At 73.5% G+C, this 55,580-nt stretch carries 54 protein-coding genes (2 of these 54 running past the window's edge); 27 read left to right on the top strand and 27 right to left on the bottom strand.

The genetic code is table 11. The features are described from left to right. The 4 genes from PV342_RS05435 to lepB form a co-directional block, all read right to left on the bottom strand. A protein-coding gene (locus PV342_RS05435) for a SpoIIE family protein phosphatase (RefSeq protein ID WP_500315976.1) crosses the window boundary here: on the bottom strand, nt 1-1,117 show its 5' portion. The gene continues 365 nt to the left of window position 1, outside the view; 1,117 of the gene's 1,482 nt are visible here — the first part of the coding sequence; it begins with the start codon at nt 1,115-1,117; the stop codon falls past the left edge of the window. 59 nt (nt 1,118-1,176) lie between these two features. Beyond that, nucleotides 1,177-2,286: a PP2C family protein-serine/threonine phosphatase gene (locus tag PV342_RS05430; RefSeq protein ID WP_386994895.1), complete on the bottom strand. Its 1,110-nt coding sequence runs from the start codon at nt 2,284-2,286 to the stop codon at nt 1,177-1,179. 649 nt (nt 2,287-2,935) lie between these two features. Next, nucleotides 2,936-3,724: an IclR family transcriptional regulator gene (locus PV342_RS05425; protein WP_500315974.1), complete on the bottom strand. Its 789-nt coding sequence runs from the start codon at nt 3,722-3,724 to the stop codon at nt 2,936-2,938. Between the two features lie 133 nt (nt 3,725-3,857). Continuing rightward, on the bottom strand, nt 3,858-4,604 hold the full coding sequence (gene lepB / locus PV342_RS05420) for a signal peptidase I (protein WP_400801247.1): 747 nt from the start codon (nt 4,602-4,604) through the stop codon (nt 3,858-3,860). A gap of 151 nt (nt 4,605-4,755) precedes the next feature. On the opposite strand from lepB, the gene PV342_RS05415 reads away from it, so the two are divergent. Next, nucleotides 4,756-5,682, top strand: coding sequence for a hypothetical protein (locus PV342_RS05415; RefSeq protein WP_400801245.1), 927 nt, complete (start codon nt 4,756-4,758; stop codon nt 5,680-5,682). Nucleotides 5,683-5,704: 22 nt separating this feature from the next. On the opposite strand, the gene PV342_RS05410 is transcribed toward PV342_RS05415, so the two are convergent. Further along, nucleotides 5,705-6,670 (bottom strand): phosphotransferase family protein, encoded by a 966-nt coding sequence (locus PV342_RS05410; RefSeq protein ID WP_500315972.1) that lies wholly within the window; start codon nt 6,668-6,670, stop codon nt 5,705-5,707. 25 nt (nt 6,671-6,695) lie between these two features. Next, entirely contained in the window at nt 6,696-7,292 is a 597-nt protein-coding gene (locus PV342_RS05405; RefSeq protein WP_361011539.1) for a TetR/AcrR family transcriptional regulator, read from the bottom strand. 146 nt (nt 7,293-7,438) lie between these two features. On the opposite strand from PV342_RS05405, the gene PV342_RS05400 reads away from it, so the two are divergent. The 8 genes from PV342_RS05400 to PV342_RS05365 all read left to right on the top strand — a co-directional run bounded on the left by PV342_RS05400 (nt 7,439) and on the right by PV342_RS05365 (nt 14,854). Further along, nucleotides 7,439-8,686, top strand: coding sequence for a YbfB/YjiJ family MFS transporter (locus PV342_RS05400; protein WP_500315970.1), 1,248 nt, complete (start codon nt 7,439-7,441; stop codon nt 8,684-8,686). Nucleotides 8,687-9,147: 461 nt separating this feature from the next. After that, nucleotides 9,148-10,689, top strand: a complete 1,542-nt coding sequence (locus tag PV342_RS05395) for a sensor histidine kinase (RefSeq protein WP_500315968.1) — start codon at nt 9,148-9,150, stop codon at nt 10,687-10,689. Then, nucleotides 10,686-11,129 carry a roadblock/LC7 domain-containing protein gene (locus PV342_RS05390; RefSeq protein ID WP_018557865.1) on the top strand — a complete coding sequence of 148 codons (444 nt, stop codon included), beginning with the start codon at nt 10,686-10,688 and terminating at the stop codon, nt 11,127-11,129. Before PV342_RS05395 ends, PV342_RS05390 begins: the two co-directional genes overlap by 4 nt. After that, entirely contained in the window at nt 11,126-11,485 is a 360-nt protein-coding gene (locus PV342_RS05385; RefSeq protein WP_354803337.1) for a DUF742 domain-containing protein, read from the top strand. Before PV342_RS05390 ends, PV342_RS05385 begins: the two co-directional genes overlap by 4 nt. After that, nucleotides 11,466-12,110: a GTP-binding protein gene (locus PV342_RS05380; RefSeq protein WP_018557863.1), complete on the top strand. Its 645-nt coding sequence runs from the start codon at nt 11,466-11,468 to the stop codon at nt 12,108-12,110. Before PV342_RS05385 ends, PV342_RS05380 begins: the two co-directional genes overlap by 20 nt. After that, the gene (locus tag PV342_RS05375) at nt 12,107-13,360 is read left to right on the top strand and encodes a cytochrome P450 (RefSeq protein ID WP_400801235.1); all 1,254 of its coding nucleotides are present in this window, start codon (nt 12,107-12,109) and stop codon (nt 13,358-13,360) included. The genes PV342_RS05380 and PV342_RS05375 overlap by 4 nt, the downstream gene beginning before the upstream one ends. Continuing rightward, a complete protein-coding gene (locus PV342_RS05370) occupies nt 13,360-14,604 on the top strand; it encodes a cytochrome P450 family protein (RefSeq protein WP_500315965.1) in 1,245 nt (414 codons plus the stop codon). Before PV342_RS05375 ends, PV342_RS05370 begins: the two co-directional genes overlap by 1 nt. Nucleotides 14,605-14,614: 10 nt before the next feature. After that, nucleotides 14,615-14,854 (top strand): winged helix-turn-helix transcriptional regulator, encoded by a 240-nt coding sequence (locus tag PV342_RS05365; protein ID WP_500315963.1) that lies wholly within the window; start codon nt 14,615-14,617, stop codon nt 14,852-14,854. Nucleotides 14,855-15,001: 147 nt separating this feature from the next. Here PV342_RS05365 and PV342_RS05360 read toward each other — a convergent pair whose 3' ends face one another. From PV342_RS05360 to PV342_RS05350, 3 genes are all read right to left on the bottom strand, one after another. Continuing rightward, nucleotides 15,002-17,101: a PhoX family protein gene (locus PV342_RS05360; protein WP_500315961.1), complete on the bottom strand. Its 2,100-nt coding sequence runs from the start codon at nt 17,099-17,101 to the stop codon at nt 15,002-15,004. Nucleotides 17,102-17,300: 199 nt separating this feature from the next. Next, the gene (locus PV342_RS05355; RefSeq protein ID WP_500315960.1) at nt 17,301-18,239 is read right to left on the bottom strand and encodes a GNAT family N-acetyltransferase; all 939 of its coding nucleotides are present in this window, start codon (nt 18,237-18,239) and stop codon (nt 17,301-17,303) included. A gap of 80 nt (nt 18,240-18,319) precedes the next feature. Beyond that, complete coding sequence (locus PV342_RS05350; protein WP_500315958.1) at nt 18,320-19,468, bottom strand: hypothetical protein; 1,149 nt, start codon at nt 19,466-19,468, stop codon at nt 18,320-18,322. 403 nt (nt 19,469-19,871) lie between these two features. Here PV342_RS05350 and PV342_RS05345 point away from each other — a divergent pair, with 403 nt between their 5' ends. Beyond that, nucleotides 19,872-20,138 carry a hypothetical protein gene (locus PV342_RS05345; protein WP_018557858.1) on the top strand — a complete coding sequence of 89 codons (267 nt, stop codon included), beginning with the start codon at nt 19,872-19,874 and terminating at the stop codon, nt 20,136-20,138. Between the two features lie 10 nt (nt 20,139-20,148). Here the strand turns inward: PV342_RS05345 and PV342_RS05340 are convergent, their stop codons facing one another. The 3 genes from PV342_RS05340 to PV342_RS05330 form a co-directional block, all read right to left on the bottom strand. Then, nucleotides 20,149-21,108 (bottom strand): GNAT family N-acetyltransferase, encoded by a 960-nt coding sequence (locus tag PV342_RS05340; protein ID WP_500315956.1) that lies wholly within the window; start codon nt 21,106-21,108, stop codon nt 20,149-20,151. Between the two features lie 22 nt (nt 21,109-21,130). Further along, the gene (locus PV342_RS05335; protein ID WP_500315954.1) at nt 21,131-21,910 is read right to left on the bottom strand and encodes a class I SAM-dependent methyltransferase; all 780 of its coding nucleotides are present in this window, start codon (nt 21,908-21,910) and stop codon (nt 21,131-21,133) included. 117 nt (nt 21,911-22,027) lie between these two features. Continuing rightward, nucleotides 22,028-22,570, bottom strand: coding sequence for a hypothetical protein (locus PV342_RS05330; protein WP_500315952.1), 543 nt, complete (start codon nt 22,568-22,570; stop codon nt 22,028-22,030). 263 nt (nt 22,571-22,833) lie between these two features. Between PV342_RS05330 and PV342_RS05325 the strand changes: the two genes are divergently transcribed. Beyond that, a complete protein-coding gene (locus PV342_RS05325; protein WP_400801220.1) occupies nt 22,834-23,859 on the top strand; it encodes a terpene synthase family protein in 1,026 nt (341 codons plus the stop codon). Nucleotides 23,860-24,070: 211 nt separating this feature from the next. On the opposite strand, the gene PV342_RS05320 is transcribed toward PV342_RS05325, so the two are convergent. Together PV342_RS05320 and PV342_RS05315 are read right to left on the bottom strand one after the other, a co-directional pair. Further along, nucleotides 24,071-25,648 (bottom strand): aldehyde dehydrogenase (NADP(+)), encoded by a 1,578-nt coding sequence (locus tag PV342_RS05320; RefSeq protein WP_500315950.1) that lies wholly within the window; start codon nt 25,646-25,648, stop codon nt 24,071-24,073. 1 nt (nt 25,649) lies between these two features. Continuing rightward, complete coding sequence (locus PV342_RS05315; RefSeq protein ID WP_500315948.1) at nt 25,650-26,279, bottom strand: cysteine hydrolase family protein; 630 nt, start codon at nt 26,277-26,279, stop codon at nt 25,650-25,652. A 95-nt stretch (nt 26,280-26,374) separates the two neighbouring features. On the opposite strand from PV342_RS05315, the gene PV342_RS05310 reads away from it, so the two are divergent. Further along, entirely contained in the window at nt 26,375-26,827 is a 453-nt protein-coding gene (locus PV342_RS05310) for a lipocalin-like domain-containing protein (RefSeq protein WP_386994931.1), read from the top strand. 336 nt (nt 26,828-27,163) lie between these two features. Here PV342_RS05310 and PV342_RS05305 read toward each other — a convergent pair whose 3' ends face one another. Continuing rightward, nucleotides 27,164-28,468 carry an MFS transporter gene (locus tag PV342_RS05305; RefSeq protein ID WP_500315945.1) on the bottom strand — a complete coding sequence of 435 codons (1,305 nt, stop codon included), beginning with the start codon at nt 28,466-28,468 and terminating at the stop codon, nt 27,164-27,166. Between the two features lie 223 nt (nt 28,469-28,691). Between PV342_RS05305 and PV342_RS05300 the strand changes: the two genes are divergently transcribed. The 4 genes from PV342_RS05300 (at nt 28,692) to PV342_RS05285 (ending at nt 30,613) form a co-directional block, all read left to right on the top strand. Continuing rightward, a complete protein-coding gene (locus PV342_RS05300) occupies nt 28,692-29,285 on the top strand; it encodes a TetR/AcrR family transcriptional regulator (RefSeq protein WP_391580456.1) in 594 nt (197 codons plus the stop codon). A gap of 67 nt (nt 29,286-29,352) precedes the next feature. Next, the gene (locus PV342_RS05295) at nt 29,353-29,592 is read left to right on the top strand and encodes a hypothetical protein (protein WP_500315943.1); all 240 of its coding nucleotides are present in this window, start codon (nt 29,353-29,355) and stop codon (nt 29,590-29,592) included. Nucleotides 29,593-29,677: 85 nt separating this feature from the next. Further along, nucleotides 29,678-30,172: an ATP-binding protein gene (locus PV342_RS05290; protein WP_500315941.1), complete on the top strand. Its 495-nt coding sequence runs from the start codon at nt 29,678-29,680 to the stop codon at nt 30,170-30,172. A 39-nt stretch (nt 30,173-30,211) separates the two neighbouring features. After that, a complete protein-coding gene (locus PV342_RS05285) occupies nt 30,212-30,613 on the top strand; it encodes an SsgA family sporulation/cell division regulator (protein ID WP_018557846.1) in 402 nt (133 codons plus the stop codon). Between the two features lie 33 nt (nt 30,614-30,646). Here the strand turns inward: PV342_RS05285 and PV342_RS05280 are convergent, their stop codons facing one another. After that, on the bottom strand, nt 30,647-31,513 hold the full coding sequence (locus tag PV342_RS05280) for an SCO6745 family protein (protein ID WP_400801206.1): 867 nt from the start codon (nt 31,511-31,513) through the stop codon (nt 30,647-30,649). Continuing rightward, nucleotides 31,510-32,430, bottom strand: coding sequence for an NAD(P)-dependent oxidoreductase (locus PV342_RS05275; protein WP_500315938.1), 921 nt, complete (start codon nt 32,428-32,430; stop codon nt 31,510-31,512). Before PV342_RS05275 ends, PV342_RS05280 begins: the two co-directional genes overlap by 4 nt. Before the next feature lie 161 nt (nt 32,431-32,591). Between PV342_RS05275 and PV342_RS05270 the strand changes: the two genes are divergently transcribed. From PV342_RS05270 to PV342_RS05255, 4 genes are all read left to right on the top strand, one after another. Further along, nucleotides 32,592-33,188: a TetR/AcrR family transcriptional regulator gene (locus PV342_RS05270; protein WP_400801200.1), complete on the top strand. Its 597-nt coding sequence runs from the start codon at nt 32,592-32,594 to the stop codon at nt 33,186-33,188. Nucleotides 33,189-33,438: 250 nt separating this feature from the next. Continuing rightward, complete coding sequence (locus tag PV342_RS05265) at nt 33,439-33,975, top strand: Fic family protein (RefSeq protein WP_500315936.1); 537 nt, start codon at nt 33,439-33,441, stop codon at nt 33,973-33,975. An 83-nt stretch (nt 33,976-34,058) separates the two neighbouring features. Next, entirely contained in the window at nt 34,059-34,793 is a 735-nt protein-coding gene (locus PV342_RS05260; protein ID WP_400801396.1) for an SOS response-associated peptidase, read from the top strand. Between the two features lie 174 nt (nt 34,794-34,967). Next, nucleotides 34,968-35,795, top strand: a complete 828-nt coding sequence (locus PV342_RS05255; RefSeq protein WP_329190168.1) for an alpha/beta fold hydrolase — start codon at nt 34,968-34,970, stop codon at nt 35,793-35,795. Between the two features lie 77 nt (nt 35,796-35,872). Here the strand turns inward: PV342_RS05255 and PV342_RS05250 are convergent, their stop codons facing one another. From PV342_RS05250 to PV342_RS05235, 4 genes are all read right to left on the bottom strand, one after another. Next, nucleotides 35,873-37,225, bottom strand: coding sequence for an FUSC family protein (locus PV342_RS05250; RefSeq protein WP_500315935.1), 1,353 nt, complete (start codon nt 37,223-37,225; stop codon nt 35,873-35,875). A 94-nt stretch (nt 37,226-37,319) separates the two neighbouring features. Then, a complete protein-coding gene (locus PV342_RS05245; RefSeq protein WP_386994958.1) occupies nt 37,320-37,847 on the bottom strand; it encodes a hypothetical protein in 528 nt (175 codons plus the stop codon). Between the two features lie 183 nt (nt 37,848-38,030). After that, nucleotides 38,031-38,591, bottom strand: a complete 561-nt coding sequence (locus PV342_RS05240) for a hemerythrin domain-containing protein (protein WP_018557838.1) — start codon at nt 38,589-38,591, stop codon at nt 38,031-38,033. A gap of 123 nt (nt 38,592-38,714) precedes the next feature. Further along, complete coding sequence (locus tag PV342_RS05235) at nt 38,715-40,808, bottom strand: SpoIIE family protein phosphatase (protein ID WP_400801190.1); 2,094 nt, start codon at nt 40,806-40,808, stop codon at nt 38,715-38,717. Nucleotides 40,809-41,084: 276 nt separating this feature from the next. On the opposite strand from PV342_RS05235, the gene PV342_RS05230 reads away from it, so the two are divergent. Continuing rightward, a complete protein-coding gene (locus PV342_RS05230; protein ID WP_500315932.1) occupies nt 41,085-42,332 on the top strand; it encodes a DUF6777 domain-containing protein in 1,248 nt (415 codons plus the stop codon). 44 nt (nt 42,333-42,376) lie between these two features. On the opposite strand, the gene PV342_RS05225 is transcribed toward PV342_RS05230, so the two are convergent. Beyond that, nucleotides 42,377-43,960: a multicopper oxidase family protein gene (locus PV342_RS05225; protein ID WP_400801186.1), complete on the bottom strand. Its 1,584-nt coding sequence runs from the start codon at nt 43,958-43,960 to the stop codon at nt 42,377-42,379. Between the two features lie 170 nt (nt 43,961-44,130). Next, nucleotides 44,131-44,412, bottom strand: a complete 282-nt coding sequence (locus tag PV342_RS05220) for a DUF3040 domain-containing protein (RefSeq protein WP_361012506.1) — start codon at nt 44,410-44,412, stop codon at nt 44,131-44,133. Nucleotides 44,413-44,673: 261 nt separating this feature from the next. Between PV342_RS05220 and PV342_RS05215 the strand changes: the two genes are divergently transcribed. Next, on the top strand, nt 44,674-45,630 hold the full coding sequence (locus PV342_RS05215; protein WP_500315929.1) for a HAMP domain-containing sensor histidine kinase: 957 nt from the start codon (nt 44,674-44,676) through the stop codon (nt 45,628-45,630). Then, on the top strand, nt 45,627-46,286 hold the full coding sequence (locus tag PV342_RS05210; protein ID WP_326579846.1) for a response regulator: 660 nt from the start codon (nt 45,627-45,629) through the stop codon (nt 46,284-46,286). Before PV342_RS05215 ends, PV342_RS05210 begins: the two co-directional genes overlap by 4 nt. 47 nt (nt 46,287-46,333) lie before the next feature. Here the strand turns inward: PV342_RS05210 and PV342_RS05205 are convergent, their stop codons facing one another. Next, on the bottom strand, nt 46,334-46,900 hold the full coding sequence (locus PV342_RS05205; RefSeq protein ID WP_392610989.1) for a type 1 glutamine amidotransferase domain-containing protein: 567 nt from the start codon (nt 46,898-46,900) through the stop codon (nt 46,334-46,336). Nucleotides 46,901-47,088: 188 nt separating this feature from the next. Here PV342_RS05205 and PV342_RS05200 point away from each other — a divergent pair, with 188 nt between their 5' ends. Further along, nucleotides 47,089-49,161, top strand: coding sequence for a SpoIIE family protein phosphatase (locus PV342_RS05200; protein WP_400801180.1), 2,073 nt, complete (start codon nt 47,089-47,091; stop codon nt 49,159-49,161). 688 nt (nt 49,162-49,849) lie between these two features. Here PV342_RS05200 and PV342_RS05195 read toward each other — a convergent pair. The 3 genes from PV342_RS05195 to PV342_RS05185 form a co-directional block, all read right to left on the bottom strand. Continuing rightward, entirely contained in the window at nt 49,850-50,110 is a 261-nt protein-coding gene (locus tag PV342_RS05195) for a hypothetical protein (protein WP_400801178.1), read from the bottom strand. 116 nt (nt 50,111-50,226) lie between these two features. After that, nucleotides 50,227-50,436 (bottom strand): hypothetical protein, encoded by a 210-nt coding sequence (locus tag PV342_RS05190; RefSeq protein ID WP_400801176.1) that lies wholly within the window; start codon nt 50,434-50,436, stop codon nt 50,227-50,229. A gap of 153 nt (nt 50,437-50,589) precedes the next feature. Continuing rightward, nucleotides 50,590-51,951, bottom strand: coding sequence for a carbohydrate-binding protein (locus tag PV342_RS05185; RefSeq protein ID WP_500316004.1), 1,362 nt, complete (start codon nt 51,949-51,951; stop codon nt 50,590-50,592). Between the two features lie 625 nt (nt 51,952-52,576). On the opposite strand from PV342_RS05185, the gene PV342_RS05180 reads away from it, so the two are divergent. The 3 genes from PV342_RS05180 to PV342_RS05170 all read left to right on the top strand — a co-directional run. Further along, the gene (locus tag PV342_RS05180) at nt 52,577-52,732 is read left to right on the top strand and encodes a DUF6131 family protein (protein ID WP_386994977.1); all 156 of its coding nucleotides are present in this window, start codon (nt 52,577-52,579) and stop codon (nt 52,730-52,732) included. Between the two features lie 204 nt (nt 52,733-52,936). Next, nucleotides 52,937-54,142, top strand: coding sequence for a cytochrome P450 (locus PV342_RS05175; RefSeq protein WP_018557824.1), 1,206 nt, complete (start codon nt 52,937-52,939; stop codon nt 54,140-54,142). A gap of 361 nt (nt 54,143-54,503) precedes the next feature. Further along, nucleotides 54,504-55,580 carry the 5' portion of a type III polyketide synthase gene (locus PV342_RS05170; RefSeq protein ID WP_018557823.1) on the top strand. It continues 30 nt past the right edge of the window, so the window shows 1,077 of its 1,107 coding nt (coding positions 1-1,077); the start codon lies at nt 54,504-54,506; its stop codon lies off the right edge, out of view.

Raw genomic sequence — 55,580 nt, 5'->3', positions numbered from 1 at the left:
CGGCACCGCTGTCGAAGGTGCGGGTACGGGCTGCGAGGATCGCGGCGCAGGGCCGCTCGGCCTCGGGCAGGGCGCGCAGGACGGTGCGGCACACGGTGTCGAGGGAGGGACGGTCCTCCCGGGTGCGGGCCAGGCTGCGCAGGACCTTCTCGGCGGCCGGCCCGCCGAGGCGGGTGCCGGTGTGCACCAGCAGCAGGCTGCCCGCGGGGAGGTTCACCACGGTGGCCTCCGAGGACGGCCGTGCCTGACCCAGCGGCTGGGACGGCGGGAGCAGGACAGTCGTGACCGCGCCCTCCGGGGTGACGACCACGGGCGCGGGGTGCCCGGTGGCGGCGAGGGAGCAGCGGCCCGACACCGGGTCGTGGACCGCGTACAGGCAGGCGGCGCTGACACCCGCGGGCCGCAGCCGGCCGAGCACGTCGTCGAGGTGCGTGAGCAGCTCGTCCGGCTGGAGGTCGATGTCGGCCAGCGTGCGCACCGCCGCTCGGAGTTCGGCGGCCGCCGCGCCCGCCGCCGTACCGGTCTCCGCGGAGACCGAGCCCGCCACGAGGGCGACCCGGGCGCCGGGCAGCGGGATGGCGTCGAGCCAGTGTGCGCTGGGCCCGGGATGGTCGCGCGCGGGCATGCAGCGGCCGACGACCTCCACCGCCGCCGACCCCGGCAGGGCGGTGACCAGCAGGCCGTCGGGAGCCGCCGGGGCGGTGCCGGTCCCGTGGTGCGCGGGGCGCGCCGTGGCGGTGACGGCGGGTTCCGCGGGGAAGCACGCGCCGGCGGCCGCGCACTGCCGGCGCTGCAGCCACAGCCGGGCCCGGCACAGGACGAGACTGAGGACGAAGGACAGCGCGGCCGCCAGGATGACGACCGTGCGGCCGCCCACCGACACCCCGCGGATCGCGAAGCCGTAGATCCCCACGCTGGCACCGAGCGTGGCGACGCCGATGACGAAGGTGCGCCTGACGGGCAGCAGGGTGGCGGCCACGAGGGGCGCGAACGCCGAGTACGGCGACCACCGGACCAGGCCGCCCCCGGACGCCTCCAGCTGGACCGCGCAGACGGCGCCGAGGTAGCACAGGAGCAGTACAGGGCCGACGCCCCACGGCACCCGGGGCACGATCATGCTCGCCGGCGTCCTGCCGTGCCCGGTGCGTCCCTGGGACGGCACCGTACGCCCGCCGCTCACGGGGCGGCCTCCGCGGGATGCGGGGACCGCGGCGGGGGCGGACCCTGGCCGGCGCCCGGCACCGGCGGGCGCTGCACCGCCACCATCGCGAGGTCGTCGTCGAGGCGCTGTCCGGTGTGGGCGTCCAGGTCCTCGCCGACGAGCCGCAGGAGTTCGTCCGGCCCCTCCCAGTCCCACGTTCCGGCCCTTTCGTGGAGGGGGTAGAAGTCGCCCGAGGAGTTCCGGGCCTCGATCGCGCCGTCGGTGTAGAGCAGGAGCGTGTCCCCGGCGCCGAAGACGAAGACGTCGAGGTGGTAGTCGTCCGGGGAGTGGCCGGCCAGGCCGAAGGGAGGTGCGGGCCGGCGCGCCTCCAGGGCCATGACCCGGCCGCGGTGCCGGAGCAGCGGCGGCGGGTGCCCGCAGCTGACGACCCGTACGATGCCGGCGTCGTCGGGCACCTCCACCAGGAGGGCGGTGATGAAGCGCTCACCGGCCTCGGGGTCGGCCTCGGTGAGCTGGGCCAGGTGCCTCTCGAGGCTGAGCTCCAGGGAGGCCGCCAGCGCGGGCAGGGTGGCGTGGTGGTGGGCGGCCTCGCGGAACGCGCCGAGGAGCGACGAGGCGTCCTCGACGGCCGGCAGCCCCTTGCCGCGGACGTCGCCGATCAGCAATCTCGTCGCGTGGTCGGTGCGGGTGGCGCCGAACAGGTCCCCGCCCACCAGCGCGTGCGCGGCGGCGGCGCGGTAGACGGAGGCGACCCGCAGCGGGCCCATGCGTTCCGGGATCGGCCGCAGCAGCACCCGTTGGGCCGCCTCGGACACCGCCCGCACCTCGTGGAGTTCTCTGAGGTCGCGGTCGTGCAGGGTGCGCGCGGCGATGACGAAGCCGGAGACCGCCAGCAGGGAGCCGATGTGAATGGGCAGGATGGACGAGTGCAGCAGCCCGTCGTGGCGGTCGACGACCAGCATCGCGGCGCTGGCGACGAGTGCGACGCACGCGGTGACCCGGGCGCGGGCGAACGCGGCCGTGGAGGTCGGGGCGGCCACCAGCAGCGGGGACAGGTGGATGGCCACGGGGGCGAACGCTCCGGCCAGTGTGATCGCCGCGATCAGCCCGGCCGGCAGGGACACCTGGACGCGGGCGCCCGCCCTCGGGACGTGTTCCCCGGCCCGGCCGGTGCGCCGCGTATGCCTCCCCCGTCCGCCGGCGAGGCGCGCTCCGGGTGGGCGGGTGCGGTGCCCTGCCTGCGCCGCTGCCGGGACAGGGGAAGAGAAGAGATTCATGTGGCGTCCTGCGGGTGGTTCGTACGCCGGGCACGGACGGTACGCGTGCGGTGCGCGTGCGCCCTCCGGCACGGTGGGAACGCTCGGCCACGCACCTGCTGACGGACGGGACGTCACCCGGCCCGGTGGTGTTCCGGCCGTTCGGCCGGAACGTCAGGGGCGGCCTGCGCTGGGGGCCCGGGACACGGCCGCCGTGGCGGAACCGTGCGGGGCGGGCGGTAACACCGGCAGCCGCCGGTGCCTGACGGGGCATCCGTCATGGCCGGGTACCGGGAGCACCGAAGGGGAGCCGGCACCGTGTGCGTCCGGGCACCGGCCGGCGCGCGGACTCGTCAGGATCACGGCCCCACCGTCCTTACTTTGCCGCATCGTGGAAGCCATTGCCGCAATGCGGTATCCACTGTGCGACCCGCATGGGGCATCGTCAAGGCGATCCGTTCGGCGCGGGGAGGACGGGCCCCGCCGGGGGCCGGGGGAGCGGCTGCGGCGACCCGCGCTACGCCCCGTTGCCCCGCCACATCCGCCCGTCGGCGATGGCCGAGGCGCAGTCGATCGCCTGGGCCGCGAGGTCCTTGGCGCGGGCAGGGGTGAGACGGTGGGACGGCCCCCCGACGCTCACCGCGGCGATCACGCGTCCGTCGCCGGAGCGCACGGGCGCGGCCAGTGAGTTCAGCCCCGGCTCGAGTTCCTCCTCGGAGAACGCCCAGCCCTGGTCCCGGACCTCTTCGAGCTGCCCCAGGAGCACCGCCGGATCCACCACGGTCCGCGCGGTGCGGGCCGTCAGGCCCTCGTTCAGGACGAGGGCGAGCACGTCGGGGTCGAAGGCCATGAAGACCTTGCCCGCGGCGCTCGGCTGGAGCGGCATGACCTGGCCGACGTGGCCCCGGTAGACGATCGAGTGCGTCGACTGCGCCCAGATCACGGTGACCCGCCTGCCGCCCTGCCGTACCTGCAGGCCGCAGCACTCGCCGCAGTGGTCCCGCAGCGCGGTCACCAGCGGTCTGGCCGCGGTGATGAGGTCCGAGGCGGCGTCGGCCGCCGCCGACCAGCCGATCACCCGCAGACCGATGCCGTACGCGGTGCCCTCGCGCTGGAGGAGGTTCTCCCGGACGAGCGTGCGCAGGATGCGCGCCACGGTGGAGGACGGCAGACCGGTCCTGCGGACGATCTCCGACGCCTGGAGGCGGGGGGTGCTCACCGAGAAGCAGTCCAGGATCTCCGCGGACTTCCGGACCACCTGGACGGAACCGTCCGCCGCCCCGTTGCGATCGCGATCAGCGGTCATGGCCGCATCGCCTTCTCTCGTCCTCGCATCGCGGGAAACCGTCCCGCATCGTGGCACCTCCCCACTGTCGGTGCCGTGCTGCGAGGGGTCAAGCAAGGCGGCCCTTGCCGTGCGGGGCAGGGGCCGCCGCAGGTCACGACCGGTCGAAGGTCGCGGGCACCGGCAGCGTGGACCACCGCGGCACCGGCCAGGCGACGACGAAGGCGCGGCCGACCACGTCGTCCAGCGGCACGAAGCCGCCGCCCGGTTCGCCGACGTGGGCGCGCGAGTCCTGTGAGGCGTTGCGGTGGTCGCCCATCACCCACAGGTGGTCCGCGGGGACGGTCACCTTCCCGACCGGGATGTCGTCGCACGGCGTGGCGCCGGGGTAGACGTAGGGCTCGTCCAGCGCCTTCCCGTTCACCGTGACCGGCTTGCCGCGCTCGCAGTCCACGGTGTCGCCGCCGACCGCGATGACACGCTTGATGAGGTCCTGCTCGTCGGAGGAGGGCGCCAGTCCGACGAACGCGAGCGCCTTCGTGAGCACGTTACCGCCGGCCGGCTTCGGCTGGTCGTCCAGCCAGCCGCCGGGATCGCGGAAGACGACCACCTCGCCGCGCTGCGGCGTCGCCCCGAACCACGGGGTCAGCTTGTCCACCAGGACCCGGTCGCCCACCTGCAGGGTGTCCTGCATCGAACCCGAGGGGATGGAGAAGGCCTGCACGAAGAAGGTCTTGATCCCCAGGGCCATGACCAGGGCCACGACGACGAGGATCGGCAGCTCCTGCCACCAGGGGCGCTGCGCGCGGACTTTGCGCGGCCGTCTCCGGCGGGCCGGCCCCTCCGCATCGTCCTCGCCGGTGCCGCGGACACTCGTCCGGCCGTCCTCCCCAGCGGTCATGGCTGCTCCTTCACGGTGTCGGTACGACGGGCGCGGTGCGTGCCCCGTACACCAGAACGATCAGGAGTTCCCGCTTGTCCTCGCCGTGGCCCGAGGTCCCGGAATCCGCGCGCGTGGAACCGGGAGACCCGCCCGCGCGTGATCACAGGGCATGATCGGGAAGAGACGCGCGGCGGCGGTGGGCGCGCATCTGGCGGCGGTCTGGCTCGCGGGCAGTGCTCTGACCGCCGTCCAGTTCCAGGCGGTGTCGGTCGCGCTGTTCCTCGGCAGGCCGGCGGTCCTGGCCGTCGTGCCGGTCTGTTCCGTCGCCCTCGCGGCGGCGCTGCTCGCGTCGTTGGGCAGGGCCGCCCGCTCCGTCGTACCGCTCACCCGCCGGAGGGCCGGCCTGTGCGGCTGGACGGCCGCGGTGTACGCGTTCGGCACCGCCGGGGCGCTCGCCGTGGCGGTGGCGCTCGAGCACGTCGGCGCGCTCGCGGACTGGGTTGTGCTGTCGCCCGCAGGAGGGACCTGCCACGCCCTCGCCGCCGCGTTCCTCCTGCCGGGCGCGCGGGCCCGGCTCGCCGCACTGGCCGCGGCCGTCGTCCTTGCCGCGGGCGGGGCGTACGCCGCCTGGGACGCCGCCCGCCCGCCCACCCTCGACGAGTGGATGAGCGCCAACCAGGTGGACCACGCCCTGCTGCTGGTCGGCGACCCGCCCCCCGGCTACACGCTGCACGTCGGGGGCGCGGGCGCCGACGGCTTCGGCGCCCGTTACGAGAGCGGGGACTCCCCAGAGCTGAGCATCCGGGTCGAACGCGCCGGAGCCGACACGCGGCGTGTCGACGCGCGAGGCTGCCCCGTCCCGTTCGGCCAGGAGATCCACTGCCGCGACGACGGGGGAGGCCGCCTGCTGATCGCCCGCGGCGGCACCTACCCCCTGCGTGAACTGCGGCTGCCTCAGGGCGGCCTGGTCTGCACCGTGACCGTGCGGGGGTCCGGCGAGACCGGGCTCCCGGCCGCCCGCCACGTCCTGGCCACGCTGCGCCCGGCGACCCGGGCCGAACTCGCCGCGCTGGTCGAGCTGCCGATGCCGCGCTGACAACTCCCGCTGCGCCCTTCGGTCAGGCTCCGCCGTACCGGGCGAGCAGCGCCGCGATGTAGGCCTCCAGGCGCATCGTGAGCACCTCCGGGGTGAGGTCGCGGCGGCCGAGTTCGCGCCAGGGGACGGCGACCTTCTCGGCGTCGGGTGCGAAGGCGAGGGCGTCCAGGAGCCGCCAGTAGAGGTGGGCGCCGGGGGACCCGGTGAGATGGCCGCCCGCGGCGGCGTAGAGGTCGGCGAAGCGGATCCCGGCCGCGGGCCCGTGCAGCAGCGCGAGTGCCGTGGCGCAGTGGGCCACGTCGAGGTCGGCGGGGCCCCAGGAGGTCTCGACCCAGTCGACGACGCCGGTGATACGCAGGTGCCCGCCGTGCCCGGTGAACAGGACGTTGCCCGGGTGGAAGTCGCGGTGCAGGAAGCCGGCTTCGTGGGCGGGCGGGTCACGGCGTATGACGTCCACCGCGCGGGCCCACAGATCGGGACGGCTCGTGCCCTCGGGCGGCCGGACGTGCTCGGCCGCCGTCCAGGCCTGGTAGGCGCGCGGCCTGTCCTCCTCGCCGACGTACAGGCCGTGGATGCGCACGAGTTGGCGGGCCAGCAGCCAGGCCCGCGCCCCGGACTCCGCGTCCTGAAGGCGTACACCGCCCGGGAGGTGGGACATGAGCAGCGAGGGGTGGTCGCAGTGCTCCGCCGTCGCGTCGACGGCGTGGAACTCGGCGGCGGGGACGGCGGTGGGGGCGAGCAGTTTCAGGACGCGCGCCTCACGGGTGAGCAGGCCCTCCGCGTGCCGCAGGTAGAAGGGCTTCACGAAGGAGCGCAGCACCAACTGGCGTCCCGCTCCGGGCCCGGTGACCCGCAGGCGGCGCATCTGCGAGGTCCAGCCGCCGCGCAGCCGCTCCGCCGAGTCGACGCGTTCGCCCTCGCGCAGGTGGCGGTGCACCCAGGCGCGGGTGGCCGTCCAGCCGGGCTCGTTCCCCTCCGACACGGTCATCGGGGCACCCTACCGGGCCCGTTGGTCAGACGGTGGCCTGCCGCCGTGCGCCGAGCACCATCGCGATCAGCGACCTCGCGGTGGCCCGGAGGCGGTCCGCGTCCTGGTAGACGCGCTCGATGACCACGGTGCCCCGGGTCATGGTGACCAGCACCCGAGCGGCCTCGGTGGGCGGGACGGTGAGCAGCCCGGCCGCGTCCTCGCGGGAGAGCCGTTCGGCCATGACGCCCTCGAGCCGGTCCAGCATGCCGCGGATCGCGATCCGGATGGGTTCGGCGTCCGCCTGGGTGTCGGTGGCGGTCTTGGTCGACAGGCAGCCGCGGGCGGGGGTGCCGCGGGTCATGGAGGCGATGGTGAAGTCGAAGAAGTCCTCGAGCGCCTGCCGGACGTCCGGCTGGTCCAGGGTGGCGGCGGCCTCGGCGACGAAGGCGTCCGCGTAGTCCCGGAAGACGCGCAGGAACAGCGTCTCCTTGTCGCGGTACGCGTTGTAGAGCGAGCCGCGCTGCACTCCGCTGGCGGTCGCCAGGTCCTGCATGGAGGTCGCTCCGTAGCCCTGGTTCCAGAAGACGTCCAGGATCCGGCCCAGGGTGTACTGCTCATCGAACTGACGCCGTCCAGCCATGGCCCCACCGTAAGCAATCTTTGACGGCCCCGTCAAAGTTTGCAAGGCTGTCAAACATGACGGGGTTGTCAAAGATGGCCCGGGTAGCGGACGGGCCGGGCGGCGCCTGGATCCGCCGCGACCGGGCGGAGAGCGGAAACGAGCACATGAGCACCACACCACCGGGACCCGCCGCGTGGCGGGCGACAGCGGCGGGCGCGAGCGCGAGCTTCGTCGGCATCGGCCTCGCCCGGTTCGCCTACACGCCCCTGGTCCCCGAGCTGATCAACGCCCACTGGTTCTCGCCGTCCGCCGTGGCCTACCTCGGCGCGGCCAACCTGGCCGGCTACCTGGCCGGCGCGTTGAGCGCCCGGCGGGTGGGGCGGTGGTTGGGGGACCGCCGGGCCCTGCGGTGGATGATGGCGCTGGCCACGCTGGCATTGCTGGCCTGCAGCGTTCCCGTATCGGTGCCCTGGTTCTTCTTCTGGCGCCTGGCCTCGGGGCTCGCGGGCGGCGTGATCATGGTGCGGGTGGCCGGCGCGGTGCTCCCGTACCTGAAGGGGGAGCGGCGCGGGCTGGCGGGCGGCGCGATCTTCGCGGGGCTCGGCGTCGGCATCGCCGCCTCGGGCACGCTGGTGCCCCTGCTGCTGCGCCTCGGTCTGAGCCGGACCTGGGCGGGGCTGGCCGTCCTGTGCGCCCTCCTCACCGCGCTGAGCTGGAACGGCTGGCCCCGGCCCACCGCACCCGCGGTCCCCTCGGCCCCGGGGGAGGGTCAGGGCAGGGCCGTCCGCCCGGCGCGGCTGAGGCTGCTGCTCGTGGAGTACGCCCTGATCTCGATGGGGCTCACCCCGGCCATGGCGTTCCTCGCCGACTTCGTCAGCCGGGGACTGGGCCGCGGGTCCGCGGGCTCCACGGTCTGGATCCTGTACGGGCTCGGCGCCCTCGTCGGCCCCACCCTCTACGGCCTGCTCGGCGACCGCCTCGGCTTCGCCAGGGCCCTGCTGCTGATCACCCTGGTGCAGGCGGGGGCCCTCGCCGCGCTCGCCGCGGCGCACAGCCTGCCCGAGATCGCGGTGCTGAGCGTCGTCATCGGGTCCTACCCGCCCGGTGTCGTGCCGGTCGTGCTGGGCCGCGTCCACGAACTCGTGGGGCGGCGGCCCGAGGCGCAGTCGGCGGCATGGGGCAGGGCGACCGTCGCCGGTGCGCTGTCGCTGGCTCTCTCCGCCTACCTCTATTCCTATGTCTTCGCCCGCAGCGGCCAGGACCACCGCACGCTGTTCCTCATCGGAGCGGCGGCGCTCGGCCTGGCGCTGGTCGTCGGTGCGGCCGCGCGGTTCGCCCGTGTGCCCGCGGTCGCGGAGGAGGAAGCCGTGCACCACATCGCCGGGGTCCGGGGCGCGTCCGTCCGGGAATGAGGCGCCGGGGCGTGGCGGGGTTGCGACATGTCGCAGAGTGGACAGACCGCCGGCGTTCCCGCCGGCCGCAGGGGCGGAGACGCCCGCCGGTGCGCGGGCGGTGCGGCGGCCCCGTCCCGGGAATCCCGCCCCGGCCCTGGTGGCACGGCGAAAGACGTGGTCAGTGGCGCGGTGACGACATGGCGCCCACGGACGTGCCGCCGGTGGCGCCCCGGGAGGAGCGGAAGCGCCGGTTCCCCGGCATCGCGACCGCCGCATGCCGCGTTTGCTCCACATGTCCCCACCAGCCGAGGAATGTCGTCGGCTCATTGATCAACAGCCTCGGCAACTCGCATATAGTGACCGCGAGTTCCCCGCGAACACGGAGCCCGTACGGGATTCGTGTGCGCGGCGGTGCCCGTTTCTGCAGGATTCCCGCTCCGCCCATCCCATCCGTCCAGACGGTCCCGAGGTCCTGATCGATGACAGCGCAGACCGCGCTACCGCGCCCGCGGACCGGGCGCCTGCGCATCCCGGCACGGCCGCGTGAGCAGCGTGCTCCGCTCGCGTACCTGGCGCGGGCCCTGGCGGTACCCCTGGTGGTCACCGTTCCGGTGGCCGTGTGGCTGGTCGTCGCCGCTCCCGGATCGCTGCGGGCCCCCGCCGTGACCGGCGCGGCCGCGGGGATCCTCGCGCTGGTCGTGGCCGTGGCCGTGGCGGCGCAGGAGCGCTGGCGGGCACGGCGGCTGGCCGGGCAGCTCGACACCCTGCGGGCCGAGGCGGAACGTTTCGCCGATGAGGTGCTGCCCGCCGCCGTCCGGCGGATCACCGGCGGAGAGACCGTCGACCGCGTACTCACCGCCGTACGGGAGCCGCTGACCGGACCTCAGCGCCGCATGCTGACCCTGATCGCCGACCGCGTGGGCAGCAGCGAGTCGCGCCGCGCCGCGGCGATGGCCGTCGGGGCCAACGCCGCCGGGCGCATGCAGGCACTGGCCACCGGCATGCTGGCCGACCTGCGGCAGATGGAGCACCGCCACAGCGACCCGGCCGTACTGCACGACCTGCTGCACCTGGACCACCGCACCGCCCAGGCCGGCCGCCTCGCCGACAGCATCGCCGTGCTGACCGGGGCCCGTTCCGGACGCCGGTGGGCCAAGCCGATCCGCATGGAGTCGATCCTGCGCGGCGCCATGGGACGCATCGCCGGCTACCAGCGGGTGCGGCTCCACTCCACCAGCGAGGTCGCCGTCGTCGGCCACGCCGCCGAGGGTGTCATGCACGCGCTGGCCGAACTCATGGACAACGCGGCCAACTTCTCCCCGCCCACCGCCGAGGTCCACGTGTACGTGGAGGAGGTGCCCGCGGGCTCGGTCATCACCGTCGAGGACAGCGGACTGGTGATGGGCGAGGTCGCGCTGCGCCGGGCGCAGAGCGCCGTCGCCGCCGGGTCCGGGGACCTGACCGGTCTGTCCGGGACCAGGCTCGGCCTGACGGTCGTCGGCCGGCTGGCCCGCAAGCACGGCCTGACCATCTCCTTCCGGCCCTCGGCCCGGGGCGGCACCGGCGCGGTCATGATGATCCCGCAGGAACTGCTCACCGTCCCGCGCCCCGGCACGGACGCCGGCCCCGAAGCCGAGCCCCTCCTGCCCCCGGAGGCCCCGGCCGCCGCCCCGTCCGTCCCGGCCCCCGCCGAGACGCCCGACACGGGCAAGGAGGCCGGGCCCACGCCACCGGAGCTGGGCGAGAGCGGCCTGCCCAAGCGCCGCCGCGGTCAGACGCTGTCCGCCGCGGGCCACGACGGGCCCCACCACGACCGGCCCGCCGCACGTCCGAGTTCGGGCTCGGCCGGCCACGGAACGGCGGCCGAACGGGCCGCGAGGTTCAGCACCTTCCGCAGCGCGGTGCACGGCACCACCCCCGCCGCACCCGCATCCGACCACGAGTCCCCCGCGTCCGCGCCCGGCGCGGACCGCGACGAGCACAACGCGACGGCCCCATCCCCAGAAAGCGACGCGCGATGACCGCACCGGCCACCGGCCACACCAGTACGGACGAGCGGCTCAACTGGCTGCTGGAGAACCTGCTGGAGCGGACCCCGGGCGCCCGCCACGCCCTGGTCCTGTCCCGCGACGGGCTCAAGCTGTGCCGCACCCCCGAGCTCTCGGTCGACCAGGCCGACCAGCTCGCGGCGATCTCCGCCGGCATCCAGAGCCTGTCCCAGGGCGCGTCCATCGAGTTCGGCGACGGCAGCGGCGGCGTACGGCAGGCCATGGCCGAGTTCTACGGCGGGATCCTGTTCATCGTCGAGGCCGGCGACGGCGCCCACCTGGCGGTCGTCGCCGACGACGACGCCGAGGTCGGCCTGATCGGCCACAACATGCACGAGCTGGTCGAGCAGCTCGGCGAGCACCTCAGCGCGCCCCCGCGCGAGGTGCCCGGTGAGGACGGCGACGGCGCATGACACCCCGCCCGGGCCGGGAGGAGGACCCGGACCGGCTGTACACCCTGACGTCGGGTCGCAGCCGGCCCGTGTCCGACGCGTTCGACCTGGTGACCCTGGTGGTCGCCGAGTGCGATCCGGTCCCGGGGATGCAGTCCGAGCACGCGGCGATCCTGCGGATCTGCCGCCGGCCCACCGCCGTCGTCGAGCTCGCCGCCGACCTGGGGCTGCCGGTCGGCATCACCCAGGTGCTCCTGTGCGACCTGCTGGACACCGGCCGCATCAGCGCCCGGCACCCCCGTACCGTCCGGACGGCGGCTCACCTTCCGGACCCCGAGATCCTGGAGCAGGTGCTCGTTGGACTACGCAACCTCTGACCCCGGCCTCGTTCCCGGCCGGCCGGAGCCCCGGGCACCGCTCGACGCGAGCGCCGACAACGGGCTGAAGATCGTCATCACCGGCGGGTTCGGTGTCGGGAAGACGACCATGGTGCGCTCGGTCAGCGAGATCCGCCCGCTGAACACCGAGGAGACCATGACGCAGGCCGGTGCCGGGGTCGACGACCTCGCCGGTGTGGGGACCAAGTCCTCCACCACCGTGGCCTTCGACTTCGGCCGGATCAGTGTCAACGCGCGGACCGTGCTCTATCTGTTCGGCGCGCCCGGCCAGGAGCGGTTCTGGTTCCTGTGGGACCGGCTGTTCTCGGGCACGCTCGGTGCGGTGGTGCTCGTCGACACCCGCCGCCTGGACGACTCCTGGTACGCCATCGACCGCCTGGAGCACCACGGCACACCGTTCGTCGTGGCCCGCAACGACTTCGGCGGGCCCAAGCACACCGAGGAACAGGTCCGCGACGCGCTGTCGCTGGCGGACGGGGTGCCGCTGGTGGACTGCGACGCGCGGTCCCGGCAGTCCTCCAAGGACGTCCTCATCACCCTCGTCCAGCACCTGCAGACCCTGTCCGCCGCCCACCCGCGCGCCCGGGAGATGACCGCTCCGTGACCAGCCAGCCCACCGCGGCCGCCGGCACCGACCCGTTCGCCGGGGCGGTGCCGTTCAGCGGTCCGCGTTTCCATGTCGAACCCGCCGCCCTCTACCGGGAACTGCGCCGCGACCACGGCGCCCTGGCACCCGTGACGCTCGACGGCGGCATACCGGCCTGGCTCGTGCTGGGCTACCGGGAACTGCTGCACGTCACCGGCGACCCGGTGCTCTTCAGCCGCGACTCGGACCTGTGGAACCAGTGGGACCACATCCCCGACGACTGGCCGCTGCTGCCCATGATCGGGCGCAAGCAGCCCTCGATCCTCTACACCGTGGGCGAACGCCACCGGCAGCGTGCCGCGATGATGGGCAACGCCATGGAGGCCATCGACGCGGTCGAACTGCGCCGCTACGCCGAGCGCTACGCCGACGCGCTCGTCGACACCTTCTGCGGCAGCGGCACGGCGGACATCCTCGACGAGTTCGCGATGCTGCTCCCGGTCCGCGTGCTCGCCCGGCTGTACGGCTTCCCCGAGGAGCAGGGGCCCCTCCTGGTGAAGGCGGTCAAGGACCTGGTCGACGGCGGCCCGGACGCCATCGCCGGCCAGAAGCACGTCTACACCGCGATGACCGAACTGCTCGAGGCGAAGAAGGAGCAGCCGGGCGCGGACGTCGTCTCGCGGATGCTCGCCGACCGGTACGACTTCTCCGACGAGGAGATCGTGCAGGACCTGATGGTGATGACCGTGGCCGGGCACCAGCCCACCGCGGACTGGATCGGCAACTCGTTGCGGCTGATGCTCACCGACGACCGCTTCGCCGCCTCGTTCACCGGCGGCCGGCACAGCGTCGGGCAGGCCATGAACGAGGTGCTGTGGGAGGACACCCCCAGCCAGAACATCGCCGGGCGGTGGGCCAGCCGCGACACCCGGCTCGGCGGGCGCCAGATCGCCTCCGGCGACCTGCTCATCCTCGGCTTCGCCGCGGCCAACGCCGACCCCCAGGTCCACCTGGAGGCCGGGGCCTCCACCAACGGCAACAACGCGTGGTTCTCCTTCGGGCACGGCGAGCACCGCTGCCCGTTCCCGGCTCAGGAGATCGCCGAGGCCATCGCCCGCACCGGCATCGAGGTGCTGCTGGACCGGCTGCCCGACATCGAACTGGCGGTCGACCCCGCCGATCTCGTGCGTCGTCCGTCCCCCTGGCTGCGGGGCATGACCAAGCTCCCCGTGCGTTTCACACCCACCCCCGTGCTAGGAGAACTCTGATGGAATGCCCGGTCACCGGCCACCACGCGGCCTCCCCGATCGTGCTGGACCCGCTGGTGGGCGACCTCGTCGCCGAGAGCACCGCGCTGCGCGAGGCGGGCCCGCTGGCCGCGGTCGAACTCCCCGGCGGTGTGCCGGTGTGGGCCGTGACGCACCACGCCGAGGCCCGCGCGCTGCTGACCGACCCGCGGCTGGTGAAGGACATCGCCCACTGGGACGCCTTCACCCGCGGTGAGATACCCGCCGACTGGGCGCTGATCGGCCTGGCCAACCCGGGCCGCTCCATGCTCACCGTCGACGGCGCCGACCACCGCCGGATGCGCGCCCTGGTCGCCCAGGCGCTGACCCCGCGCCGCGTGGAGCAGATGCGGGCCCGGATCGAGGAGTTGACGGCCGGTCTCCTGGACCGCGTCGAGGAGGCCGCGCGCGAGGGCGACGTACTCGACCTCAAAGCCACCTTCGCCTACCCGCTGCCGATGTACGTCGTGCAGGAGCTGATGGGCATCGACAAGGCCCACCTGCCGCGGCTGAAGGTGCTGTTCGAGAAGTTCTTCTCCACCCAGACCCCGCCCGCCGAGGTCCTCGCCACGCTCGGCGAGCTCGCGGCCCTCATGGCCAAGACCGTCGCCGACCGGCGCGCCGAGCCCGGCGACGACCTCACCAGCGCTCTGATCGCGGCCTCCGAGGACGGTGACCACCTCACCGACGAGGAGATCCAGAGCACTCTGCAGCTCATGATCGCCGCGGGGCACGAGACCACCATCTCCCTCATCGTGAACGCGGTCGTGAACCTGCTCACCCACCCCGACCAGCTCGCGCTGGTGCGGGAGGGCAAGGCGAGCTGGGAGTCGGTGGTGGAGGAGACCCTGCGCCACTCCACCCCCACCTCGCACGTGCTGATCCGCTTCGCCACCGAGGACGTCCCCGTCGGCGACAAGGTGATCACCAAGGGCGAGGCGCTGATCGTCTCCTACGCGGCGATCGGCGGCGACGAGAAGCAGCACGGCCCGAGCGCCGGCGTCTTCGACATCACCCGCGACCACCCCATCCGCCACATCGCCTTCGGCCACGGCCCGCACGTGTGCCCCGGCGCCGCGCTGTCCCGGCTGGAGGCGGCGGTGGCGCTGCCCGCCCTGTTCGAGCGCTTCCCGAAGCTCGACCTGGCGGTCCCGGCGTCGGAGCTGCGCAACAAGCCCGTGGTCACCCAGAACGACCTGTACGAGCTGCCGGTCACCGTCAACTGACCTACCGTCGGTGTCCGGCACCTCCCCGCGCCGCTCGTGCCGGTGCGGGGAGGTGCCGGTCCGCTCCGGTGGCGGACGCCTCGCCGTTCAGCGAGGGGTCTGGGCCACCGTCCCGCCGCAGGTCGGCTACGCGCTCACCGAACGCGGCCGCTCGCTGCTCCACGTCGTCCGCGACCTGGCCGGCCGGGCCGACGCCCACGCCCAGGAGATCAGCCGGTCCCGCGTCGAGTACGACGCCACGAAGGACTGAGGCCACCCACCCGGGGCCGTTCCGCCCCGCCGGTCCCGCCGGTCCCGTCGGCCGCGCGGCCCGCGAGCACCCCGGTGGGGAGGCGAGCGTGCCGGACGGGTGACGGCCCCGCCCGTCCGGAGCACCGGACGGGCGGGGCCGTTCCCGTCACACGCCGATGTCGCGGCCGTCCTTGCGCCACACCACGACGACGGAGGGGCGGGGGATCCGCCGGCCGCCGTCGGGCCAGCGCGAGGACGGGTTCTCGTACGTGGAGCCGTCGGTCTCGCCGGGGTGCTGCACCGCGACCAGGACGCGCTGGTCCTGGACGATCGGGCCGCACGTCTCGGCGCCCTTGGGGACGCTCAGGAACTGCCGGACCTGACCGCGCTTCTCACCCTTGACCGCGACACCGAAGAGGGCGTCGTGGGTGCCGAGGGTCCCCGGTGCGCCGTCGGTGGATATCCACAGGTTGCCGTGCGGATCGAACGCCACGTTGTCCGGGCACGAGATCGGGCTGACGTCGTCCTTCGGGAAGCCCGCGAAGTAGGTGGCGGGGTCGGACGGGTCGCCCGCGACCAAGAACAGCCGCCACGCGAAGCGGTCGGCGGCGGGGTCGTCGAAGGACTCCGCCAGCTCCAGCACATGCCCGTGCTTGTTGTTGTTCCGCGGGTTGGCCTCGTCGGCACCGGCGGAACCGGCCTTCCCGCGGTTGGTGTTGTTGGTCAGCGCCACGTAGACGCGACCGGTGCGCGGGCTCGGCTCGACGTCCTCGGGGCGGTCCATCTTCGTGGCTCCGGCCTTGTCCGCCGCCATGCGGGTGAAGAGGTAGACCTCCTCGGCGGTCATGCCCTCCACGAAGGAGGTGGTGCCGTCGGCCAGCTTGATCCACTCGCCGGAGCCGTCGAACTCGCCGTCCGAGGGCAGCTTCCCGTTGCCGTCGAACTCGGCGGCCGGGCTGTCGCCCGTCAGCCGGGCGACGTAGAGCGTGCCCTCGTCCAGGAGCGACAGGTTGTGCTCGCGGACCGCCCGTCCGGTGCCGTGCCGCATCGCCTTGCTCGCCACGAACTTGTACATGTAGTCAAAGCGCTCGTCGTCGCCCATGTAGACGACGGGGCGGCCGTCCTCGGTGAGGCGGGGCTGCGCGGCCTCGTGCTTGAAGCGGCCGAGCGCGGTGTGCTTGCGCGGCGTCGAGTCCGGGTCGAACGGGTCGAGTTCCACGATCCAGCCGAAGCGGTTGACCTCGTTGGGCTCCTTGGCCAGGTCGAAGCGGTCGTCGAACCGCTCCCACTTGCGCTCGCTGGCCGCTCCGGCGATGCCGTAGCGCTTCAGCCGCTCCGCCGTGACCGGGTCGGTGACCGAGGCCGCGTTGCCGAAGTACTGGTTGAAGTTCTCCTCGCCGGACAGCACGGTGCCCCACGGGGTGGTGCCGCCGGCGCAGTTGTTGAGGGTGCCGAGGACCTTCGTGCCGGTGGGGTCGGCCTTGGTGCGCAGCAGGGGGCTGCCCGCGGCGGGGCCGGTCAGCCGGAAGGCGGTGCGGGTGTGGAGCCGGCGGTTCAGGCCGTGCCGGCTCACCGGGTACAGGCGGCCGGAGTGCCGCTCCTCCTCGACCACGACCACGCTGAGCCCGTGCGCGGCCCAGGCGATCTCGACCTGCTCGCGGGTGGGGTTCGCCGCGTCGTAGCCCGGGAACATGAGGATCTCGTCGGTGTACTCGTGGTTGGCGACGAGTACCTGACGGCCGCGCTCACCGGGCAGGTCGAACAGGTGCAGGAAGTCGTTGTTGTAGCCGAACTGGCCGGCCTGCGCCGCGGCGGTCTGCCGCGCCTGGTCGAACGCGGGGGCGCCGCGCAGGATGGGGTCGCCCCAGCGGATCACGACACTCTGGGCATAGCCCTCGGGAACGACGACGGCGTCCACGGTGTTCGGCGAGACGGGCCGGAAGCGCAGGCCCTTGGCGGCGTCGTGGTCGGCGGTGCCTCCATGGCCTCCGTGGCCTCCGCGCGGCGGCTCGGGCGCGGCGGCGGCCACGTCGGTGCCGGACGTGACCGCTATGCCGCCCGCGGCGGCGGCCAGGGTGACCACGGCGCCGGTCCGCAGCATCGTGCGGCGGGAGAGCGCGTCGGCGACGACGTCGCCGAGGTAGGCGTTCCCGCTGGTGTTCGGGGCCTCGTGGGCGCAGGCGTCACCGCACTTGAACCGGCAGGTGAGCGCGGACCTGCCGCCGTCGTGACGGGGGAGCAGCGGAAGAAGTCTGTGCGGCCGCACAGTGCCTCCAAGTCTATGTTCCGGTATAGCGAGTACCAAGGGACGGTAAAGAGCCCTGTTCTCGCGGGGGTGGCCGGAACGTGAACCGCGCATGAACCGGTGAGCGCGGCAAGGGGTTCCCGCGCCCGTGCGCGCCCGACGGACGCCGCCTCACCGCTGCGACGTCCCAACGGCGCGGCGGGCGGCGCGCGCGGCGCGCTCACGCCGGGATGGCCGCCGGCAGCGTCAGTTCCCAGGTGTCCACGGCGAAGTGGAGGGTCATGCCGTGCGCGGTGTACAGCCGCGGGGCCCCTGTGGGGTTGTCGGTGTCCACCCCGAGACCGAGGGTGTCGCGGCCGCGGGCGGCGTAGACGCCGAAGGCGTGGCGCAGCAGATGGCCGGCGACACCCCGGCCCCGCGCCTCCTCGCGCACGCCCAGGCTCCGGATCCACGCCATGGCCGCGCGGTCGTCACGGGTCAGCGCCGCGCCCACGTCCCCGGCGCCCTCCAGCGAGGCGATCCACACCAGGGACCAGTCGATGCCCTGGCCGAGGTCGTCCAGCCACTGCCGGTAGGTGCGCCGCTGGTGGTCGAAGTGCTCCGCGAAGCTCTCCTGCAGGAGTTCGTGGGCGCGGCGGCGGTCGGCCTCCGCCGTGCAGTCGCGCAGCGTCAGTCCGGGCGGGAGTGCGGGGACGGGGTCCGCGGCGGCCGACAGCGGGCGGGTCAGCACGTGGTAGCGCCGTACGGTCCTCCAGCCGCGTCGTGTCAGGCGGGCCGTGTCCACGGTGGGCGCGGTGTTGAGGGCGAGATGGACGACGGCCCGCTCCGCGCCGTTCTCCGCGGCGCGTTCGGCGGCCCGGGCCTGGAGGAGGTCCAGCAGCCGCTCGCCCGCCTCCTGGTGGGCGGGCAGGACGTAGTGGTCGACGTCGATGCGTTCGGCGCCGGACTCGTCCCAGAGCAGCCCGTAGGCGACGAGCGCGCCGTCCTCGAAGGCCAGCCAGGAGTTGCGCTCGAGGTCCGCCTCGGGATGGGCCAGCGACGACTCGACCGTCGCCAGGTCGGTCTCCGGCCGCCCGAGCTCCACGACGTCGACGGCGTTGAGCAGGTCGCAGATGACGGGAGCGTCCTCGGGCGCGGCCGGCCGCACGGTGATGGGCATGCCGCAACTCTCGGCACCGGCACCGGCTCCGTGCAAACGCTTTTCGCGGCGGAGCCGGTCCGGCCGGGAGGGCGCCCGCCTCAGGCGCCGGCGGCCTCGGTCGCCGGACGCTCTGCCTCCGCGGTGCCGTCGCCGTCGTTGTCGCGCTGGGCGGGGACGGTGACCTCCACGGCCTCGACGGCCGCTTCCGCCGGGTCGTCGTCCTCGTCGGCCTGGGCGGCCGCTGCGGCGGGCGGTGCGGCGGGGGTGGTGGGCACGGCGAGCGTGGCGGGTACGGCTGCCGCGGTCCCGATCGGCACGGCGGGTGTCATGACATCGAGGTCGGCGTCGTCGGGACGGCGGTCGCGGCGAACGTCGCCGACGATGAGGGCGACCACCGCCGCGGAACCGACGAACTCCAGCAGGCTCTGCGAGGTGTCCACGGCGGTCACGGGCATCGAGCCGACCGCGTAGCCCCACAGCTCCGTGAAGGCCGACGGCATCATGAAGAGCGAGAGACCCACCGAGAAGCCCGGGGCGGTGGGCCGCCGCCTGGCCGCGAGCAGCATGCCGGCCCCGCACAGCACGGTCAGGCACACCCACTGGTACGGCGACGGAACGGCGAGGATGGCGCGACCGCTTCCCTTGCCGACGATCAGGTCGGTGAGCACACCCGGGCCGACCTGAAAGGCCGTCACCGCGTTCCGGCCGATGTAGAAGACGTTGAGCACCGCGAGCAGCAGGCCGGAGGCGGTGGCCGTCACCTTCACCGGGCGGACGCCGCCGGTCACCGCGTTCGAGGCGGCGGCCTCGTACTCCATGTGCCGTGCCAGCAGGAGGAGCCCGCCCAGGACGAGGCAGAGGACCACCGCGAGGACGGCGGTGCTGCCCACCGCGTTCAGCGAGGCGCCCTTCAGGGTGCCGAACCACGGGTCGGAGGGGGAGTCGAGCAGCAGGTACCAGACCGCCGGGAGGCGGAAGCCGAGGGTCACCGTGCACGAGGTCATCAGCAGGCCGCCGGCCCCGCGGGTGCGGAACAGGGCCGCCAGACCGGCGCAGAGCTGCAGCGCCGCGAGGCCGAGGTCGAGCGACGAGGTCGCCGACAGCCCCGGCACCCACCCCGTGGTCCACAGCGACCAGGCGCCGGGCAGACCGCGGACAACGATGTCGTAGAGCAGCCAGAACGCCGTCTGGGCGAACAGCGCGAGGCTGAGCAAGGCCACGGCTATCCGCACTTGGTTGATCGACATCCCCGGACGGTTCATGGCGCGCTGTCCCCTCGACGGCCAAACGTGGTTGAGTTCACAACATTCCCAATGACGGTGCAGAGCATAAACGGTCACCCATGTGCCCGCGCCAATCCGCCCCCGGGGTTCCGGCCTTGCGGAACCGTACGGGAACGGTGAGCCAACGGAAAAAGAATGACGCTCCATCAGGAACAGCCGTACGGACCTTCCGGAGGGGTCGAGGTCGTGACGAACAGGCGCATTGCAAAGGGGAGTTGGGCTGCGCGCTGAGAACGCGGGCGGTCGTGGACGCCGCCCCGTGACACGCTCGGGCACCGGCGGAACCGACCTGGGCGCGGCACTGTCGGCGCCTCGTGATGGGATGCCGGGGAACGTCACAGCCGCAGCCCGCAGGGAGAACACGCCGATGCCTCCGTACCCTTCGCTGACCCACGCCCTCGTGGCGGCCCTCGTGGACCTGACCTGGTTCGTGGAGGACGCGGACGACGAGCGCATGGACCAGGACGAGGCATTGAAGGCCCTGGAGGGCGTGGCCGCCGTGGTCGACCGGATGACGGAGGGCCAGCGGGACGGGTTCCTCGAAGTGCTGGCCGCGATGACGGCCGCCGAGACCGATCCCGGGCGCCGCGCGTTCCTGGAGGACTTCCCGGAGGACTTCGGCGTCGTGGACTAGCCGGCCCGGCTCAGCCCCGGGACAGCCGCGGGTCGAGGAGGCGGTGCAGCCGGTGGGCGACGGGACGGAAGCCGCGGTGCGGCCAGAACGCCGACGAGAGCGGGTTCGCCGCCCGCCAGTCCGTCACGCACACCCGGAAGCCGTTCCGGGCCGCGTCCGCGAGGGCGTGCTCGGTGAGCCGGCGCCCCACACCGCCGCCCCGGTACCCGGGCGCGGTCGCGGCGAGGAGCAGTTCGACCGAGCCGCGCGGCGCGGTCAGCGAGACCTCGTCGTCGGGCACGGGCCGCATGACGCAGAAGCCCCGCACCCCCTCCGGCCCTTCGGCGAGCCAGTAGGACACGGCGGGGTCCTCCAGCAGCTCCAAGTGGCCCGGCCGCAGGCCCTCGTGGAAGGACGGCTCGATGAAGGCGAAGACCGGCGGGCCCGTGTGCGCGTCGGCGACCAGGCGGAACAGCGGCTCCAGCGCGGCGAGGTCCGAAGGCCCGGCGGCCCGCACGTCGTCGTGGAAGCCGGCCGCCCCCGCCGTCAGGTCCGTCACCGCGTGGACCTGCTCGTAGGCGAAGCACTGCGACAGCCAGACCGGCAGGTCGTGCGCGGCCGCGACGGCGTAGTGGTGCAGGCGCCCCTCGCCGAGCCATGGACCCGACAGGTCCGCGTACAGGCCGCGCAGGACGTCCCCGTCGTGCGCAGCGTAGTGCCCGGGCCCCGTCCACACATGGCGTCCGCGCACGTCGTCGCCGGGCACGGCGATCAGGTAGCCGGCGAGTGCGCCGTCCGCCGTCTCCGCGACCGCGCCGCGCGCGCCCCGCTCCCAGGCGTCCTGCAGGAGGGCCGCGCAGACCGCCGGTTCGGCGAAACCGGGGTCGAGCGCCGCTTCCCCGGCGCGGTCGCGGCGGTGGCGGGCGGCGAGGAGGCCCGCCGCTCCATGGACGTCGGAGGCCTCGAACGGCCTGGTCGTCGGCGCTTTCACCAGCGATGCCTTCTTTCCGGGGTCAGCCCTTGCGGGCCTCGATCAGATAGCGCTGCGAGTAGGCCACGAAGGGCCCGTGCCGTTCCATGAAGCCGTACAGCTCCGCGAGGCGCTCGCGGTAGGCGTCCACGGAGAAGCCCGGCACGATCCAGATGACCTTGCGCAGGAAGTGGACCACGGCGGCGATGTCGTGGAACTCCATGCGCAGCGCCTCCTGGCGCAGGTCCACGACCTCCAGGCCCGCTGCCTCGGCGCGGGCGGTGGCCTCCACCCCGCTGGAGCCGGCCGTGGTCGTGAAGGGCTCCGGCGTGTGCGTGGCGAGGGGACGGGGCCCCATCAGGTAGTCCGTCAGCTCCCGCACCGAGCCCGCGCCGACCTGCTGGGACAGGTAGGTGCCGCCGGGACGCAGCACCCGGCGCACCTCGTCCCAGCGGGTCACCACCGGATGCCGGCTGACGACGAGGTCGAAGCGGCCGTCGGGGAAGGGGAGGTCGGCCGTGTCCTCGGCCCGGACGACCGTGGCGCCGAAGGGTTCCAGATTGCGGCGGGCGATCTCCAGGTTGGGCGCCCATGACTCCGTCGCCGCGACGACCGGCGGGGCGAGGGGCACGGTCGCCAGGACCTCCCCGCCGCCGGTCTGGACGTCGAGGAGGGCCTCGGACCGGGCGGCCCGGTCCGCGAGGAGCCGGGCGTAACCCCAGGACGGGCGCTGCTCGGTGGCGCGGCCGGTGAACCAGGAGAAGTCCCAGCCCGCGGTCGGAACGGCCTCCCCTTCGGCGAGGAGGTCTCGGAACGTGGACATGGGCGCGAGGATGGCAGACGCCCCCGGCGGGGCGCATCCGGATTACGCCGGTCCCGGCGCCGCCCCGCGTGCTCTCTTCCGGGGCCGTCCCACGTCGTCCCGCCCCGCGTCGGGCCGTCAGCAGCCGGTCGCGAGAGGAGTGAAGGACATCCGGGTGCCCACTTCCGCGTCGACGGCCCTGCCGTAGGTGGCGGAGTCGACCTTGTACCAGACGTCGTCCCGGGTGCGGTCGCCGCCGAGGTCGTCCAGTTCGACGCACCAGCGTTCCTCCGACACCACGCGTGTGTAGGACTCGGTGCCCTGCTGCACTTTCCGGCAGTCCTTGTAGTGCTCGGTCGTGTACCACGTCCGGCTCGACTTGCGCTTCCCGGAACCGCTCGAGGACGTGTGCCGCACCCGCCGGGTGCGGTCGGTGCACCGCTGCACCATGTGCGGGCGCCGCCCCGTGGTCGTCCTGCGCGCCACGTGCCGGTGGTCGTCCAGCGCTCCGGTGACGGACGGTTCCGCCTTCGCGACCGGGGTACGGGTGACCGCGGAAGCGGTGGCCGACGGTCCGGATCCGGCGACGGCAACGGTGTCCGGGCTCCCGCAGGCACCCAGCAGGGCGGCCAGGAGCGCGGCGGTCACGGCGGCGGAGTACGGGCGGCGGTGTCTGTGCACTGCTCTCCTCGATGGACGTGATGGTGACGGCGAAGGTGAAGGTGAAGGTGAACGGTGTCCCGGGCGGTCGGTGCCCACCCGGATCATGACGCGATGCGGACGGACCGGGTTCCCGCGTCGCGCGCCCGAGTGTGCCGCGCCCTGACGTAACCTGCCCGTTCCTGGCGTCCGATGGCCGAACGCTGGGTAGGAACCGGGACGGGGATGGCTGGAAGTCGTAGTCCTTGCCCGGGCCGCCGACGGCCCGGGAAGGGGGGATCTCGGTGGGTAAGACGTCTGCGTTCGTCCGTGTCGACGGCCCGGGGGGACGGGCCTCGCACAGCGGGACCGTACGGGAGCGGGCCAGGGGGCCCGTCCACGTACCGGGCCCGTCGCTGCTCAATCCCGGTCTGCGGCAGGTGGAGCCGCAGGTCATGGCCTGGGCGCGGCGCGCCGGTCTGCTGTCCGCGCTGACGTCGGGTCAGGCAGGCCGGGAGCGGCAGGCCGCCATGGCCGCGCACGTGTGGCCGTGGGCGGCCCCGAAACGCCTGGCGGAGCTGGCCCGGCTCACGCTGTGGATGTTCGCCGTCGACGACGACAGCGACGCGGGCCCGGCCCACGGGACCGGAGCGGAACTCGAGGCCATGGCGCACGCCGTCGGCGGCTGGGCGCGCGCCGTTCCCGCGTCGGCGCCACCGGCCGTCCGCGTCCTGGACGAGGTGGTGCCGCGGGTGACCGGAGTCATGGGGCCCGCCTGGGGCGACCGTTTCCGCCGCCACCTCGTCGCGTGGATCCGCACCAACCAGGACATGCTCCGGTTCCGCGGCGGCCACGAGGTGCCCACCCCCGAGGCCTACATCGCCTGGCGGCGGGTCTCCGGAGCCACCGGGTGGTGCTTCGACCTCATCGAGTACGCCCAGGAGTCGGAACTTCCCGCGGCGGTCTGGTTCTCGCCGGCCTGCCGTGCGCTGCGGGAGGCCGCCGCCGACGTCATCGGCTGGACCAACGATCTGTTCTCGGTGGAGAAGGAGCTGCGCTCCGGCGAGACCACCAACCTGGTCCTCGTCCTGCGCCACCACCACGGTCTGACGCTGGACGAGGCCGTCGACGAGACACGGCTGTGGCACGCCCACCGTGTCGCCGCCCTGCGCACCGCGACACGCGACCTGTACGCCGCCGCCCTCGCGGCCGACCTGGCCCCGGCGCAGCTCTCTGCCGTCTGCCAGTACGCGGACGGCATCCACGCCTGGGCCCGCGGATTCCTCGACTTCTCACGGGACTCGGCCCGTTACGGCGCCTCCGGGGGATAGCCGGCGCCCCCGGACGCGCGGCGGCGCTGTTCGGCGCTCTGACGCGACCGCCGCGACGCTGCCCACCGCCGTGGACCTGCTGGGGATCCTCGTCCAGGACCGCGCCCGCGTCCTCGGCGACGACGACTGCTCCACCATCAGCGGCCCTGGCGCCCGGACCTGTTCGCCCGGCGCGGCGGGCGGCTCCTCGCCCGCCGCGCCGGGCGCTTCGTCAGTCGCGGGTCACGTGCCCGTCGACCAGCCGCCACAGCCCCAGCGGGTTGTCGGGGGCCAGCGCCTCCGGGAGCAGCGCTTCCGGGAAACCCTGGTAGGTCACGGGTCGCAGGAAGCGCTCGATCGAGCTCATGCCGACGGAGGTGAAACGGCTGTCCGTGGTGGCCGGGAACGGACCGCCGTGGATGGTGGCGTGGCCGACCTCCTGCGGGTGGGCGAAGGCGTTCACCACGATCCGGCCGGTACGGCGTTCCAGGACCGGCAGCAGGCGGGCGGCCTGCGGGTGGTCCGCGTCATCGAGGTGCATCGTCGCCGACAGCTGGCCGCGGAAGCTCCGGGCCACCTCGGTCATCTGCTCCACGCCGGTCAGCCGGACGAGCATCGCGGCCGGCCCGAAGACCTCGTCGGCCAGGGTGGGTTCGGCCAGGAACCGGTCGCCGTCGACCTCGAGGAGCTGCGCGCGGCCCTCGAACGCGCCCTCCGGCTCCGGGCCCACCGCCACGGTCGCGGCACCCGAGTCGCGCAGGCGCTGCGCCCCGCGGCGGTAGGCGTCGTGGATGCCGGGGGTGAGCATCGTCCGGGCGCCCATGGCGCGCACCCGTGCCGCGGCCGCCTCGCGCATCGCGGTGTACCCCGGGCCGTCGACGGCGAGCAGCACGGCCGGCTTCAGGCAGGCCTGGCCGACGTTGACGAGCATGCGCTCGGCGAAACCGTCGCCGATCTCGCCACCGCGCGCGGCCAGCGCGGCCGGCAGGACGAAGGTCGGGTTGACGCTCGTCATCTCGGCGAAGACCGGGATCGGGTCGGGACGCAGTTGCGCCCGCCGGTACAGGGCCATACCGCCGCCCTCGGAGCCGGTGAAGGTGACCGCCTTGACCAGCGGGTGGTCCACCAGGGCCTCGCCGATCGCGTTGCCGGCCCCCCGGAGCATCGAGAACACGCCCTCGTGCAGCCCGGAGTCGGCGACGGCGCCCTGGATGACGCGCCCCTGCAGCTCCGAGGCGCCGGGGTGGGCGTTGTGCGCCTTGAGGATCACCGGGCAGCCCGCCGCGAGCGCGGCGGCGGTGTCGCCGCCCGCGACCGAGTACGAGATCGGGAAGTTGCTGGCGCCGAACACGGCCACCGGTCCGATCGCGATCTTCTGCATGCGGTGGTCCATACGCGGCCTCGGGAGCCGGTGCGGCTGGGCCGGGTCGACGGCGGCCTGCCGGAACCGGCCCTGCCTGACGACCTCGGCGAACTGCCTGAACTGCCCGGCGGACTTGACCGCCTCGGCCTCCAGCTGCGCGACCGGCAGGCCCGTCTCCAGGGCCGCCCGCTCGGCCAGTTCGCCCTTGACCGCCTCCAGCCGCTCCGCGATCAGCTCGAGGAACGCGGCGCGCTCCGCGAGACCGGTGCGGTTGTAGGTGTCGTAGGCCTCGTCGGCCAGACGCGCGGCGCGGTCCACCTCGGCGGCACCGCCGAGCGCGAACTCCGGCCCGACCAGCTCGCCGGTCGCCGGGTCGAGTGCCTTCATCGTGCCTTCGGACGCGGGGACGGACGTCGCGCCTATCAGCATCTCTCCGGTCAGTCGCATGTCAGTGGTCTCCGTTCTCCAGCGTCTTCACCAGGTCGGCGGTGGTGGTGATGGAGTGGGCGTACGTGGGGCCGTTGAGCTCGTGGGCGGCGTGCATCATCTCGGGGCGGTAGGCCGCGGTGGCGTCGCGGACGAGCGTCACGTGGTAGCCGAGCTCCATGGCGTAGCGGCCGGTGGACTCGATGCAGGTGTTGGCGAGCAGCCCGATGACGATCACATGCGTGATGCCCTGCTGCTTGAGCCGGAAGTCCAGGTCGGTGTTGGCGAAACCGCTCTGCGACCAGTGCTCCTGGATGACCACGTCACCGTCGGCGGGCCGGAAGTCGGGGTGGAACTCGCCGCCCCAGGTGCCGAAGGCGAAGGTGTGCCGCTCCTGGATGATGCGGTGCGTCGGGTTGGGGTGGTCCCAGTCCTCGTAGTCACCCTCCTGCCAGCGGCGGTGGGGGACGAAGAAGACCTTCTGGCCCGCCGCGCGCCCGGCGCCGACGACGGCGCGGAGGTTGTCGAGCAGGCCCACCTCGGTGGCGACGGGCTCGAGTGCGGGCCAGACCTTCCCGCCCTCGGACAGGAAGTCGTTGTAGGGGTCGACCAGCAGGATCGCCGTGCGCGTGGGGTCGTAGGTGTCGGTCATGACGCGTCCTTTCCCAATCTGGATTATTTGCATCATCCTCATTCAGGATTACTCTCGTCATCCTGAAAGTCAAGGAACGAATGCGAGGTAGCGAAATGGCCCCTGACGAACTCCGCGAATCCCTGATCGGCGCCTGGCGTCTGGTGTCCTACGCGGCCGCCGACGTCGCCACCGGCGAGGTCGTCGAGCCCTTCGGGCCGCGGCCCCGGGGGCTCATCACCTATGGCCCCGACGGCCACATGTCGGCCCAGATCATGAGGGTCGGGCGGCCGGACTTCCGTCACGGGCGGCTCGAGGAAGGGCTGTCCGAGGAACTGGCCGCGGCGGCCGCGGGCTATCTCGCGTACGCGGGTACCTTCGAGGTCCCGGCGGAGGACACGGTCGTGCACCGGGTCGAACTGAGCCTGTTCCCCAACTGGGTGGGCGGTTCGCAGACGCGGATCGCCGAACTGGACGGGCGCAGGCTCCGGCTGAGCCTTCCCGGCGCCGCCAGGATCTGGGGTGCGCTCCGCACAGGCGTCCTGACCTGGGAGCGCGCGGGGCGCTAGGCCGTGTCGTCACATGAGCTCCCCCCGCTACCGCTGGGAGGGGCCCCCACCGCCCGAAGGGCGGGCTCGGCGGCTCCCCCAGCTGACGCTGGGAGGGGCCCCCAGGTGCGGTGCATCGCAAGGCGGAGCGTCCTCGTACTGGGCTGCTCGGACGATTCGACAACGCAGCGTGGGGGCACCTCCCAGCGGAGCTGGGGGAGTGCCGTGCCAGGCGTCGCTGAGTGGGGGCACCCCCGGCCGAAGGCTGGGGGAGGGCATGTGACGACACGGCCTAGAAGCTGCTGTGCGTGCCGATGCGGAGCGCGGGCCCTACGGCGCGTGCTCCGCGGGGGTTCGCTACCCCCGTACGGCGGGCGCTGTGGTTTCGGTGGCGGTTTCGGTTTCCGCGTCGGTACGGCCGGGTCCGGCGTCGCCGTCGTCCCGCCGGGCGCCCCTCCCGCTGCCGCCGTTCCGGGCGCGCAGGCCGTGCCAGGCGAGCGTCAGGCCCGCGAGGAGCAGGAAGCCGAGGCCTCCCGCCACCACGCCGTGCCAGCCGGAGGCCGAGAAGAGCACGCCCGCGACGCCCGAACCGACGGCGCCGCCACCGAAGACGGCGAACATGTACACCGTGTTGAGGCGGCCCCGGATCCCCGGCGCCGCGGTGAAGATGCGGGCCTGGTTGGCGATCTGGCCGCTGGTCACCCCGTAACCGAGGAGATTGCAGCCGACGGCGAGGACGACGAGCGATCGGCCCGCGACCGCGAAGAGCGCGAAGGCCGCCACCGCCGCGACGACGGAGAGTGTGTTGACCGTCGACGGCCCCCACCGGTCGGTCAGCCGGCCCGAGTAGCGGGCGGCCAGCGCGCCCGGCACGCTGCACAGGCCGAAGAGGCCGACCACCGCCGGACCGAGCCCGATCGGCGGCGCGGTGAGGTGGAAGGCGAGCGTGGACCAGAAGGCGGAGAAGGAGGCGAAGACCGTCGCCCCCAGCGCGGCCGACAGGCGCAACGGGGCGTGGTCCACCAGCAGTCGGGGGAGCGAGGCCAGCAACCGCCCATAACCCCCCGAGGCCTCGGCTCCGGCGGGCCGCCCGGCCGGCATGTAGCGGGGAAGGACCAGCAGCAGCGCCGCCGTGGCCGCCGCGGCGACCAGGAAGCCCGCCCGCCAGGTGCCCGCGGCCTGGGCGATGAGCCCGGAGGCGGTGCGGGAGAGCAGGGCGCCCATCGTCAGCCCCGTGCCGACCGCCCCCAGGACCCGTCCGGCCTGGCCAGGCGCGGCCATGGACGCGACCGTCGGCATGATCACCTGCGGGAGCACGGTGCTCGCCGAGAGGACGAGGGTCGCCATGCCCAGCAGCGCGACGGAGGGCGCCGCGGCGCCCGCCAGCAGCGCTACGGCGGTCACCGCCAGCAGGACTCGGGACAGCCGGCGCAGCCGGGCCCGGTCCGCGAGCGGTACGACGGCCACGATGCCCAGCGCGTAGCCGATCTGCCCCGCCGTCGCCACGAGCCCGGCGGCGGAGGCGGAGATGCCGAATCCGCGGGCGATCTGGTCGAGGAGGGGCTGGGTGAAGTAGATGTTGGCGACCGTGATCGCCGTCGCCGTGGCGAAGACGGGGAGGGTTCCCCGCTTGACGTCCGGCCGGGTTGCTGCGGTGGTCATGGGTCCTCGCGGAGGGGTCGCGGGCGGTGGGGCGGCGGACGCCGGGCCTGCTGCGGTGGAGGCCCGCGCGCCGCGTCTTCTGGATGATTTGAATCATCCACCATGCAGGATGATGCCTGTCATCCTGCATGTCAAAGGCCCGGACGGAGCCCGAGGTGAGGTGTATGATGTCTGTCATCCACATGGGTCGGGACGGCCCGACGCACATCCGGGAGGTCAGGCGATGGGTCACTCGCAGGCAGCGAAGGCCGAGTCGCGCGAGAAGGTCCTGCGGATCGCGGCCCGCCGGATCCGCGAGGAGGGCATGAACCGACCCGGCGTCGCGGACCTCATGAAGGAGGCCGGGCTGACCCACGGCGGGTTCTACAAGCACTTCTCGTCACGCGAGGACTTGATGGGCCAGGCGGCGGCGCTGGCGCTGGCCGACGGCGAGGGCAAGATGGCCGAGTCCGCCCGCAGGGACCCCGTGGCGCCCCGGTCGGGGCTGATCGACGCCTACCTCAGCGCCCGCCACCGGGACGCTCCCGGTACCGGCTGCGCCCTGGTGACCCTCGGCGCCACGGCCGGTCGCGGCGACGAGGCGCTGAAGGAGGCGTACGAGCAGCAGGTCCGCAAGTACCTCGCGCTCATCGGCGAGGCCGCGCAGGGCGATGACCCCGGCGCGGCGCAGGCCGATGCGATGGTCACCCTCAGCGCCCTCGTCGGCGCGATGCTGATGTCGCGCGCGGTCGCCGACCCGGAGTTCTCCGACGAGATCCTGGCGACGGTCGCCGGACGGCTGAAGGACGCCGACGCGCACGTACCCGCGGAGGTCTGACCGCCTCCCCGCTGGACGCACCGGTACGCACGAGTGGCGGCCACGGCCCGGCCGGCGAAGGAGTGAAATGCGCCGGGTGTCGGACCACCAGGTGGGCGACTTCCAGGACGACGCGACGGTCCTGTTCTGCGCGTGGCTGGGCTGTTTCCCGGACGACACCGAACGGGCGGCGGCCGTCGCCGGCGTACCGCTCCCGCGGTCCACCGCGGACGCGGACCTCCCCCCGTCCGCGGGTTCGGCGGTGGACTTCCCGGACCCGCCGAGGTCATGGCGCCGGACCGGCGCTCCTGACCGGGCACCCGGGTGAACCGCCGTTTTCCCCGGGCCGCCCCGGGCAGGAGCCCCGACCGGGACGGCGTGGGGCCGGATCCCGCGGCGGAGGGAGGACTGCGATGACCGGCGGTTCCCTGAAGGCGGTCGGCTGGGCCAGGTCCTTCCCGGCGGCGGGCGGAGCACGTGCGGGCCGCCACTGGACGCGTGAGCACCTCGCGACCCTCGGCTGGACCGCGGACGCCCCCGGCACGGTCGACGACGTGCTGCTCACGGTCTCCGAACTGGTCACCAACGCCCATGTCCACGCGCACACCTCAGCCGACCTCGTCCTCACCTGGGACGGCAGCCGCCTGCACGTCAGCGTCCACGACCGCGACGACGAGGTGCCCGTCGCGCGGCTCCCCGAGTGGTCCGCCACCGGAGGGCGCGGCCTGCTGCTGGTGAACGCCGTCGCGGACCACTGCCACGCCCGCACCCAGGCGAGGGGCAAGACGATCACGGCCCGCTTCACCCCGCCCGGCGGCGAGCACTCCGAGCCTTCACCAAATCTTCCCGGCCGCCCCGGCCCGGACCGCGCGACACGGGGCAAGCGCAGGGCAACGACATGCTGCTGAACGGCAACGCGGCCGAACCGGGCCCACGAGGGGGCGTCCATGCGAGCACTCACGGAGCACCTGTCCCTCCGGCTGATCACCGGGACCCGGCGGGTCCTCGATCTGTCGGCGGACTGCCAGTACCGTCCCGACGACCCCTACACCGTCCGGATGCGCTTCGGCCACGGCGACGGTGGCGAGGAGGCGGAGTGGGTGCTCTCCCGTGAACTGCTGCTGGCCGGGCTGGCGTCCCCGGCCGGGGACGGCGACGTCCACGTCGAACCCGGCGACCACGCCCACACCCTGATCGTCCTCGCCGGGCCCGGCGGCGCGGCCGTCCTCCAGGTCGCCACGGGTGAACTCGCCCGCTTCCTGGCCGCGACCGCGGAACTCGTCCCCCTCGGCACCGAGGGGACCCGCATCGACTGGGACGCCTGCATCGCCGGGCTCCTCTCCGCCTGAGGGGAGCCTGCCCCCCGTCCCCTGAGGCGCCCCTCAGGGTGCGGGCACACCCATCGGGTTCGGGTACGGGAGCGCCCCCGCGCAGGCCCGCGCCACCGTGGACAGCAGCGTGACCAGGTGCTCGACGGCCTCCGGGGCCATCGCCTCCCAAGGCCGCGCGGCGGCACGGTCGGTGGCCTCCTCCAGCGCGCCGTGGGCCGCCCGGCCCGCGACGGTCGCGGCGCCGTCCGCGCCGAGCAGACCACGGGCGGCCAGACGCGCCGCGGCGGCGTCCCACTGCTCATCGGTCCAGCCGCGGTGCGGCTGCAGCTCCGTACGCGGCAGGTCGATGCCCGTGCGCAGCACCAGCGCCTCGCACCCGTCCAGGCCGGCCGCGACGAGCGCCGCGACATGGCCGTCCCCGCGGTGCTCCCGCAGCAGAGTGGCCTGGTGCCAGAGGGCGTCGAGCGGGTCGCCGGGGGAGGGCAGCGCCAGGTTCGCGGCGGCGAGCACCCGTCCCGCGATGCCGAGGCCGCCGGTGACCGGACGCAGCAGGTCCACCGCCTCCGCCACCTCGGCCTCCCGCCCCGCCAGCAGCCGCCGCAGTGCCGCGCCCGCCCCGAGCCGGCGGGCCTCCAGGGCGCGTTCGGGCGGAGCGAGCGTCCAGACGCCGGGCAGCGCGCGGGCCACCATGGCGGGCGCGAAACCGAAGAACGCGGCCATGACGGGCTCCGGGCCGACCGGGCCGAGGGGTGCCGCGCGACCGGCGAAGTAGCCGCGCCAGTAGCCGCGCAGCCCCGCCTCCTCGTACGCGGCGCGCGCCTCGGGCGCGAAGTAGGTGACGGCGTGCACCGGTTCGGCGAGCCGCCACACGCGCCGCGCGGTGACGGCGGCGTCCGCCGGCGTGACGGTCCCGCTCACCGCCGGCCACCTCCCGCCGGCAGCCCGGCCGGCAGGCCGCCGTCGAGGTCCGTCCTGGCCTCGATGGCCCGCAGGACGGCCACCATGTCCGCGCGTCCGCCGCCCTGTTGCACGGTCTCGTCGAAGAGGGCGTGGCAGACGTCCAGCAGGGGCGAGGCCAGGCCGGACGCGCGGGCCGCCTCGGCGATGAGGCGGTTGTTGTGCAGCACGTCCGCCGCGGCGGCCTGCGCGGAGAAGTCGCGCTCCCGCAGCTTGGGCGCCTTCATCCGCGACACCGCGCTGGCCATCGGCCCCGCGTCCAGGACGTCGAGGAACTGCCCGGTGTCCAGGCCCTGCCGTTCCGCGAAGTGGAAGGCCTCGGTGAGCCCGGTGACCATCGTGATGAGGTAGAGGTTGACCGAGAGCTTCATCAGCAGCGCCCCGGGCACCGGCCCGCAGACGAACGACTCCCGGCACACCGGCGCGAGCAGCGGCCGCACCTCCTCCACGGTCTCCGGGTCCCCGGCGAGCATCGTCACGAGCTGCCCCGCCTCGGCGGGCTTGCGGGAGCCGGAGACCGGGGCCTCGACATAGCGCCCGCCCGCCGCGCGGACGTCGGCCTCCAGACCGCGCGAGTACGCGGGCGAGGTGGTCCCCATGTGCACGACGACATGCCCGGCCACCCGGGCGGCGAAGTCGGGGGTGCCGCGGCCGAGGACGGCGTCGACGGCGGCGCCGTCGGCGAGCATCAGGACCACCACGCGGGCCCGGTCGAACACCGCGCCGGGCCCGTCCGCGACGTCGGCCCCGGCCGCGCGGAGCGGGCCGCAGCGTGCGGCCGTGCGGTTCCAGACCACGAGCCGCGTCCCCGAACCGGCCAGACGGAGTGCCATGGGCTGCCCCATGATCCCCAGGCCGATGAATCCCACGTCCGCCACTGTCCACCGCCGCTCCGGCCGTCCGGCCGATCGACCCGTAGCGTCATGACGGCTGTCATAACGCTATGACCGCCGTCATAATAGACCTCGCAGCGCCGGCCGTCGGCCCGTGCGCGGGCAGGAACGGGACGGCGGGAAGGGCAGACAGTGGGAGGTCGGCGATGACCGGTTCCGACCGGGGCCCGCGCGAGCGCATGGTCTTCAGCGCCGCGCAGCTCATCCGGCGCGGCGGTGTCACGGCGACGGGGATGCGCGAGGTCGCCGCCCACGCGGGGGCCCCCAGGGGATCGCTGCAGTACTACTTCCCCGGCGGCAAGGAGCAGATGGTCAGCGAGGCCGTCGGCTGGGCGGGCCGCTACGCCGGCAACCGGGTGGCCCGCTTCCTGGCCGCCCTGCCCGAGCCGACCCCCGCCGGGCTGTTCGCCGCCATGGTCGGCCAGTGGACGGACGAGTTCCTCACCTCCGGCTACGACGCCGGCTGCCCTGTCGCGGCGGCCACCGTGGACTGCGCCGGGACCTCAGCCGCCACCCGTTCGGCGGCGGCCGCCGCCTTCGAGACCTGGACCGGCCCCGTCGCCGGGGCGCTGGAGGAGATGGGCGTGCCGGCCGGGCGGGCACCGTCGCTGGCGACGCTGATGATCAGCGCCATCGAGGGCGCCATCGTCATCGCCAGGGCGGAGAGGGACGTACGCGCCCTGACCACCGTGGTCCGCGAACTCGGCCCCCTGCTGGACGCCTCCGTCGCATCGCACGGCTGAACCCGCCCCCTCCGGCCGTCCATGGATGCCCGCCGCGATGAGTGTCCGTGCGTAATCCGGTTGAACGGGTGCCGGTGGACGTGCAGGCTTGCGCGGTGATTCCCATGCTGGCCCTGGCCATCTGAGCTGGGACGAAGTGGACCCCACCCGCCATCCCTTCGACAGCGCGTCGGCAGCGCAGGTGGTGCGTTCGCTCGGGCCGGCCTGGCGTGTGCCCCGCCGCCCTGACGTCTCTGTGGCCGACCCGGCGATGCATGCCTGGAGCCACGGCGAGGAGGATGGCCTGCTCACCGCCCTGGAACAACTGCGGGCCGACGCGGCGCGCGGCGCCTCACTCAACTTCGAACTGCTGCGGGGTTGGCAGCGGCACGTCCTGGACACAGCGCAGCCGCCACCGTTCCGAGCCCTGCCCGCCTTCGCCAAGGGCGGCCGGGAACGCTACGGCATCGGCCCGGACACCCGCGACCGCTTCGACGCCTGCCTGACCGGCAGTGCAGCGGGCGGCCGGCAGCCTCTGCCCCTGACTGCCCGAGCCGCCCGCGCCTATCTCGACGTCTGCTTCTTCCACCCCTTCGACGACGGCAACGCCCGGTCCGCGTTCCTCGCCCTCGTCTTCGTACTCGCCCGCGAGGGCGTCGCGTTGAACGGGGTCAGCTTGCTGCGTCGCATCACCTTCCAGGCCGACGACCCCCGGGACGCGCTGACCCTCGCCCGCCCGGTACACGACGTCCACCTCGCGGAGACCCGACGCAGCCTCCCCGCCCTCGGCTCCCAGCCCGGCCGGTAGGACGACACCTCGGCGTCCGGCGCCGGCGTCAGGCCGGCCGTGGCCCGCGATGAGTGTCCGTGCGGCGTGGCAGGCTGGTGCGCATGTGCGGCCGCTATGTCTCCACCCGACGCCCCGAGGACCTGGTGCAGCAGTTCCGGGTCACCGAATGGAATCCGGAAGCCCTCGTGGCGCCGAGCTGGAACGTCGCCCCGACGGACAGCGTCTGGTCGGTCCTGGAGGGCGTCGACCGGGAGACCGGCGCGCTGGAGCGGCAGTTGCGGCCGCTGCGGTGGGGCCTGGTCCCGTCCTGGGCCAAGGACCCGGCGATCGGTTCCAGGATGATCAACGCCCGTATGGAGACCGTCCACGAGAAACCGGCCTACCGCCGCGCGTTCACCCGGCGCCGCTGCCTGCTGCCGGCCGACGGCTTCTACGAGTGGGTCCCGGTCCCGGCAACCGAGGACCGCAAGGCCTACAAGCAGCCCTACTTCATCGCGCCCGAGCAGCAGGACCAGGGCATGGCCTTCGCGGGCCTGTACGAATGGTGGCGGGACAAGGAGGTCGCCGGTGACGACGACCCGGGCGCCTGGCTGGCCACCTGCACGATCATCACCACCGATGCCACCGACGCCGCCGGCCGCGTCCACCCCCGGATGCCGCTCACCATCGCGGCCGCCGACTACGACGCCTGGCTCGACCCCGAGCACCAGGACCCCGGCGAGCTCCGCGCCCTCCTGACCGCGCCGGCCGACGGCCACCTGGCCGCCCGCGCCGTCGGCACGGCGGTGAACAGCGTCCGCAACAACGGCCCCCACCTGCTGGACGCACCCTCCTGACCGGGCGTCCCGGGCGCACCCCCGGGGCCTGCCCGGCCCGGTCTCGGCGCGCCGGGACATCGTCGCGACGTTACGGTTTGACCAACGGCGTACTCGGCCCGGCCCGTGTCCGGACCGAGTGCGGGCAAGCCCCGAAACCCTGCGTTCCCACCGGAGCGAGGAGGCCTCAGGATCATGCCCTACGCAACAGCCAAGGACGGGACCCAGATCTTCTTCAAGGACTGGGGGACCGGCCAGCCCGTCGTGTTCTCCCACGGGTGGCCGCTGACCGCGGACGCCTGGGACCCGCAGATGAAGTGGATGGTGGACAACGGTTTCCGGGGCGTCGCCCACGACCGCCGCGGCGGCGGGCGTTCCGGCCAGCCGTGGGACGGCAACGACCTGGACACCTACGCCGACGACCTGGCGGCCGTGATCGAGGAGCTCGACCTGCGCGACGTCATCCTCGTCGGGCACTCGACCGGCGGCGGCGAGGTCACCCGCTACATGGGACGGCACGGGACGGGCCGGGTCGCCAAGGCGGTGCTGCTGGGCGCGATCCCCCCGCTGATGCTGAAGACGGAGGCCAACCCCGAGGGCCTTCCGATCGAGGTCTTCGACGAGATCCGCGAAGGCGTGGCGACCGACAGGTCCCAGTTCTACAGGGACCTCAGCGCCGCCTTCTACGGCGCGAACCGCGAAGGCTCGACCGTCAGTCAGGGCACCCGCGACGAGTTCTGGCTGTGGAGCATGACGGTGGGGATCAAGGGCGCGTACGACTGCGTCAAGGCGTTCTCCGAGACCGACACCACCGAGGACCTCAAGAGGATCGACGTCCCGACGCTGATCGTGCACGGTGACGACGACCAGATCGTGCCCATCGTGTCCGCGGGCGCCAAGAGCTCCAAGCTCGTCAAGGGCGCCGTCTACAAGGTGTACGAGGGAGCCCCGCACGGGCTGGCGATGGTGCCCAGGTTCGCCGAACGCTTCAACGCCGACCTGCTGGAGTTCGCGCGCGGCTGAGCCGTCCGCGGCCTCCCGGGCCGACCGGGCGCGGCCTTCACCGTCGCGTCCCGGGCCGGCCGGGCGGGGCCCTGACGTCACCCCGGGCGGGACCGGTCATGTGCCGGGCGGCGCCGGTCGCCCGGCGCGCGCCCCGGCCGGTCCGCCCGGGCCGAGGGCACCGGCGGCGGTCCCGTCCGCGTCTCCCCGGCGGGCGTCTGCGCCCCCCGCCCGCGACGGCGGCGCCGGACGTGCTCGCCGCGGGCCAGCAGCCGCAATCGGGCCAGCACGGCGAAACGTTCCTGCTGTGCGCGGGCGGCCTTGTCAAGCTCCTCCATCAGCCGGTCGGAACGGTGCTCCAGGGCCAGCTCGTCGAGGATCCGGTCCACCTCGGCGAGCAGGGACCCGTGCAGCTGCCAGGCCCCCGGATGCTGCCGCACCCGGTCGAGCAGCATGTCGGCGACCTTCTCCCGGCTCGCGCGGGCCGCCGCGAGCTCCGTGGCCAGCCGGGCCTCGGCCTCCTCGGCGTTGCTGCTCACCTGCGTCGTCACCAGGACGGCGAAGCTGACCAGCGCCCCTCCGAGATGCGCGAAGAGCTCCTCCATGGCGACCGCCACGTCGCGGTCGAACAGCGGCTCGCCGGCGCCGCGCCGCTTGGCTAGGTCGGTCAGCGACCGCGCGAGGACGCGCAGCACCACCACGCAGATCTCCAGGGTGTCCAGACCGGTCCGCAGCACCACCCGCGACAACAGCCCTTCCCTGACGCGGGGATTGAGCCGCAGGCTGTCCTCGGCCCTGCGCAGCGCGGTGTCGACCTCGGCGACGTCCTGGTCCAGCCGGCGCGCCTCGTGCAGCCGGGCCGCGGCCCGCTCGACCGGGGTGGGCGAGCCCAGTTCCTCGCCGCAGCACAGCAGGAGATGGCGCATGCGGCGGGCGAGGTCCTCGATGGACGCCCCGGCGCTCCCCACCCACACGGGCGGCGCGAACAGGACGTTGAGCAGCAGGCCCACCCCTGCCCCGATGACGGTCTCCAGCACGCGGTCCCACGCCTGCACCGTCAACTGGCTCACCCCGAGCACCAGCATCGCGCTGATGGCCACCTCGTTGACGAACTCGTCGACCCGCACGAACTGCCCGATGACCAGCGCCGCGAGGATGATCAGCCCCAGGCTCCACCACGTCAGCCCGACCAGTACGCTGAACCCGACGGCGATCAGCACACCGACCACCACGGAGTTCACCCGGCGGATGCCGGTGGTGAGCGTCGAGTAGAGCGTCACCTGCACGACGAGCAGCGCGGTGAGCGGCGCCGTGAGCGGGGCGGACTCGCTGCTGACGTGCAGGGCGATCACATACGAGATGGTCGCGGCGACGGTCGCCCGCGCGGTCAGTGTGACGACCGGGTCCCGGCAGCGGCGGGCCGACCAGGCCAGGGCATCACGTAGAGGCATCTTCTGCCTGTTCCCGATCAAACGCCGCATACACCTGCGAACGTCACTCCCGGCGCGCGGACGGTGGGCCCGGGGCGCCGCGGGAACCGGCCCGCTACGCAGGGAAGCTGTCGAGCGGCTCCGCCGCCAGCAGGGCCGTCAGTTCGGCGCGGTGCAGGTCCGCTATCGGTGCCACCAGGTCCGGGTGCCGGAGGAGGGCGGCCGCCGCGCGGTCGTGGATGCCCGGACCCGTGAGCCGGAGGGCGTCGCCGGCGAGCGAGGGGCCGTGCTCGGTGGCCGCGAGGGCCGTCACCGCGGAGGCGGCCAGTCCCGGGTCGGAGAGCAGGCAGGCCGCCCAGCTCACGACGACCTCGTCCACCCAGGTCCGCCAGCCGTCCCCGCCGTCCTCCTCGGCGATCCAGGCTCCGGCGATCCGGTCCAGCCGGTCGGCGCCGCCGGGCGCGAGGAGCCCGAGCAGGGCGGCGTCCACCGCCGTCGGATGGCGCAGGGCGGCCGCCACCATGGCCGCCTGGCGGGCCTGGGCCTCCGCCAGGGCACGGCTGAGCGCTCCACCGGTCGCCGGATAGGCGGACAGCAGCCACCGGGTGGCCGCGGCGATGACCGACGAGAACTCACTGTGCATGCGGAACGAACCGTCCTCCGTGCGCGGGGGTGCCGCGCCCGTCCGGTGCGCGGCGCGCCCAGCGTACGCAAAACAGCGCTTTCGCGACATGAGCCGCATCACTCCCGCCCCCCCGGAGGGACCCGGAGGACCCGGCGCAGGGCTCCCGGAGGAACGGGAACCCTGCGCCGCCGCGGCCGGCGGTCAGGACCGGCCGCGGCCGCTCACGAAGTCGCGGGCACGGTCGACGAGGCCGGCGCCCGGGGCGATGATCTTGTTGGCGGGGGGCGTGTCCGGCGCGGCGGGGTGGGGCCGGGTCGGGGCGAGGGACTTGGCGCGGCGCACCTTGTCGCCGAGATCGTCGAGCGCCTCGGCGGAGCAGGCGCTGCCGAGCCTGGGGAAGAGCGTGCCCTCCTCGTCCTGGACGTGCGCGGTGACCTCGTCCATCAGCCGCATCAGCAGGGGGTGGAACCGGCCGTCGTTCGGCGGCAGCTGCTCCAGCTCCTTCAGCAGTTCCTCGATCCTGGCGTGGTCCGCGATCTCCTTGTCCGCGATGCGGTCCCCGCCCTCGACGTGCTCGCGGACGGCCGGGTAGAGGTACTGCTCCTCCGCCACCGAATGCCGCACCAGCTCGATGGTCACCTCGTCCACCAGCTCCCGCAGCGCCGGGTTGCCGGTCGACATCGACTGCATGCGGTCGAAGATCTCCTCGACCTCGCGGTGGTCGGCCAGCAGCTCAGCGATCACGTTTCCGCCGTGTCCCATTCCCTCACGCCTTTCGTGCGGCAGTACGGCCCGGCGTGCGCCGGGGCCGAACCCCATGCATTCCACCCTCCCGGGGCCCAGCCCACCCGGGGACGCGGTCACCACCCGCCCGGCGGCACCTGATCAGGGGCGTTCCCACGGCCGGCGGTGCGCGTCCGCGCGGGCGATCAGCAGGGCGACGTCGTCGTGCTCGTCCGCGCCGGGCAGCTCCCGCAGCAGCCGGTCGCAGGTCTCCTCCACCGAGGGGTCAGGCGTGCCCAGCAAGGTCAGGAGCAGCCCGAGGCGCTCGTCGATCGGGTCCTCGCGGGTCTCCACGAGCCCGTCCGTGTACAGCACCAGACGGTCACCGGGCACGAGCGTGATGCTCGCGCTCTCGAAGGGGACGCCACCGACGCCCAGGGGCGTGCCCGTGGGCAGGTCGAGCAGTTCGGGGGAGCCGTCGCCGTGCACCAGGACCGGGGGCAGGTGCCCGGCGGTCGCCAGCCGGCACTCGGCGCTGCGCGCGTCGTACAGGGCGTACACACAGGTCGCGATGTACGGGTCGAGGCCGCGCGTGATCTTGTCGAGGTGGGCCAGCACCTGGGCGGGGTCCAGGTCCAGCTCGGCCAGCGTGGAGGTGGCGGTGCGCAGGCGGCCCATGGTGGCGGCGGCCTCGATGCCGCTGCCCATGACGTCGCCGACGACGAGCGCGGTCCGCTCGTCGTCGAGCGGGATGACGTCGTACCAGTCGCCGCCGACCTTGCTCCTGGCCTGCGCGGGCCGGTAGCGCGCGGCGACCTCCAGACCGGGGTGGTACGGCTGCGGCTGCGGGAGCAGGCTGCGCTGCAGGGTCTCGGCGGTGTTGCTCACCTGCTGGTACCAGCGGGCGTTGTCGATGCACACGGCCGCTCGCGCGGCCAGCTCGCAGCCGAGGGCGAGGTCGTCCTCGTCGAAGGACGCCCGCGTACGGGCCCGGCACATGCCGAGCACGCCCAGCACCTCGCCGCGGGCGATGAGCGGGATCGCCATGTACGAGTGGACCCCGGCCCCGGCCAGGAGCCGCGCCGACTCGGGGCCGGAGCTGATTCGCTCGAGGTCGTGCCGGCCGGCGCGGGCGATCATGTGGGGGCGGAGCGTGCGCACGCACAGCGCCGAGAGGTGCCCGGGGTGGTAGGTGACGACGTCGCCGGGGGCGGGGACGGCCCGGACGGCGTCCGTCGGGTAGGCGCTCCTGACCGCGAGGGAGCGGAAGACCGGCGCGTCCGGCGGCGGGGCGGGGGCACGCTGGTCCAGGACGGCGTCGAGGATGTCGGCGACCGCCAGGTCCGCCAGTTCCGGCACCACGACCTCGGCGAGTTCCCGTACCGTCCGCTCCACCTCCAGGGCGGTGCCGATCCGTGCGGAGCCGTCCGCGATCACCGCCAGCCGGCGCCGGGCGCGGTCGGCCTCCGCGGCCGCGCGGTGCCGGTCGGTGATGTCGACGACGACCTCGGCGATGCCCAGCACGTGTCCGCGGTGGTCCTCCAGCCGGTAGAGGGACACCGCCCAGGCGTGCTCGTCACGCGGGCCCGAGGGGGCACGGCCGACGATGTAGCGGTCGACCATCGGCTCCCCCGACGCCAGCACCTGCCGCATCTCCGCCTCCACCGCCCGGAACTCGGGCCCGGGCAGGACGCCGCGGAACGTTCTCCCGAGGTGGTCCTGGACCGAGATGCCGTGGAACCGCGCGAGCGCCGGGTTGAGGCTGAGGTACCGCAACCCGGTGTCCAGTACGGCGATGCCGATCGGCGACTGCGAGATCAGCCGTGTGGACAGGGCGACCTCCTGTTCCACCTCGAGCATGGTGGACCGGTCCGTCGCGAGCCCGAGGACGTAGTGGTCGCCGAGGCTGTCCATCAGCCGCATGTTGCGGAACTCCACCAGTCGGCGGCTGCCGTCCTTGCGGCGTACGGGGAAGGACCCCGCCCAGCTCTCGCCGGTCCTCATGACCTCGGCGAACAGCCGGACGACGAGCCTGCGGTGCGCGTCGTGCACCAGCAGGTGGGCGGCGTAGCGTCCGACCGCCTCCTCCGCCGTGTAGCCGAACAGCTCCTCGGCCTGCGGACTCCACATGTCCACCCGGCCGTCCCCCTCCAGGAGCACCGCGGCCACACCCAGGAGGTCCATCAGCCCGCTCGGGCTCGTCGAGAGTCCCTCCAGCCGCTCCGGGCCGGTCGTGTACCGATCCGTGTCGCTCATGGTGGGTGCCTCTTCCGCCTGCCGTTCCGGCCGGTCGGTCCGCCGTCCCCCGCCGTTCCCGCCGACGCGATTCCATGGTCCCCCCGGAGCCGGGGCGGCGCACCCCTCGCAGGGGGGCCCGGCGAGGGGCCCGTACCCGCGCTTGCCGTACCGGCGCACGTCGGCTTGCGGGGACTGTGTGGGGGGCGCACACAATGGTCAGCGGGTGGGGCTTCTGGGTGGACGGCGGCGCCGTTCGCCCCGCGTGCCGGTCGGGGACGAGTGGAGGAAAGCCCTGTGAGCGTTCTACCGCCCTCGCTCGCCCGCCCCCAGGGCCCGCCCGCGGGCCCGCTGTCCGGACCCGACGGAACGGACGAGGCGAGGCCACCCGGCCGGGAACCGCCCGGACGGCGGCGCCGGACCCCGACGGTCGTCGTGGGGGAACCGCCCCCGCCACCGGGCGAACCCCCGGACGACGGCGGCGGTGGGGGCGGGGGAGACGGCGACGGGGACGGCGGAGGACGCGAAGGGCCCTGGTGGCGATCGGTGCCCAAGGTGGCCGCGATCACCGCCGTCGTGGTCGCCGCGGTGGCCCTGTCCGTGGTGTTCACCCGGCCCGGCGGGGTGTCGGGCGGCAAGCAGGGGGAGCTCTTCCTGCAGACGGCGGGCAGTGCGGGACCGAACCCGTTCACGCGGTCGACGGCCGAGGAGACCGCCGCCCCCTCGGCGACACCGGCCCTGCCGAGCCCGTCGACGACGGGAGGAGCCGTGCGGCAGGTCTACAGCGGCGCCACGCCCGGCCTCTACGGCGGAACGCGCGACGCCGCGAGCTGCGACGTGGAGAAGCAGATCAGCGCACTGTCGGCGGACCCGGCGAAGAACAAGGCGTTCGCCGGGGTGCTGGGCCTCGAGCCGTCCGGCGTGCCGGCGTACCTGCGGGAGCTGACCCCGCTCCAGCTGCGTGCGGACACCCGGGTCACCAACCACGGCTACCGCGGCGGCCGGCCCACCGCCTTCCAGGCGGTGCTGCAGGCCGGGACGGCGGTGTTGGTGGACGACCGGGGCCTGCCCCGGGTGCGCTGCGCCTGCGGCAACCCGCTGACCCGGCCGGTCGAGCAGAGGGGCGGCGCCACGACCGTCGGCCGCGCGTGGCCCGGCTACCAGCCGTCGAGGACGGTCGTGGTGGCCCCGGCGTCGGAGCCGGTGCGTAAGTTCGTGGTCCGTGACCCGGACACCGGCGAGTGGTTCACCCGAACCGGCGGCGACGGCAAGGCCTCCGGGGACGAGCGGACGACACCCCCGCGGAACGCACCGTCCGGCAGCCCGTCCGCCTCGCCGCGGGGTGGCTCGCCGGCCGCCCCGGAGCAGGGTCCTACCACGCCGACGGGCGAACCGGGCGGGACCGCTCCGCAGTCCCCGCCGTCCGGCACGGGCCCCGCCCCGCGCAGCCCAGAACCCGGAACGCCGGGGCCGCCGGGCGGGGAGAGCCCCCCGCCCGGCGGTACGGGCCCCGGACAGCCGACCGGTTCGGCGGCGTCGCGGTGAGGCCGTGCCGGGCCGCGGGCCGCCGCGGCTGAGCCCGGGTCCGCTCAGTACGTGCTGAAGTCGGCCATCATCGCCATGTCCTCGTGCTCGAGGTTGTGGCAGTGGATCATGAACTTGCCCGGGTAGTCGGTGAAGCGGACCGCCACCTCGACGGTCTCGCCCGGGCCCGTGGCCACCGTGTCCTTCCACCCCGCGTCGAACGCGCCCGGTTTCTTGCCGTTGCGGGACAGCACCCGGAACGCGTCGAGGTGCACGTGCACCGAATGGAAGAAAACCGAGGTGAACTTCCAGATCTCGACCGTGCCGAGCTTCACCCGGGCCAGCGAGCGGCCGGGCTTGTACGGCAGGTTGTTGATCGTCCAGCCGTCGCGCGAGTGCCGGAAGGCGAAGGTCCGGTGCGCCACGGCCTTGCTGGGGTCGAGAACGGTGGCCGGGTAGCGCGACAGGCGCCTGGGGATGTGGGTGTCGTCGTGCGGCTTCCGCGAGGACGGCGAGACGTCGAAGCGCATGACCTGCGCGGTGCTGCCGCTGCCGAAGCGGTTGACCAGGCGCACCTTGGTGCCGGGCCGGTAGCGGGCGAAGTCCACGATGACGTCGAAGCGTTCGGCCGGGGCGATGCGGAGGCTGTCGTGGGGCAGCGGGCTGCCCAGCAGTCCGCCGTCGCTGCCGATCTGCAGCAGTCCCCGGCCGCCCGGCGGCGGCGGGTCCAGCTCCAGACGGAAGTCCCGGACGTTGCAGCCGTTGAGGAAGCGCAGCCGGTAGCGCTGCCGCCGGACCCGGTGCACGGGCCACGGGGCGCCGTTGACGAGGATGACGTCGCCCATCATCCCGAAGTGGTGCGAGTGCACGACGCCCGGCTTGTGCATGCCCGAGTCGACCGCGGGGTAGAGCAGCGACCCGTTCTCGGCGAACGCCCGGTCCGCGAGCAGCAGCGGAATGTCGCGGGAGCCGCGCGGCAGGTCGAGCCCGTCCTCCTCGTCGTCCGTCAGGAGGTGGAACCCGGCCAGCCCGCGGTACACCGCCGGGCCGGTGTAGCCCATGCGGTGGTCGTGGTACCAGAGCGTCGCCGCGCGCTGCAGCATCGGGTAGGTGTAGCTGCGCTGGCCGTGGCTGAGGTTTCCCGACGAGTCGTGCATCTCCGGCATGCCCGCCATCGCGTCGTCGTACGACATGGTGCTGCCGACCGGCATGGTCAGGTCGACCGGGTAACCGTCGCTCTCGGCGGGGGTGTGACCGCCGTGCAGGTGGACCACGGTCGGCTGGGGCAGTTCGTTGCGGTGCGTGACGACCGTACGGCGCCCCGAACGGGAGACGATCGTGGGCCCGGGGAAGAAGCCGTCGTACGTCCAGCAGTTGGTGCGCAGTCCGGGGAGGATCTCCAGCCTCGCCTCGCGCTGCGTCAGGTTGTAGTAGTCGGTCGTCGCGGTCCGCAGCGTGGGCTCGAGGACCGGCGGGACCGGCAGGGGTACCTGGAACGGGCGGGGGAGACGGGCCTTGCTCCGCAGGATCCCGCCCGGTGGTACATCGGCCAGCGGTGTGCCCGCCCAGGCCCGGCTCGCCGCCGCGCCCGCCCCGACGACGGCCGCCCCCGCGGCGAGAAAACGGCGCCTGCCGATGCCTTCGATCACGTAGGTCTCCCAAATGTGACGATTTGCGCAATTTTTCGGTCGGCGACACAATAGCCCGCCCGAGGCCCGCACAACGGCGCCACACGCGGGCCCCGCGAACAACCTTCGGACCCGCCGGCCGCCCGCCCAGCGCGCCCGCGACCCCCGGAACCGCCGTCCCGGCCCCCGGCTCAGGACCGCCGGCGGCCGCGCCCCACGGCGTCGTGCCGGGGGGACAGGACCCCCGTGCCGATGCCGGCCAGGACCAGTCCGGCCGCCAGCAGCAGCCCCTGCGGCAGCGCGATGCCGACCAGGATCCAGGCGAGCGCCACCGCCTGCAGGAACCAGCCCATGCGGCGCCGGTACTCGCGTGGCGCGCAGGGGCGGCCGGTCCGCAATCCCTCGGCGAAGCGGGGGTCCGTGCGCCTCGTCTCGGCCTCGAGGTCCTCGATGGCCCTGTGCAGGTGCGGCATGGTGTCCTCCTCCCGGAGCGGTGGGCCCTGTCACCTCCACCGTCGCCCGTACCCGGCCGCGGAACCATCGGGGCCGGCACCCAATCCCGCGGCCCGGAAATGGGTGCCGGCCCCGATGGCCGGGGCCCCCGGCCGGGGCAGGCTGGAAGCGGGACCCGGGTGCCCGCCACCCACGGCGGGAGGGGCGTGGCGGACCGCCCGCCAGGACGGCACGGCGGTGGCGGCGGACAGTGGAGGCAGACCCCCGAGGAAGGCGGGACCATGTCGCTGTACTGGCGGATCTTCCTGCTGAACGGCGCGGTGCTGGTCGTCGCCGCGGTGCTCCTGCTCGGCCCCGTCACGGTCTCGACCCCCGTGCTGCTCGGCGAGGCGCTGGTGCTGGGCGTGGGGCTGGTCGCGATGCTCGTCGCCAACGCCCTGCTGCTGCGCGTCGGGCTGGCGCCGCTCCAGCGACTGAGCCGGGCGATGAACTCCGCCGACCTGCTGCACCCCGGCGGCCGGCCCGCCGTCACCGGATCGGGTGAGATGTCCGCACTGATTTCCACGTTCAACACCATGCTCGACCGTCTGGAGTCCGAGCGCGCCACCACCAGTGCCCGCGTGCTGTCCGCGCAGGAGGCCGAACGGCAGCGCATCGCCCAGGAACTCCACGACGAGGTCGGCCAGACCCTCACCGCCGTCGTCCTGCAACTGGGTCGCAGCGCGGACCTGGCCCCCGACCCGCTCAAGGACGACCTGCGGCAGGTGCAGGAGACCACGCGCGCCGGGCTGGACGAGATCCGCCGCATAGCGCGCCGTCTGCGCCCCGGTGTCCTGGAGGAACTCGGCCTGCACAGCGCCCTGCGCGCCCTGGCAGGTGAGTTCACCAGCCCCGGGCTCACGGTCGTGGAGCGGTGGGGGCCCGCGCTCCCCGCGTTCGACGACGAGACCGAGCTGGTGCTCTACCGGGTGGCCCAGGAGGCCGTCACCAACGCGGCCCGGCACTCCGGCGCGGACCGGGTGGAGATACACCTCGGCGCCGCCCCCGGAGGCGGGGCCGAACTCCTGGTCAGGGACAACGGCAAGGGCATCGGCGACGCGCCCGAGGGCGCCGGGATGCGCGGCATGCGCGAACGGGCCCTGCTCATCGGCGCGACGCTGACCACCGGTGCCGCCCCCGGCGGCGGCTCCGACATCCGGCTCCGCGTACCCGCCCCGGCGGTGGGCGGTCCGCGATGACCGCGCCGCCGCCCACCCGCATCCTCCTCGCCGACGACCACGCGCTGGTGCGGCGGGGTGTCCGGCTGATCCTCGACGGCGAACCGGACCTGACCGTCGTCGCCGAGGCCGGTGACGGCGCCGAGGCCGTCGCCAAGGCCCGCGAGGAGCCGGTCGACCTGGCCGTCCTGGACATCGCCATGCCCCGGATGACCGGCCTGCAGGCCGCCCGGGAACTGAGCAGGCTCCGTCCCGACCTGCGCATCCTCATCCTGACGATGTACGACAACGAGCAGTACTTCTTCGAGGCGCTCAAAGCCGGGGCCAGCGGATACGTCCTGAAGTCCGTCGCCGACCGCGATCTCGTCGAGGCCTGCCGGGCCGCCGTACGCGACGAACCCTTCATCTACCCCGGCGCCGTGACCACCCTGATCCGCAGCTACCTCGAACGCGCCCGCCAGGGAGAGCCCCTGCCGGCCCGTGCCATCACCGAACGCGAGGAGGAGATCCTCAAGCTCGTCGCCGAGGGCCACACGTCCCAGGAGATCGCCGACCTGCTCTTCATCAGCATCAAGACGGTCGAGCGCCACCGCGCCAACCTCCTGCAGAAGCTCGGTCTGCGCGACCGCCTGGAACTCACGCGCTACGCGATCAGGGCCGGGCTCATCGAGCCCTGACCCTCGACCCCGCGACCGTGAACCCGAGCCGCCGATCCCGATCCCGCTCAGGTGCCGGCGAGGAGCTTGTCGACCTCGCCCAGGAAGGCGTCCAGGTCCTTCGGCGTGCGTGAGGTGACCAGCGGGTACCCGGCGGAGGCGTCGCTCACCACCGGTTCGTCGACCCAGGACGCGGCGCCCGCGTTGAGCAGGTCGGTCCGCACCGAGGCGTACGAGGTGAGCGTCTTGCCCTTCGCGACGCCCGCCTCGACCAGCGCCCACGGGCCGTGGCAGATCGCCGCGATCGGACGCCCGGTCGAGGCGAACGCCCGTACGACCTCCATCGCCTTCCCGTGGAGGCGGAGGTTGTCGGCGTTGATGGTGCCGCCGGGGATGAGCAGCAGGTCGAAACCGCTCGGGTCCACCTCGTCGAGGGTGGTGTCCGGCTCCACGACCTTGCCCGGATCCTTGTCCCCGACCAGGGTCCGCACGGCGTCACGCCGCGCCGCGGCGACGGTGACGTCGGCACCCTTGTCACGCAGGTGCTCGACGGGGACGACCAGCTCGTCCTGCTCGACCCCGTAATTGGAGACGACCGCCAGGACACGGCGGCCGCCCGGGAACTCTGCAGCCATGGGATCTCTCTCTTCTGTGCGCTTCTCGTGCGGTATTGGCGCCTGCCCGGGAGCGGGCCGGCGAAACGCGCTCGCACCGTCCCCCGGAGGCGCCGAAGAGCAGGACTCACTCGCCGCAGCCGGGGTAGGCGGACGGACGGAAAGCGAGGAAGGGATCGGCGAAGGGGCGGGCGAAGAGGGAGCCTGCGATGACCGAAGCGCGGACGCCGCTCGGCGCCGACCAGCTCGAGGCCAGGGCACTCGGCCCCAGTGGACTGATGGACCTCCTGGGGGTCGCCGCGGTCCTGCTCGAGTCGGACGGGCGCATCGACATGTGGAGCCCGCAGGCGGAGCAATTGTTCGGCTACACCGCGGACGAGGCGGTCGGCCGGTACGCCGCGCCGCTGCTGGTCCGTCCCGAGCACCGCGACGACGCCATGAGGCTGTTCACGGAGGTGCTGGAGACCGGCCGCAGCTGGTCGGGGGCGTTCCCCGTGCGCCACAAGGACGGCAGCACCCGCCTGGCGGAGTTCCGCAACGTCCGCCTGACGGACAGCCGCGGCCGCGTCTACGCCCTGGGGATAGCCACCGACCGGCCCGTGCTGCAGCGGCTGGAGCGCGGCCTCGCCCTCTCCCTCCAACTGGTCGCGCAGTCCCCGATCGGTCTCGCCGTCCTCGACACCGACCTGCGCTACCTGTCCGTCAACCCGGCACTCGCCGCGATGCACGGGATGACCGAGTGCGACCACGTCGGCCGCCCCTTCCGCGAGGTGCTCCCCGGCGCCAGGTTCCGCACGGCGGAGGACGCGCTCCGCCAGGTCCTGCGGACCGGCACGCCGATCGTCGACCGGTACGTGGTCGGCCGCACGCCCGCCGACCCGACGGCCGACCGGGCCTGGTCGGTGTCCTACTTCCGGCTGGAGGACCGCAACGGCCACGTCCTGGGCGTCGCGGCCTCCGTGGTGGACGTCACCGACCGGCACCGCTCGGCCCAGGAGGCCGACCGCGCCCGGCAGCGCCTCGCCGTGATCGCCGACAGCTCCGCCCGCATCGGCAACTCCCTGGAGGTGGAGGACACCGCCAGGGAACTCGTCGACGTCGTCGTGCCCGAACTGGCCGACTTCGCCGCCGTCGACGTCCTCGACTCCGCGCTGCGCGACGACGGCGGCGAGCCCGGCCACGACCGCACCCGCTTCCGGGCGCTCTCCGCGAAATGCGTCGAGGCCGGCGAGGCGGCCGGTGCCTTCGGCAGACCCGGCCGCCTCGTCTCGTACGGTCCCGACCACCTGGCCGCGCGGTGCCTGGACACCGGCCGCCCGGGCCTGCTCACCCACGCCGACGAGCGGAGCCTGGTGCAGATCGCCCGCGACCCCGACGCCGCCTCACTGCTGGCCCGGGCGGGCGTCCACACGGCCCTGGCCGTCCCGCTCATCGCCCGAGGCCGGATCCTGGGCGTCCTCGGCCTCGCCCGCGCCCGCACCGCCGAGCCCTTCGACGAGGACGACCAGACCCTCGCCGGCGAACTGGCCTCCCGCGCCGCGGTGTCCATCGACAACGCCCGCCTCCACCAGCGGCTGCGCAGCACCGCCGAGACCCTGCAGCGCAGCCTCCTGCCCCAACTCCCGCCGGCCCACCCCCGCCTGGAACTCGCCGCCCGCTACTGCGCGGCCCAGGCCAGCAGCGAGGTGGGGGGCGACTGGTACGACGTGATCCCCTTCGACGACGGCAGGGTCGCCCTCGTCGTCGGCGACGTCATGGGCAGCGGCGTCCCCGCGGCCACCACCATGGGGCGGCTCCGCACCGCCACCTCCACCCTCGCCGGCCTCGACCTCGACCCGGACCAGGTCCTCGGCCACCTCGACCGGATCACCCACGGGCTGGACCCCTACATCGCGACCTGCGTCTACGCGGTGTACGACCCCGGTCGCGGAGTCTGCCACCTCGCCAACGCGGGGCACCTGCCCCCGGTCGTCGTCCGTGCCGGCAAGCGCCCCGAACTGCTCGACCTGCCCACGGGCACCCCGCTGGGGGTGGTCAGCGGGGTGCCCTTCGAGAGCACCACCGTCGACCTCGTCCCGGGCGACCGCCTCGTCCTCTACACCGACGGCCTGGTCGAGACCCGCGACCGCGCCATCGACGAACGCCTCGACGACCTGCTCCGGCTCCTGGACGCCCCCGACGAGCCGGTCGAGGAGACCTGCGACCGCCTTCTCGCCGCACTGCGCCACCCCGCAGACCGCGACGATGTGGCCCTCCTCATCGCGCGCCCCAGGGACGTGTGACGGGCCGCCCGGCGGGAGCTACGCCGCGACGCGGTACCGGATCGTCAGGCGTACGGCACCGATCGCCATCCCGATCGCTCCGAGGACCGCGCATGCGGTCCCTCAGAACCAGGGGAGTCAGGACGACGCCGACCCTCGGGTGATGCGCCAGACGGCCGTGAAGCCGCCCCGCGATGTCGCCCACGTCGAGCGCCGCCGGCATCAGGACCACTCCGGACCCGATGGCGTACACCGCCCTGAGCCACGTACCCACTGCGGTCCTCCCGTTGCCGCGCCCGTTCTTCATGTCCGGGCGACCGTCCAGGGCTTGACGGCAGGGGCGTGACGGCAGGGAGGGTGTCGCCCGGTCCGGCCGCGCTCGCACCCGCGTCCGGCACGGAGGCCGCCGGAAACACCGGGCGGGCGGCCCGTGCGGTGGTGTGGGATCGGGGCATGGAGTTCGTCGGAGGACCCACCGAGCCGGTGGCATGTGGAACTCGTCACGGGTCAGGCCATGGAGTTGTGGGCCGACGGCTACTCGCACGTCCGCGGCGAGTACGTATTCGGCACGGAACCGGTGGCCGACCGGCACGCACGCGGGGAAGTCGGCGCGGCGCCTGCCATCGAGCCGGCGTGGGGTCTCCACCTCCAGGACCGGAAGGAACCAAGGCCCCGGCCCGATGAGCCTGCCACGCCGCTCCACCACCGCTCATTCGCGCCAGACGGCGATCAGGTGTGCCACCACAGCGAGCACCAGCCCGGCCGCGAGGAGGTACAGACCCAGGCGGTCCTGGGGTACCGCCGACGACCACACCCGCCAGGACGACGCCGGCGGCTGGTCCGCGAACCCGATGTAGGCGCGGTACGCGGAGCCGGGCCGGCCGCGCAGCCACAGCAGCGCACCGATGACGGCGCACGTCCCCGACGTTGCGTACAGGGCGGTGGCGGTGCGCGGGGCGGGTCTGGTCACGGGTTCCTCCTCGTCGTCGTTGTCGTGGCGAGGTGATTCTCGCGGCCCGATCCGGCCCTGCTCGCGCCGGGGTCGTCGTGCCGGGTGCCGAGCGTGCCCGCACCGGCGAGCCGGGGTTATCGACGCTTCCTCATCCAGGAGATGTCCTGGCCGCTGTGCCCCAGGGATCCCGATTTCCAGGCGCGGATGTCGCGGCGGGCGTCCCGTACGTCCCGCGACATGGCCGCGCCGTCGCGGAAGGGGTGCTCGCCGTGCCGACGCGCCCTCCAGCCGACCCAGGAGGCGAGTGCGATGACGAGTACGAGCGGCGCCCAGAAGATCCACATACGGGGAGCATCGCTCATCTCGTGGCGCCGGGCCAGGCGCGAGTGGCGACCACCTGGCGGAGGCCGGCTGCCGTCATCGGGGCTTGACAGGGTGCCGCCCGCGGCGGCCGGCCGGGGGAGGGGCCGGCCGGGACCGCCGCGGGCGGCGGGGTGTCAGGTCGTGCTGAAGGTGAACCAGTTGACGTTCACGAAGTCGGCCGGCTGGCCGCTGGTGAACGTGAGGTACACGTCGTGCTTGCCGGTGACGCCCGAGATGTTGGCGGGGATCGTCGTCCAGTTCTGCCAGCCGCCCGTGTTGCCGACGGAGAAGCTGCCGATCGGGGCGTTGCTCCGGCTGTCCAGCCGGACCTCGACCAGACCGCTGACGCCGCCTCCGGCGCCGGAGGCGACGCGGGCCTTGAACTGCCGGGCCGTGGTCGTCCCGAAGTCGACGCCGGAGTACAGCGCCCAGTCGCCGTTGGCGAGCGACGCCAGGTTCCGGCCGCCACCGCTGTCCGCCGTGTTCTCCACGGTGGTGCCGGACTGCTGCGTGCACGACTCGGCCTGGAGGGTGCCGTACGCGCTGCCCGTGTCCCCCGACGGCGGGGGAGAGGTGGGGGGCTGCGTGCCGCCACCGCCGGAGCTGTAGACGGCGACGTAGTCGACCAGCATCGGCACGCCGGAGACGGTCGAGGCCGTCGGCGTCTTGTACCCGGCCACCGGGTCGGGGAAGGCTCCGCCCATCGCGACGTTGAGCAGGATGAAGTGGCCGTGGGCGGTGGCCGCGTTCCAGGTGGAGGCGTCCATCTGGTCGGCGTTCACCGTGTGGAACTGGACGCCGTCGACGTACCAGCGCAGTTGCTCGGGACTGACGCTGCGGTCCCACTCGAAGGCGTAGGTGTGGAAGTTGCCCTGGCAGGCGCTGCCGGGACAGGTCCGGGTGGCGCCGAGGCCGCTCGTCTCGTTGCAGTAGCCGCCCGGGTTGGTGCCGCAGTGCAGGGTGCCCCAGACCTGGTTGACGCCGTTGACGTTCTCCATCAGGTCGAACTCGCCGATCGTGGGCCAGTTCCAGTAGTTGCCCCGGTACGGCGCGCCCAGCGTCCAGAAGGCCGGCCAGTAGCCCGCCGCGGCCGCGCCGGTGACGTTCGGCATCTGGATGCGGGACTCGATGCGGAGCTTGCCGCCCGAGGGGGGCTCGAAGTCGCTGCGGCGGGTCTCGATGCGCCCGGAGGTCCAGCTGCCGGCGGAGTCCCGGATCGGGGTGATGCGCAGGTTGCCGGAACCGTCCTGGCGGAGGTTGGCGGTGTCGGAGGTGTAGGTCTGCACCTCGCCGGTGCCCCAGTTGGCGGCGCCGCCGGGGTAGCTGGTGCCGGTGTCGATGATCCAGTTGTCGCTCGACGGGAGGGAGTTGGCGGCGCCGGTGAAGTCGTCGCTCCAGACGGTGGTCCAGCCGGACGGTGCGGACGGGACGGCGGCCCTGGCGGAGCCGAGCAGGCCCAGGCAGAGCGCGGTCACGGTGGCTGCCGCGGCCACCATGAGGGTGAGCGGTCTGGCGGCGTACCGCCTGCCGGTGGTCGTTCGCGCGGACACGGGTGTGATGCCTCCTCGGGATCGGTGCCGGGGAAGGGTGCGGTTCAGGTCCGAGAGCCTTTGAGAGCGCTCTCATCTGGCGGGAACACCTTCCCGCCAGGGTGAACCGCGGTCAATACATGGAACAAAAGAAGTCGTGCGCGGTTTTCTGCCTTCACTGCTTGGAGTCGGCGAGGCCGGGCGGGGAGGCTCGCGCTGCGCCGCGGACCGTAGGCGCCGGAAAGCGCAGGGGTGCTGGTGGCCTCAGGGAATGCCGCGCCGACGGCGTTCGTGCTGTTGAGAGCGCTCTCTCACGTGGGGTCGCGAAACCGGCTGGCGGCACACCGGTCGAATCCTGCAGTCATGAACCGCGAGAAGCCGGGTAGCCGATCCGTGTACGAATGGGTGTGAATGCGAAGCCGGCAGCTCCGTGCCGCGGGTACGGACAACCGGCGGCGCCGACGGCCGGTCCCGTCCGAACGGGGCCGGGCGCGACCGCGACCGCGCGGTCAACGCCCCGGGGCCCGCCCCCGGGGGCGCGTCCGGCCCGGGAAGCGGCATAGGCGACCAGGGCCGAGCAAGGGAGTGCATCATGATCATCCTCGGCATCATCCTGCTCATCATCGGATTCCTGACCGGAATCTCCATTCTGTGGACCCTGGGAGCCATCCTCGTGGTCATCGGCCTCGTGCTCTGGGTCCTGGGTGCCATGGGGCACGCCGTCGCGGGGCGCCGCCACTACTACTGACGGCCGGTGAGCCCGAGTACGCGCCGCGCCCTGTGTCCCCGAGGGCGCGGCACCCTCATGCCCGCGGGCGGGGCGTGACGCGGCCCCGCCCGTGCCGCCAGGGGCGGGGTTCGCCCGGATGGGCCGCCTGCGGTGGTCACCGGCGCGCCCGGGGGATTGGTTGTGATATGTCCCCCCGACGCCCAGGTGCACTGGAGTATTCGCATGGAATCCGGTTCCTCCGCGCACAACTGCCCCTTCGACTTCGCCGAGGCCCTCGAGTTCGACCCGCAGCTGAAGCAGTTCATGGAGAACGAGAAGATCTCCCGCATCAAGCTGCCGCACGGCGAGGGTGAGGCCTGGCTCGTCACGCGGTACGAGGACGTGCGGACGGTGACGACCGACCGGCGTTTCAGCCGCGCCGCCGTCGTCGGCAAGGACTTCCCCCGCATGACGCCCGAGCCGATCGTCCAGGACGAGGCCATCAACGTGATGGACCCGCCGGACAGCAGCCGGCTGCGCTCGCTGGTCTCCAAGGGCTTCACCCCGCGGAACGTCGAGCACATGCGCCCCAGCATCGAGCGGGTCGTCGCCGAGCTGCTCGACGGCATGGAGGAGAGCGGCTCCCCGGCGGACCTCGTGGAGCACCTGGCGGCGCCCCTGCCGCTGGCCGCCATCTGCGAGGTGCTCGACATCCCCGACGAGGACAGCTGGGAGCTGCGCGGCCACGCGCGCACCATGATGGACTTCAGCCCCGACAACCGGGACGCCGCCGTCCACTCCAAGGCCTACCTGCGGGAGTACTTCACCAAGCTCACCGCCGAACGGCGCGCCCGCCCGGGCGACGACCTGGTGAGTGTGCTGGCCACCGCCCGTGACGGGGACGAGATCCTCAACGACAAGGAACTCGCCGTCATGGCCATGGTCCTGCTCATCACGGGCCAGGACACCACGTCCAACGAGATCGGCAACATCGCGTACACCCTGCTCACCCGCCCGCGGGAGCTGGCCATGCTGCGCGAGCGGCCGGACCGCATCCCGCAGGCCATCGAGGAGATGCTGCGGTACATCCCGTTCCGCAAGGGCGTCGGCATCCCGCGGATCGCCGTCGAGGACGTGGAGATGGGCGGCGTGCTGATCCGGGCGGGTGACGTCGTCCACGTCTCGTACCTGACCGCGAACCGCGACCCCGAGAAGTACGACCGCCCCGACGAGCTGGACCTGGACCGCACCGGCACGCCCCACATGACCTTCGGCTGGGGCGGCCACCACTGCCTGGGCGCGCCGCTGGCGACCATGGAGCTCCAGGTGGCCTTCAGGGAGCTGCTGCGCCGCTTCCCGGACCTGAGGCTGGCCAAGCCGGCCGACGAGGTGCGGTGGAGCGCCACGTCGATCTGGCGCTACCCGGTGGCCCTGCACGTCGCCTGGTGAACCGCCCGCTCCGGCCCCGATCCGGCCCCGCACCCCTCACGGGTGCGGGGCCGGCTTCGTCACGTCGTCCCTTGTGAGCGCTGGTGCAGGCCGCTCCGACATGCGAAATCCGCCCAAGTGACGTACGTTTTCCTGGTGGACGCAAATCTGAACAGGCCATGAATCCACTTCGACAGCGGCCGGTCCCTTCTTGTGAACCGACTTTTGCCGGGACCTCCTGAAAGTCCCCTGTGGGTGCGCCGATGAATGCGCCCGTACCCCCTACCGCATTTTCGTGACAGGTACGGGCCTGCTCCGGAAATCCCGGAGCAGCGCACCAGATGGACCATAGCCCGCCGAGGGGCAGGAAATGGAGCCACCCATGGCTGTTCTGTGCAAGCCGGTGATCTCGGTTCCCGACAACGTTATCACCTGCGAACAAACGCTTGAGCTGGCACGACGGCTGCACAAGGACCACCCGCAACTCGGCCTGACCCTCAGGCTCATTGAGAACACGGGCGTTCAGAAGCGGCACCTGATCCAGCCGATCGAAGAGGTGCTCAAACATCCGGGCTTCGACGTGCGCAGCCAGATCTACGAGGCGGAGTCGAAGGCACGGGTACCGGCCGTCGTGCGAAAGGCACTCGACCAGGCCGAGTTGGAGCCCGAGGACATCGACATCATCGTGTACGTGTCGTGCACGGGCTTCATGATGCCCTCGCTGACCGCGTGGCTCATCAACAAGATGGGCTTCCGCCACGACACCCGTCAACTGCCGATCGCACAGCTGGGTTGTGCCGCTGGAGGCGCGGCCATCAACCGCGCCCACGACTTCTGCACGGCGTACCCCGAGGCCAACGCCCTCATCGTGGCATGCGAGTTCTGCTCGCTGTGCTACCAGCCCACGGACCTCAGCGTCGGAACGCTGCTGTCCAACGGGCTGTTCGGCGACGGCATCGCCGCCGCCGTCGTCCGCGGCAGCGGCGGCACCGGGATGCGGCTGGAGCGCAACGCCTCCTACCTCATCCCGAACACCGAGGAGTGGATCTCCTACGCGGTGCGCCAGACGGGCTTCCACTTCCAGCTCGACAAGCGCGTACCCGGCACCATGGAGCCCCTGGCACCGGTGCTGCGCCAGGTCGCCGAGGACCACGCGTGGAACGCCGCCAAGCTGGACTACTACATCATCCACGCCGGCGGCCCCCGGATCCTGGACGACCTGTGCCGCTTCCTCGGCGTCCCGCCGGAGTCGTTCCGGTTCAGCCGGGCGACGCTGACCGAGTACGGCAACATCGCGAGTGCCGTCGTCCTCGACGCCCTGTACCGGATGTTCGAGGAGGGCTCCGCCCTCGACGGGCACCGCGGACTGCTGGCCGGCTTCGGCCCGGGCATCACCGCGGAGATGGTCCTGGGGACATGGGTCACCAACGGGCTCGACTCCACGATGGCGCCCCAGCAC

Origin of the sequence: Streptomyces sp. PA03-3a, from assembly GCF_033792735.1 — a bacterium.
In the GTDB taxonomy this organism is placed as follows: Bacteria; Actinomycetota; Actinomycetes; order Streptomycetales; family Streptomycetaceae; genus Actinacidiphila.
The sequence above is the reverse complement of the archived record's forward strand: the minus strand, read 5'-3'. Positions and strand labels throughout refer to the sequence as shown.

Excerpts from the sequence above, each read along its gene's own strand:
- PV342_RS05425 (WP_500315974.1), bottom strand. The coding sequence starts at position 3,724 with ATGACCGCTGATCGCGATCGCAACGGGGCGGCGGACGGTTCCGTCCAG.
- lepB (WP_400801247.1), bottom strand. The coding sequence starts at position 4,604 with ATGACCGCTGGGGAGGACGGCCGGACGAGTGTCCGCGGCACCGGCGAG.
- PV342_RS05415 (WP_400801245.1), top strand. The coding sequence starts at position 4,756 with ATGATCGGGAAGAGACGCGCGGCGGCGGTGGGCGCGCATCTGGCGGCG.
- PV342_RS05410 (WP_500315972.1), bottom strand. The coding sequence starts at position 6,670 with ATGACCGTGTCGGAGGGGAACGAGCCCGGCTGGACGGCCACCCGCGCC.
- PV342_RS05405 (WP_361011539.1), bottom strand. The coding sequence starts at position 7,292 with ATGGCTGGACGGCGTCAGTTCGATGAGCAGTACACCCTGGGCCGGATC.
- PV342_RS05400 (WP_500315970.1), top strand. The coding sequence starts at position 7,439 with ATGAGCACCACACCACCGGGACCCGCCGCGTGGCGGGCGACAGCGGCG.
- PV342_RS05395 (WP_500315968.1), top strand. The coding sequence starts at position 9,148 with ATGACAGCGCAGACCGCGCTACCGCGCCCGCGGACCGGGCGCCTGCGC.
- PV342_RS05390 (WP_018557865.1), top strand. The coding sequence starts at position 10,686 with ATGACCGCACCGGCCACCGGCCACACCAGTACGGACGAGCGGCTCAAC.
- PV342_RS05385 (WP_354803337.1), top strand. The coding sequence starts at position 11,126 with ATGACACCCCGCCCGGGCCGGGAGGAGGACCCGGACCGGCTGTACACC.
- PV342_RS05370 (WP_500315965.1), top strand. The coding sequence starts at position 13,360 with ATGGAATGCCCGGTCACCGGCCACCACGCGGCCTCCCCGATCGTGCTG.
- PV342_RS05355 (WP_500315960.1), bottom strand. The coding sequence starts at position 18,239 with ATGCCCATCACCGTGCGGCCGGCCGCGCCCGAGGACGCTCCCGTCATC.
- PV342_RS05350 (WP_500315958.1), bottom strand. The coding sequence starts at position 19,468 with ATGTCGATCAACCAAGTGCGGATAGCCGTGGCCTTGCTCAGCCTCGCG.
- PV342_RS05345 (WP_018557858.1), top strand. The coding sequence starts at position 19,872 with ATGCCTCCGTACCCTTCGCTGACCCACGCCCTCGTGGCGGCCCTCGTG.
- PV342_RS05335 (WP_500315954.1), bottom strand. The coding sequence starts at position 21,910 with ATGTCCACGTTCCGAGACCTCCTCGCCGAAGGGGAGGCCGTTCCGACC.
- PV342_RS05320 (WP_500315950.1), bottom strand. The coding sequence starts at position 25,648 with ATGCGACTGACCGGAGAGATGCTGATAGGCGCGACGTCCGTCCCCGCG.
- PV342_RS05315 (WP_500315948.1), bottom strand. The coding sequence starts at position 26,279 with ATGACCGACACCTACGACCCCACGCGCACGGCGATCCTGCTGGTCGAC.
- PV342_RS05310 (WP_386994931.1), top strand. The coding sequence starts at position 26,375 with ATGGCCCCTGACGAACTCCGCGAATCCCTGATCGGCGCCTGGCGTCTG.
- PV342_RS05305 (WP_500315945.1), bottom strand. The coding sequence starts at position 28,468 with ATGACCACCGCAGCAACCCGGCCGGACGTCAAGCGGGGAACCCTCCCC.
- PV342_RS05300 (WP_391580456.1), top strand. The coding sequence starts at position 28,692 with ATGGGTCACTCGCAGGCAGCGAAGGCCGAGTCGCGCGAGAAGGTCCTG.
- PV342_RS05295 (WP_500315943.1), top strand. The coding sequence starts at position 29,353 with ATGCGCCGGGTGTCGGACCACCAGGTGGGCGACTTCCAGGACGACGCG.
- PV342_RS05290 (WP_500315941.1), top strand. The coding sequence starts at position 29,678 with ATGACCGGCGGTTCCCTGAAGGCGGTCGGCTGGGCCAGGTCCTTCCCG.
- PV342_RS05285 (WP_018557846.1), top strand. The coding sequence starts at position 30,212 with ATGCGAGCACTCACGGAGCACCTGTCCCTCCGGCTGATCACCGGGACC.
- PV342_RS05270 (WP_400801200.1), top strand. The coding sequence starts at position 32,592 with ATGACCGGTTCCGACCGGGGCCCGCGCGAGCGCATGGTCTTCAGCGCC.
- PV342_RS05265 (WP_500315936.1), top strand. The coding sequence starts at position 33,439 with ATGCATGCCTGGAGCCACGGCGAGGAGGATGGCCTGCTCACCGCCCTG.
- PV342_RS05260 (WP_400801396.1), top strand. The coding sequence starts at position 34,059 with ATGTGCGGCCGCTATGTCTCCACCCGACGCCCCGAGGACCTGGTGCAG.
- PV342_RS05255 (WP_329190168.1), top strand. The coding sequence starts at position 34,968 with ATGCCCTACGCAACAGCCAAGGACGGGACCCAGATCTTCTTCAAGGAC.
- PV342_RS05250 (WP_500315935.1), bottom strand. The coding sequence starts at position 37,225 with ATGCCTCTACGTGATGCCCTGGCCTGGTCGGCCCGCCGCTGCCGGGAC.
- PV342_RS05245 (WP_386994958.1), bottom strand. The coding sequence starts at position 37,847 with ATGCACAGTGAGTTCTCGTCGGTCATCGCCGCGGCCACCCGGTGGCTG.
- PV342_RS05240 (WP_018557838.1), bottom strand. The coding sequence starts at position 38,591 with ATGGGACACGGCGGAAACGTGATCGCTGAGCTGCTGGCCGACCACCGC.
- PV342_RS05235 (WP_400801190.1), bottom strand. The coding sequence starts at position 40,808 with ATGAGCGACACGGATCGGTACACGACCGGCCCGGAGCGGCTGGAGGGA.
- PV342_RS05220 (WP_361012506.1), bottom strand. The coding sequence starts at position 44,412 with ATGCCGCACCTGCACAGGGCCATCGAGGACCTCGAGGCCGAGACGAGG.
- PV342_RS05215 (WP_500315929.1), top strand. The coding sequence starts at position 44,674 with ATGTCGCTGTACTGGCGGATCTTCCTGCTGAACGGCGCGGTGCTGGTC.
- PV342_RS05210 (WP_326579846.1), top strand. The coding sequence starts at position 45,627 with ATGACCGCGCCGCCGCCCACCCGCATCCTCCTCGCCGACGACCACGCG.
- PV342_RS05205 (WP_392610989.1), bottom strand. The coding sequence starts at position 46,900 with ATGGCTGCAGAGTTCCCGGGCGGCCGCCGTGTCCTGGCGGTCGTCTCC.
- PV342_RS05200 (WP_400801180.1), top strand. The coding sequence starts at position 47,089 with ATGACCGAAGCGCGGACGCCGCTCGGCGCCGACCAGCTCGAGGCCAGG.
- PV342_RS05190 (WP_400801176.1), bottom strand. The coding sequence starts at position 50,436 with ATGTGGATCTTCTGGGCGCCGCTCGTACTCGTCATCGCACTCGCCTCC.
- PV342_RS05185 (WP_500316004.1), bottom strand. The coding sequence starts at position 51,951 with ATGGTGGCCGCGGCAGCCACCGTGACCGCGCTCTGCCTGGGCCTGCTC.
- PV342_RS05180 (WP_386994977.1), top strand. The coding sequence starts at position 52,577 with ATGATCATCCTCGGCATCATCCTGCTCATCATCGGATTCCTGACCGGA.
- PV342_RS05175 (WP_018557824.1), top strand. The coding sequence starts at position 52,937 with ATGGAATCCGGTTCCTCCGCGCACAACTGCCCCTTCGACTTCGCCGAG.